Source organism: Streptomyces jumonjinensis (assembly GCF_009600885.1).
GTDB classification, from domain to species: domain Bacteria; phylum Actinomycetota; class Actinomycetes; order Streptomycetales; family Streptomycetaceae; genus Streptomyces; species Streptomyces jumonjinensis.
This window is the reverse complement of sequence record NZ_VCLA01000174.1, coordinates 1-48569: the sequence shown is the minus strand read 5'-3', so window position 1 is coordinate 48569 and position 48569 is coordinate 1. Positions and strand designations below refer to the sequence as shown.

42 protein-coding genes, 1 tRNA gene and 1 pseudogene are annotated in these 48569 nt (G+C 71.7%); 17 read left to right on the top strand and 27 right to left on the bottom strand.

The features are described 5' to 3' along the window. Positions 1–111: 111 nt before the first annotated feature. The 4 genes from FF041_RS26870 to rsmI form a co-directional block, all read right to left on the bottom strand. The gene (locus FF041_RS26870) at positions 112–1671 is read right to left on the bottom strand and encodes a ubiquitin-like domain-containing protein (protein ID WP_407698200.1); all 1560 of its coding nucleotides are present in this window, start codon (positions 1669–1671) and stop codon (positions 112–114) included. Positions 1672–1882: 211 nt separating this feature from the next. Further along, positions 1883–2752, bottom strand: a complete 870-nt coding sequence (locus FF041_RS26865) for a TatD family hydrolase (RefSeq protein ID WP_153525236.1) — start codon at positions 2750–2752, stop codon at positions 1883–1885. 68 nt (positions 2753–2820) lie between these two features. After that, the gene (locus FF041_RS26860) at positions 2821–3264 is read right to left on the bottom strand and encodes a hypothetical protein (protein ID WP_153483067.1); all 444 of its coding nucleotides are present in this window, start codon (positions 3262–3264) and stop codon (positions 2821–2823) included. A 149-nt stretch (positions 3265–3413) separates the two neighbouring features. Beyond that, on the bottom strand, positions 3414–4319 hold the full coding sequence (rsmI, locus tag FF041_RS26855; protein ID WP_323392831.1) for a 16S rRNA (cytidine(1402)-2'-O)-methyltransferase: 906 nt from the start codon (positions 4317–4319) through the stop codon (positions 3414–3416). Positions 4320–4505: 186 nt separating this feature from the next. On the opposite strand from rsmI, the gene FF041_RS26850 reads away from it, so the two are divergent. Beyond that, the gene (locus tag FF041_RS26850; protein WP_323392812.1) at positions 4506–6278 is read left to right on the top strand and encodes a dolichyl-phosphate-mannose--protein mannosyltransferase; all 1773 of its coding nucleotides are present in this window, start codon (positions 4506–4508) and stop codon (positions 6276–6278) included. Positions 6279–6470: 192 nt separating this feature from the next. Here the strand turns inward: FF041_RS26850 and FF041_RS26845 are convergent, their stop codons facing one another. Next, positions 6471–6899, bottom strand: coding sequence for a PPOX class F420-dependent oxidoreductase (locus tag FF041_RS26845; protein ID WP_153525235.1), 429 nt, complete (start codon positions 6897–6899; stop codon positions 6471–6473). A gap of 162 nt (positions 6900–7061) precedes the next feature. Between FF041_RS26845 and FF041_RS26840 the strand changes: the two genes are divergently transcribed. Together FF041_RS26840 and FF041_RS26835 are read left to right on the top strand one after the other, a co-directional pair. Further along, a complete protein-coding gene (locus FF041_RS26840) occupies positions 7062–7553 on the top strand; it encodes a YbaK/EbsC family protein (RefSeq protein WP_153525234.1) in 492 nt (163 codons plus the stop codon). Positions 7554–7755: 202 nt separating this feature from the next. Beyond that, complete coding sequence (locus tag FF041_RS26835) at positions 7756–8907, top strand: serine hydrolase domain-containing protein (protein WP_153525233.1); 1152 nt, start codon at positions 7756–7758, stop codon at positions 8905–8907. A 56-nt stretch (positions 8908–8963) separates the two neighbouring features. Here the strand turns inward: FF041_RS26835 and FF041_RS26830 are convergent, their stop codons facing one another. Then, positions 8964–10094: a methyltransferase domain-containing protein gene (locus FF041_RS26830; protein WP_153525232.1), complete on the bottom strand. Its 1131-nt coding sequence runs from the start codon at positions 10092–10094 to the stop codon at positions 8964–8966. Between the two features lie 526 nt (positions 10095–10620). Here FF041_RS26830 and FF041_RS26825 point away from each other — a divergent pair. Next, a pseudogene (locus tag FF041_RS26825) lies at positions 10621–10821 on the top strand (DUF6879 family protein); the annotation flags it as partial. 24 nt (positions 10822–10845) lie between these two features. Further along, complete coding sequence (locus FF041_RS26820) at positions 10846–11697, top strand: helix-turn-helix domain-containing protein (protein ID WP_153525231.1); 852 nt, start codon at positions 10846–10848, stop codon at positions 11695–11697. 66 nt (positions 11698–11763) lie between these two features. Here the strand turns inward: FF041_RS26820 and FF041_RS26815 are convergent, their stop codons facing one another. The 3 genes from FF041_RS26815 to FF041_RS26805 all read right to left on the bottom strand — a co-directional run bounded on the left by FF041_RS26815 (position 11764) and on the right by FF041_RS26805 (position 14283). Next, positions 11764–11979 carry a DUF397 domain-containing protein gene (locus FF041_RS26815; RefSeq protein ID WP_398762504.1) on the bottom strand — a complete coding sequence of 72 codons (216 nt, stop codon included), beginning with the start codon at positions 11977–11979 and terminating at the stop codon, positions 11764–11766. A 349-nt stretch (positions 11980–12328) separates the two neighbouring features. Beyond that, on the bottom strand, positions 12329–13129 hold the full coding sequence (locus FF041_RS26810) for an SDR family NAD(P)-dependent oxidoreductase (protein ID WP_153525230.1): 801 nt from the start codon (positions 13127–13129) through the stop codon (positions 12329–12331). Continuing rightward, positions 13126–14283 carry a serine hydrolase domain-containing protein gene (locus FF041_RS26805; RefSeq protein WP_323392809.1) on the bottom strand — a complete coding sequence of 386 codons (1158 nt, stop codon included), beginning with the start codon at positions 14281–14283 and terminating at the stop codon, positions 13126–13128. The genes FF041_RS26810 and FF041_RS26805 overlap by 4 nt, the downstream gene beginning before the upstream one ends. A gap of 180 nt (positions 14284–14463) precedes the next feature. On the opposite strand from FF041_RS26805, the gene FF041_RS26800 reads away from it, so the two are divergent. Next, positions 14464–14985: a GNAT family N-acetyltransferase gene (locus tag FF041_RS26800; protein WP_228388645.1), complete on the top strand. Its 522-nt coding sequence runs from the start codon at positions 14464–14466 to the stop codon at positions 14983–14985. Here FF041_RS26800 and FF041_RS26795 read toward each other — a convergent pair. From FF041_RS26795 to FF041_RS26785, 3 genes are read right to left on the bottom strand one after another with little or no spacing between them, the layout of a single operon-like run. Then, positions 14982–15770, bottom strand: coding sequence for an energy-coupling factor ABC transporter ATP-binding protein (locus FF041_RS26795; protein WP_323392808.1), 789 nt, complete (start codon positions 15768–15770; stop codon positions 14982–14984). The genes FF041_RS26800 and FF041_RS26795 overlap by 4 nt on opposite strands. Then, positions 15767–16528, bottom strand: a complete 762-nt coding sequence (cbiQ, locus tag FF041_RS26790; RefSeq protein WP_153525228.1) for a cobalt ECF transporter T component CbiQ — start codon at positions 16526–16528, stop codon at positions 15767–15769. Before cbiQ ends, FF041_RS26795 begins: the two co-directional genes overlap by 4 nt. A 1-nt stretch (position 16529) precedes the next feature. Next, positions 16530–17690: an energy-coupling factor ABC transporter permease gene (locus FF041_RS26785; protein ID WP_153525227.1), complete on the bottom strand. Its 1161-nt coding sequence runs from the start codon at positions 17688–17690 to the stop codon at positions 16530–16532. 252 nt (positions 17691–17942) lie between these two features. On the opposite strand from FF041_RS26785, the gene FF041_RS26780 reads away from it, so the two are divergent. Next, the gene (locus FF041_RS26780) at positions 17943–18290 is read left to right on the top strand and encodes an SsgA family sporulation/cell division regulator (RefSeq protein WP_153482954.1); all 348 of its coding nucleotides are present in this window, start codon (positions 17943–17945) and stop codon (positions 18288–18290) included. A gap of 116 nt (positions 18291–18406) precedes the next feature. Here the strand turns inward: FF041_RS26780 and FF041_RS26775 are convergent, their stop codons facing one another. Both FF041_RS26775 and FF041_RS26770 read right to left on the bottom strand, forming a co-directional pair. Next, positions 18407–20647, bottom strand: a complete 2241-nt coding sequence (locus FF041_RS26775; RefSeq protein ID WP_323392805.1) for an MMPL family transporter — start codon at positions 20645–20647, stop codon at positions 18407–18409. 402 nt (positions 20648–21049) lie between these two features. Continuing rightward, complete coding sequence (locus tag FF041_RS26770) at positions 21050–21622, bottom strand: TetR/AcrR family transcriptional regulator (RefSeq protein WP_153525226.1); 573 nt, start codon at positions 21620–21622, stop codon at positions 21050–21052. Between the two features lie 218 nt (positions 21623–21840). Between FF041_RS26770 and FF041_RS26765 the strand changes: the two genes are divergently transcribed. After that, a complete protein-coding gene (locus FF041_RS26765; RefSeq protein ID WP_323392803.1) occupies positions 21841–25200 on the top strand; it encodes a S41 family peptidase in 3360 nt (1119 codons plus the stop codon). A gap of 458 nt (positions 25201–25658) precedes the next feature. Here the strand turns inward: FF041_RS26765 and FF041_RS26760 are convergent, their stop codons facing one another. From FF041_RS26760 to FF041_RS26750, 3 genes are read right to left on the bottom strand one after another with little or no spacing between them, the layout of a single operon-like run. After that, the gene (locus tag FF041_RS26760; protein ID WP_153525225.1) at positions 25659–26540 is read right to left on the bottom strand and encodes an SDR family oxidoreductase; all 882 of its coding nucleotides are present in this window, start codon (positions 26538–26540) and stop codon (positions 25659–25661) included. Next, a complete protein-coding gene (locus FF041_RS26755) occupies positions 26537–27481 on the bottom strand; it encodes an alpha/beta fold hydrolase (RefSeq protein WP_153525224.1) in 945 nt (314 codons plus the stop codon). The genes FF041_RS26760 and FF041_RS26755 overlap by 4 nt, the downstream gene beginning before the upstream one ends. Next, positions 27478–28998 carry a flavin-containing monooxygenase gene (locus tag FF041_RS26750; RefSeq protein ID WP_153525223.1) on the bottom strand — a complete coding sequence of 507 codons (1521 nt, stop codon included), beginning with the start codon at positions 28996–28998 and terminating at the stop codon, positions 27478–27480. Before FF041_RS26750 ends, FF041_RS26755 begins: the two co-directional genes overlap by 4 nt. Positions 28999–29161: 163 nt before the next feature. Here FF041_RS26750 and FF041_RS26745 point away from each other — a divergent pair, with 163 nt between their 5' ends. Further along, on the top strand, positions 29162–29779 hold the full coding sequence (locus tag FF041_RS26745) for a MerR family transcriptional regulator (protein ID WP_153525256.1): 618 nt from the start codon (positions 29162–29164) through the stop codon (positions 29777–29779). Between the two features lie 66 nt (positions 29780–29845). Here FF041_RS26745 and FF041_RS26740 read toward each other — a convergent pair whose 3' ends face one another. Continuing rightward, positions 29846–30643, bottom strand: coding sequence for an exodeoxyribonuclease III (locus FF041_RS26740; RefSeq protein ID WP_153525222.1), 798 nt, complete (start codon positions 30641–30643; stop codon positions 29846–29848). Positions 30644–30706: 63 nt separating this feature from the next. On the opposite strand from FF041_RS26740, the gene FF041_RS26735 reads away from it, so the two are divergent. Genes FF041_RS26735 through FF041_RS26725 form a run of 3 tightly spaced genes read left to right on the top strand, consistent with a single transcriptional unit; the run spans position 30707 to position 33370 of the window. Continuing rightward, positions 30707–31192, top strand: a complete 486-nt coding sequence (locus FF041_RS26735) for a GNAT family N-acetyltransferase (protein WP_153525221.1) — start codon at positions 30707–30709, stop codon at positions 31190–31192. Between the two features lie 52 nt (positions 31193–31244). Beyond that, on the top strand, positions 31245–31994 hold the full coding sequence (locus tag FF041_RS26730; RefSeq protein ID WP_323392801.1) for a response regulator transcription factor: 750 nt from the start codon (positions 31245–31247) through the stop codon (positions 31992–31994). Beyond that, positions 31991–33370 (top strand): HAMP domain-containing sensor histidine kinase, encoded by a 1380-nt coding sequence (locus FF041_RS26725; RefSeq protein WP_323392799.1) that lies wholly within the window; start codon positions 31991–31993, stop codon positions 33368–33370. Before FF041_RS26730 ends, FF041_RS26725 begins: the two co-directional genes overlap by 4 nt. On the opposite strand, the gene FF041_RS26720 is transcribed toward FF041_RS26725, so the two are convergent. The 8 genes from FF041_RS26720 to galU all read right to left on the bottom strand — a co-directional run bounded on the left by FF041_RS26720 (position 33333) and on the right by galU (position 39693). Then, positions 33333–33860 (bottom strand): SgcJ/EcaC family oxidoreductase, encoded by a 528-nt coding sequence (locus FF041_RS26720; RefSeq protein WP_153525220.1) that lies wholly within the window; start codon positions 33858–33860, stop codon positions 33333–33335. The genes FF041_RS26725 and FF041_RS26720 overlap by 38 nt on opposite strands. 272 nt (positions 33861–34132) lie before the next feature. Beyond that, positions 34133–34206: transfer RNA gene (locus FF041_RS26715), tRNA-Ala, on the bottom strand. Between the two features lie 91 nt (positions 34207–34297). Further along, on the bottom strand, positions 34298–35395 hold the full coding sequence (sepX, locus tag FF041_RS26710) for a divisome protein SepX/GlpR (protein ID WP_434094509.1): 1098 nt from the start codon (positions 35393–35395) through the stop codon (positions 34298–34300). A 139-nt stretch (positions 35396–35534) separates the two neighbouring features. Further along, positions 35535–36182 carry a GNAT family N-acetyltransferase gene (locus tag FF041_RS26705; RefSeq protein WP_323392797.1) on the bottom strand — a complete coding sequence of 216 codons (648 nt, stop codon included), beginning with the start codon at positions 36180–36182 and terminating at the stop codon, positions 35535–35537. Between the two features lie 14 nt (positions 36183–36196). Next, positions 36197–36829 carry a MogA/MoaB family molybdenum cofactor biosynthesis protein gene (locus FF041_RS26700; RefSeq protein ID WP_153525217.1) on the bottom strand — a complete coding sequence of 211 codons (633 nt, stop codon included), beginning with the start codon at positions 36827–36829 and terminating at the stop codon, positions 36197–36199. Then, the gene (gene moaC / locus FF041_RS26695) at positions 36826–37305 is read right to left on the bottom strand and encodes a cyclic pyranopterin monophosphate synthase MoaC (RefSeq protein ID WP_153525216.1); all 480 of its coding nucleotides are present in this window, start codon (positions 37303–37305) and stop codon (positions 36826–36828) included. Before moaC ends, FF041_RS26700 begins: the two co-directional genes overlap by 4 nt. A gap of 83 nt (positions 37306–37388) precedes the next feature. Then, a complete protein-coding gene (locus tag FF041_RS26690) occupies positions 37389–38777 on the bottom strand; it encodes a molybdopterin molybdotransferase MoeA (RefSeq protein ID WP_323392794.1) in 1389 nt (462 codons plus the stop codon). Between the two features lie 4 nt (positions 38778–38781). Beyond that, positions 38782–39693 carry a UTP--glucose-1-phosphate uridylyltransferase GalU gene (gene galU, locus FF041_RS26685; protein ID WP_407698198.1) on the bottom strand — a complete coding sequence of 304 codons (912 nt, stop codon included), beginning with the start codon at positions 39691–39693 and terminating at the stop codon, positions 38782–38784. Between the two features lie 95 nt (positions 39694–39788). Between galU and FF041_RS26680 the strand changes: the two genes are divergently transcribed. After that, positions 39789–40379 (top strand): 5-formyltetrahydrofolate cyclo-ligase, encoded by a 591-nt coding sequence (locus FF041_RS26680; protein ID WP_153525215.1) that lies wholly within the window; start codon positions 39789–39791, stop codon positions 40377–40379. Between the two features lie 189 nt (positions 40380–40568). Here the strand turns inward: FF041_RS26680 and FF041_RS26675 are convergent, their stop codons facing one another. Next, positions 40569–43466 (bottom strand): penicillin acylase family protein, encoded by a 2898-nt coding sequence (locus FF041_RS26675; protein ID WP_153525214.1) that lies wholly within the window; start codon positions 43464–43466, stop codon positions 40569–40571. A 244-nt stretch (positions 43467–43710) separates the two neighbouring features. Between FF041_RS26675 and FF041_RS26670 the strand changes: the two genes are divergently transcribed. From FF041_RS26670 to FF041_RS26655, 4 genes are all read left to right on the top strand, one after another. Beyond that, positions 43711–45195 carry a potassium/proton antiporter gene (locus tag FF041_RS26670; RefSeq protein WP_153525213.1) on the top strand — a complete coding sequence of 495 codons (1485 nt, stop codon included), beginning with the start codon at positions 43711–43713 and terminating at the stop codon, positions 45193–45195. Positions 45196–45589: 394 nt separating this feature from the next. Further along, on the top strand, positions 45590–46876 hold the full coding sequence (locus FF041_RS26665; protein WP_323392792.1) for an MFS transporter: 1287 nt from the start codon (positions 45590–45592) through the stop codon (positions 46874–46876). Between the two features lie 69 nt (positions 46877–46945). Beyond that, the gene (locus FF041_RS26660) at positions 46946–47302 is read left to right on the top strand and encodes an FmdB family zinc ribbon protein (protein ID WP_323392790.1); all 357 of its coding nucleotides are present in this window, start codon (positions 46946–46948) and stop codon (positions 47300–47302) included. Positions 47303–47492: 190 nt separating this feature from the next. Beyond that, complete coding sequence (locus FF041_RS26655) at positions 47493–48332, top strand: S-methyl-5'-thioadenosine phosphorylase (protein WP_153525212.1); 840 nt, start codon at positions 47493–47495, stop codon at positions 48330–48332. Positions 48333–48569: the final 237 nt, after the last annotated feature.

The following is a 48569-nucleotide window of genomic DNA, read 5'->3' as shown; positions in this document are numbered from 1 at the left end:
GCTGGCCCCCGACAAGGGCCCGCGCAGGGCAGGGTGGCCCCCTCCCATCAGACTCAACTGCCCGCCCGCCTGTCCCGGGTGCCGGGCCGTGCGGCCCACTCCCGCCGTCGGTCAGCGGAAGAGTCTGCGGCCGCAGTGCGGCCAAGGGGATGCGCCCCGCTGGATGTACAGCTTCTTCGCACGGTAGGTCTGCTCGGCTGCGGGCGCGTCCTGCGGGCGGCCCCGGCCGCCCAGCGCGCGCCAGGTGACCGTGTCGAACTGGTACAGCCCGCCATAGGTCCCCGAAGGGTCCACCGCCCCCGCGCGTCCGCCGGATTCGCAGCGCGCGAGCGCCCTCCAGTCCAGGCCGTCCGCGCCCACCACCGAGCCGGGCAGCCTGGCGGTGCCCACCAGGACCCGCTGGGCGACCGGCTCCTGGATCACCTCGTCCTCGACCTTCCGGGGGCGCTCGCGGACGCCGTTGACGCTGCGCAACTGGTAAGTGACCCGGCGCACGCCCGGGCGGCCCTGCTGAGCGACGATCTCGGTGCCCGTGAAGAGGGACGGGTCCCCCGTTCTGACCACCTCGTAGGGGATCGGCTCCTCGTGCACCTCCCGGCTTCCGGTGATCCGCAGGACGGTGACGGTCTGCCCGTCGCGGGGGAAGCTGCCGAGCGGTACGGAGGTGGTGTCCTGGCCGCCGAGGGGGATGCCCGCGCGGACGAGGGCCTCGCCGACGGTCGCCGCGTTGGTGCGGACGGTGCGGGTGCGGCCGTCGGCGAGGAAGGTCACGGCGCGTTCGGTGCGTACGTCCAGCGCGAGGCCGTGGCGGGAGATCGCGGAGGAGCGGGAGGCGGAGAGATACGCGCCCTCGGCCCGTACCCCGAGCTGGCGGAGCGCGCCCTCGACGGTGCGGGCGGTGGTCCACACCTGGCGGCGCTGCCCGTCGAGGGTGAGGGAGACGGGGCGGCCGTAGCGGACGACGATCTCGTCCCCGCTGGCGAGTTCCTCGCCGGGCGCGGGGGCCACGATGTCGTGCGCGCCGACGCCCACGCCTTCGTCGGCCAGCAGTTCGCGGACGTCCTCGGCGAAGGTGTGCAGGGTGCGGGGGCGGCCGTCGACGGTGAGGCGGACGGCCTTGTCGCTGGCGACGAAGGCGGAGGTGCCGCCCGCGAGGACCACGACGACCAGGGCCTGCGGCAGGAATCTGCGCAGCCCGGGCCCCGCGTCGGGGCGGAGGCGGTCGACCCCGCGCCGCCGCCGGCGGGCGCTCCCGGCCGGGGCCGGCTCCCCCGCAGGGGCGGCGCTCCGGCGGGCGACGGTGAACCGGCCGCCGTACGCCGCCGGGGGGACTGAGGGGACTGCCCCCGGGGGGGCTGGCAGGACTGAGGGTGCGCCCTGGTGGACGCCCGGGGAGTTGGGGATGTCCGGGAGCGTCGGCGGGTGGGGTGCCGTCCCGTAGGCCGGGGTCGTTTGCACCGCCGCGCCGTAGGCCCCCGGCCCGTACGCCTCCGGTCCGTACGTTCCCGGTCCCGGAGCCGTCGGCCCGTACGGGTCCGCGTACGCCGCCTCGAAGGCGTCCGCCCGGGCCGTCGCGTATCCGGCGTAGGCGAAGGGCTGGGTGAAGGTCTCCGTGGCGGCGGCATGGCCAGGGGCGGTCCAGGCCCGTTCGCCGCTCGGAGCGCCGTCCAAGCCTTCCGCCGGATAGCCGGCGTACCCGGGGGCGGTCCGGGTCCCGTCGTTGCTCAGGCCGCTGAGACGGCTCAGATCGTTCACGACGCTCCGTAGGGTCCGGGCCCGGTCCGACCGATGGCACTGCGGCCGGATGGTATCGGAGCGACGCTCACTGTCCAAAGCCATTCGGTCACGCTGTGTCGCGCCGCTACCCCCGCAGCGCTGTCGCTCAGTAGTCGAACGCCTCGGCCGTGTTCACCGCCACGGCCTCGGCCAGGGTGTCCTCGTCCAGCCCCTTCACCGCCGCCATCGCCCGGAGCGTCACCGGAATGAGGTAGGGCGCATTGGGCCGCCCGCGATAGGGCGCGGGCGTGAGAAAGGGCGCGTCGGTCTCCACCAGGACCAGTTCACGCGGGGCGGCCATGAGCGCATCACGCAGCGGCTGGGCGTTCTTGAAGGTCACATTGCCCGCGAAGGACAGGTAATAGCCCGCCTTGGCGCACACCCGCGCCATTTCCGCGTCTCCGGAATAGCAGTGGAAGATCGTGCGCTCCGGCGCGCCTTCCTCGGCGAGTATGCGCAGTACGTCCGCGTGCGCGTCCCGGTCGTGAATGACCAGCGCTTTTCCGTGCCGTTTCGCGATCTCGATATGGGCGCGGAAAGAGCGTTCCTGGGCGGCGACGCCCTCCGGCCCGGTGCGGAAGTAGTCGAGCCCGGTCTCACCGACCGCGCGGACCTGCGGCAGTGCGGCCAGCTCGTCGATCTCGGCGAGCGCGTCGTCGAGCGCGCCGTCCCCTCCGGCCTCCCGCGCGTCCTGCCGGGACCAGCCGTCGGGATCGCCGAAGACGATCCGGGGGGCCTCATTGGGGTGCAGCGCCACCGCCGCGTGCACGCTGTCGTGGTCGGCGGCGGTCTGGGCCGCCCAGCGGGAGCCCTTGACGTCGCACCCCACCTGGACGACTGAGACCACCCCCACGGCCGCCGCCCGTGCGAGCGCCTCCTCGACGGTGCCCTCCTGCATGTCCAGGTGGGTGTGGGAGTCGGCGACCGGGATCCTGAGCGGTTCGGGCAGCGGCGGCGGGGTGGACTTCGAGGTCATGGCCGCGATCCTACGAGGCGGGCCGCCGTTCCCTCAGCCAGGGCGATGCCCGCCTCGGACGGACCGGGCTACCTCCGGTGGAAGGGGTGCAGCAGATCGGAGAGATGCCAGTGGTGGTGGGCCTTGGCCGGCACCGGCTGTGCGGGCTGTTCCCGGGGGACCTCCACGAGATCGTCCCCCACCCCGACCGGTCCCGCGATCGGCGCGGGCCTGGTCTCGCGCACGGGGCGGGCGATCCGCTCCGGGTCCGCGGAACGCGCCATCAGATCCAGCACCGACGAGACCTGCCCGGCCCGCATGATCCGTACGACATGCCCCCCGCAGTTCGTGCAGTCGGGGCTCGACAGCGGCGACGGCACCCGGGCGCCGTTCGCCTTGTAGACGACGTATTCATGGCCGGCCGTGTCGATATGGTGCTCGATTTCGTACGCTTGCTCCCAGCCGTGCCCGCAGCGCATACAAGCGAAGGCGTACGCCTCGTGGACCCTGGCGGCGCCCGTGATCTCACTCATGCCTGCTCCTCTCCACTGACCCAGTGGACGCCCATTCCGGCGGGAGCGCATCATCGCCTGTCGAATATTGGAGCGGTCTTGGGCCTTCCCATGCCCATATGGCTCCGGACCCGGTCTGCGCTTTGCCTTCTACCGTAATCCTTTACGTGTCAGGGGGCCGGTGGAGCGGAATTCTTTGCCGCCACGACGGCGTCGAACACCTCGCGCTTGGGCAGTCCTGCCTCGGCGGCGACCGCCGCGATGGCCTCCTTGCGCCGCTCCCCCGCCTCCTCGCGCGCCCGTACCCTGCGCACCAGCTCGGCGGGGTCGAGATCGCCGGGCCCCGGGGCGGGCGCGCCCTCGACCACCACGGTGATCTCGCCGCGTACGCCGTCCGCCGCCCAGGCGGCCAGCTCGGCCAGCGGGCCGCGCTTGACCTCCTCGTAGGTCTTGGTCAGCTCCCGGCAGACGGCGGCCCGGCGGTCCGCGCCGAAGACCTCGGCCATCGCGGCGAGCGCGGCGTCGAGCCGGTGCGGGGCCTCGAAGTAGACGAGGGTGCGGCGCTCGTTCTCGTTCTCGCGCAGCCTGGCGAGGCGCTCGCCGGACTTGCGGGGCAGAAAGCCCTCGAAGCAGAAGCGGTCCACCGGGAGCCCGGAGAGGGCGAGCGCGGTGAGCACGGCGGAGGGGCCGGGGACGGCGGTGACCCGGATGTCCTTCTCGACGGCGGCGGCGACCAGCCGGTAGCCGGGGTCGGAGACGGAGGGCATCCCCGCGTCGGTGACCAGGAGCACCCGCGCGCCGCCGGCGAGGGCGTCGACGAGCTCCGGTGTACGGGCGGACTCATTGCCCTCGAAGTAGGAGACCACCCGACCGGAGGTCTGGACGCCGAGCGCCTGGGTGAGCCGCCGCAGCCTGCGGGTGTCCTCGGCGGCGATGACGTCGGCGCCCGCCAGCTCGGCGGCGAGGCGGGGCGGGGCGTCGGCGACGTCGCCGATCGGGGTTCCGGCCAGGACCAGCACTCCCGCCCGGTCGGAGGCGGGGGCCGGGGGGGCTGCGGGCGTATCGGAAGGCGGCACAGTGGTCACGTACGCCATTCTCCCAGGGCGGCGGGGAAGCTCTCCCGGGGGCGGGGTGCCAGGGCTTTCCCAAGGGGCCCTCCGGGGGCGGCGGCGGGGTTTCCCCGGGGGCACGGAGGGCTCTCTTCCGGGGCGGCGGCGGGCGGGAGGCACGCCGCTCACACGGACGTTCCCTACGATGGCGCGGTGACCAGTACCGCGCCACAGACCCTCCAGGGCAAGGACGCCGACGAGCAGCCCCCCGGCTGGCAGCATCGGCTGCGCAGATTCGGCTATGCGCCCCCTTCCGTGATCGGGCTGCGCGAACGCCTGGTCCCCCCCTACACCCGCCCCTCCGAACGGCTGTGGCCGGTCTTCGGCATCGCGCCGGCGGCGGTGAATCCGCTGCTGCGGGCCTCCGCCTGGCTGGGGCCGCTGCTGGTGGCGCTGGTCGCGGGCGTGCTGCGCTTCTGGAACCTCGGCAAGCCGCACGCGGTGATATTCGACGAGACGTACTACGCCAAAGACGCCTGGTCGCTGATCAACAAGGGGTACGAGGGCCACTGGCCCAAGGACATCGACAAGTCGATCCTCAAGGACCCCTCGGTCGTCGCGCTCCCGACCGACCCCGGATATGTGGTGCATCCGCCGGTCGGGAAATGGATCATCGGCATCGGCGAGAAGCTCTTCGACTTCACGCCCTTCGGCTGGCGCTTCATGGTCGCGGTGCTCGGCACGCTCTCGGTGCTGATGCTCTGCCGGATCGGCCGCAGGCTGTTCCGCTCGACCTTCCTGGGCTGTCTGGCGGGCGCGCTGCTCGCGGTGGACGGGCTGCACTTCGTGATGAGCCGGACGGCGCTGCTCGACCTGGTGCTGATGTTCTTCGTGCTCGCCGCCTTCGGCGCTCTGGTCGCCGACCGGGACTGGGCGCGGCGGAAGCTGGCGGCTGCGCTGCCGGAGGACGAGGACGGGGTGCTGCGGCCGGACGCCGGGATCGCCGAGTCGCTGCGGCTGGGGTGGCGGCCCTGGCGGCTGACGGCCGGGGTGATGCTGGGACTGGCCGCGGGCACCAAGTGGAACGGCCTGTATGTGATGGCCGCGTTCTGCGTCATGGCGGTGCTGTGGGATGTGGGCGCGCGGCGCACGGCGGGCGCGATGCGGCCGTACCGGGCGGTGCTGCGGAAGGACCTCGTACCGGCGTTCGTCTCGACGGTGCCGGTGGCGCTGGCGACCTACATGGTGTCGTGGTCGGGCTGGTTCGCCACGAAGGGCGGCCACTACCGGGACTGGGCGGACCACCGGGCCGGGCTCTCCCCCGACAGCGTCACCCTTCCGCTGCTGGGCGAGATCGATCTGCCGCAGTTCGGCATGAGCTGGGTTCCGGCCGCGCTGCGGAGCTTCTGGCACTACGAGACCGAGGTCTACAGCTTCCATGTGAACCTGAAGTCCGGTCACGCCTACGAGTCGAACCCGTGGAGCTGGATCGTCCTGGGCCGTCCGGTCTCGTACTACTACGAGGATCGGGCGGCGGGGCAGGGCGGCTGTCCGGCGGACACGGCGGACAAGTGCGCCAGCGAGGTGCTGGCGCTGGGCACTCCGCTGCTGTGGTGGGCGGCGTGCTTCGCGATCCTGTACGTGCTGTGGCGCTGGTTCTTCCGCCGGGACTGGCGGGCGGGCGCGATCGCGTGCGGGATCGCGGCCGGGTGGCTGCCCTGGTTCCTCTACCAGGAGCGGACGATCTTCCTGTTCTACGCGGTGGTGTTCGTGCCGTTCCTCTGTCTGGCGGTGGCCATGATGATCGGGGCGATGCTGGGGCCGCCGGGGTCGGACGAGCGGCGGCGGGCGATCGGCGCGATCGGCGCGGGGGTGCTGGTGCTGCTGATCGTCTGGAACTTCATCTACTTCTACCCGCTGTACACGGGGACGCCGATTCCGGTGGAGGACTGGCGGGACCGGATGTGGCTGGACACCTGGGTCTGATCCCCGCTCTCTGATCCGGGTCTGGCCCCCGCTCCGATCTGATGTCTGATCCGGGTCCGATCCGGGTCCGATCCGGGTCCGGCCCGGGTCTGACTCAGCTGTCGGCCGGTCCGGGCCGCTCCGGGTGCGGCCCGGGCCCGGCGGGCGCCCGCTCGCCCGACCGCGGCCCGGACCGGCCCCGACCCGCGCCGGTCAGTCGGCCACCGCGGCGATCGCGACGGCCTTGCCGACCCTGACCCGGACCGTCAGCTCACCGGGGCCGCTGTTGCGTTCGCCGAACTGCTCGGCCACGTCCTCGCCCATGTATCGGGCCGCGATCCGCGTCGCCCAGTGCCGCGCCTGCTCCTGGTCCTCGCTCACCTCCGCCTCCCCCTGGAGCACCACGAAGCCGAAGGGCGGCTCGTCGTCGTCCACGCAGATCGCGACCCTGCCGTCCCTGATCAGATTGCGGCCCTTCACCGTCCCCTTGCCGGTGTTGAAGACCAGTTCGTCCCCGTCGAGGAGGAACCACACCGGAGCGATATGCGGGCTGCCGTCAGCGCGCACGGTCGAGAGTTTCGCGGTGCGGGTGCCCTCGGAGACAAATCTGTGCCACTCGCCCTTCGTCATCATTTTCGCCATTTGGCCATATTCGGGCAGTCCCGGGCTGACGGGTGATCAGGCACGCCGAGGGCGTGGCTCCTGTCGCCGCCGTCGCCGCCCCGCCGGGTGGCGGGCACGCCCCATGGCGGGGGGCGAATTCCCTTCGCCCGGCCCGTACGGCTACCGCTAGCGTGACGGCGCATGAGCACTCACCCCGCCGCCGAAGCCCATCCCCGATTCGCCGAAGCCCTGCGCGGGCTGGACCTCGATGTACCGGTCCGCCGTTTCCCGGACGCGGTCCGCACCGCGGCGGACGCCGCTGCCGCGATCGGCTGCGATGTCAGCGAGATCGTCAAGTCACTGATCTTCGAGGCGGACTCGAAGCCGGTGCTGGTGCTGATGGACGGCTCGTCCCGGGTGGATGTGGAGCGGGTACGGGAGGAACTGGGCGCGGCGTCCGTCAAGCGCGCGAACGCCGATCTCGTCCGGCGGACGACGGGGTACGCGATCGGCGGCGTACCCCCCTTCGGGCATGTCACCAGGACCCGGGTGCTGGCCGACCGCGCGCTGCTGGATCACCCGGTGGTGTGGGCGGCGGCCGGGACCCCGCACACGGTGTTCCCCCTCGACCCGAAGACGCTGATCGAGCACGCGGGCGGCGAACTGGTGGACGTACGGGAACGCGCGGAGTGATCGCGCAGGGGAGAGATCCGGCACGCCGGGGGTCGCGGCGGCAGGATGGAGGGCGGTGGGCAGTGGGCATCGGGGTGACGCTGAGCGCGAGCTGAGCCGGCAGCGCGTCTCCGGTGGCTCCGGGACTCATGAGTCCGGGCCGATGAGTCCCGGCCGTCCCAGGAGTCCCCACTCTTCGAACGTACGAGCGGAAGGTGGAGCGATGACCAGCCTGCACGAGGTGCTGAAAGCCCATGTCGACGACGGGTCGATGCCGGGGGCGGTCGGTCTGGTGGCACACGGCGACCGGGTCGAGGCGGCGGTCGTGGGCTCCGTCGACACCGAGGGGACCGCGCCCATGGCCCGGGACACGATCTTCCGGCTCGCCTCGGTGACCAAGCCGATCACCACCGCCGCCGCGATGACGCTGATCGACGACGGCACGATCGCGCTGGAGGATCTGGTGGCCCCCTGGCTGCCGGAGCTGGCCGACCCCACGGTGGTACGGATCCCGGAGGCCGCGGTGGACGACGCGGTCCCGGCGGACCGGGGCATCACCGTGGAGGACCTGCTCAGCTTCCGCGCCGGATACGGCTTCCCGTCCGACTTCTCGCTCCCGGCGGTGCAGCCGCTGTTCAGCGAGTTGAAGGGGCCGCTGATGCCGCAGGCCGTGCCCGCGCCGGACGAGTGGATGGCACGGCTGGCGGGCATCCCGATGCTGCGCCAGCCCGGCGAGGCATGGCTGTACAACACCTGCTCCGACATCCTGGGCGTGCTGATCGCCAGGGCCTCGGGGCAGCCGCTCCCCGAGTTTCTGGCCGAGCGGTTGTTCGAGCCGCTGGGCATGACCGACACGGCGTTCTCGGTGCCGGCGCGGAAGCTCGGCCGCTTCACCAGCTCCTACCGCGCCGGCGCGGACGGCGCTCTCGCCGTGGTCGACGCCCCGGACGGGGAGTGGAGCAGCCCTCCCGCCTTCCCCTCCGCGGCAGGCGGGCTGGTCTCCACCGCCGACGATCTGCTCGCCTTCGGCCGGATGCTGCTCGCCGGGGGGACGGTGGACGGGCGCGAGACGCTGTCGGCGGACTCGGTGCGCCGGATGACCACGGACCACCTGACCCGCGCCCAGCGCGAGGCGAGCGGGCTGTTTCTGGAGGGGCAGGGGTGGGGGTACGGCGGCGCGGTCGACGTCGCGGCGGTGGAGCCCTGGAACGAGCCGGGGCGGTACGGCTGGGTCGGCGGCACCGGCACGTCCTGGCACATCACCCCGTCCACCGGGACGGTGGCGGTACTGCTGACCCAGCGGGAGATGCCCGGACCGAGCGGCCCGGACTCGATGCGCGCCTTCTGGCGGTACGCGGCGGGGCCGGGTTCCTGATGGGGCCGGGGCAGGAAGCCGGGGCGGCCCCGGCCCGGCCGGTACGGCTGGACGGTCTACGCGACCCGGTTGCCGGGGTCGTCCAGCCAGACCGTCTGGGTGCCGTCCGGTGTGACCGTGAGGCCGAACCGGGTCACGACGGGCCTGCCCGCCTCCAGCCACCACAGCCGGGCCGCCGTGATCTCATCCCACAGCCGGCGCTCACCCGCCTGGCGCACGGCGTCCTCGGCGTCCCATCCGCCGTACCGCACAGACGCCCAGGACCCCGCCCCGTCCGACAGCCGCATACGGTAGGTGCCGTAAGGGTCCGCCCCGTCCCATACATGCTCATATCGCACGCCGGGGACGCGTACACCGATGGCGAAGGCGGCATGGACGTCCTCCAGTGCCAGTTCGGGGTCCAGGTCGGACGAGCCCCGGTGTTCCGGGACGCCCTCCGGGCGGGTCACAGCGTGGGGCCGCTGGCCTCGCATCCACAGGAAGCTGACATCACCCACGAACCGGCCGTGTGACTCCCGGCCGGACCGGCCGACCACCAGTCGCAGCAGCCCGGCATTCGCGTACGGCGTGCCCCAGGCGCTCACCACGACCCCGCCGGGCCGGGTCTGCTCCACCCATGTCAGAGGTACGCGCCGGACGGCCGCCGTCGAATGGACGGCGTCGTACGGCACGCCGGGCGGCCATCCGGCGAGACCGTCCCCGACCACGCGCGTCGGGCTGAATCCGGCGGCCTTCAGCCGCCTGGCCGCCCCGGCCGCCACCACGGGGTCGACTTCCACCGTGGTGACGCGGTGGTCGCCGAGCCGAGCGCACAGCAGCGCGCTGGTCCAGCCGGTGCCGGTGCCGATGTCCAGCACCGCGTGCCCGTCGGCCACGTCCAGGTGCCGGAGCATGGACGCGACCAGCCGGGGCTTGGACGCGGAGGACGTCACGACGCCGGGGCCGTTCTCCCCCCCGTCGTCCACCTGGGTCACGACGACGTCGTCGGCGTTGACCAGCGACCACCAGTCGCCCGGGTTCTCCGTCCGGGTGATCCGGCGGTAGCCGGACGGGCTGTCGTCGTCGGGGATCCACACGAAACCGGGGACGAAGGCAGAGCGCGGGGCCCGCTCGAACGCGCCCCGCCACTCCTCGCCCAGGGCACCGGACCCGGTCAGTCCGGCGAGCAACTGCGCGTACTGATCCATGGGCTGAGGCTCACTTCTTCGGGGGTGTGACGGGCTTGGTCCACTGACCGTCCGATTCCTTGGGCGACTGCCTCTTGTCGCCGTCCGAACCGCCCTTGTCGTCTCCGTGCTTTCCCATGACGGAACTCCTTCGAATGGGGATGCGAATTCGAATACCGCGATCAGCGGGTGCGCCGCTGAGACCGCAATCGGTTCCGTGCGCGCCCGGTCTTGGGCGGAGTCGGGCCCGGGGGCCGGTTGATGGGCGTGGACATGACTATGCCCCCCTCACGCCGAGGAATGACGGGCACCGAGCGGTGCCCTGGGCTATTCGGCAGCCGTTCTCCGACGGTAGCGAGGCGGCACGACCGCTCTCCAGTGATGTGCAGATATGTGCGGAAGAAAAATTCCTCCACGACATGGCTGGACGACACTCTTGCTGCGATGAACTGGATGAGCAAAGCTGCCGCACACAACCGCACAAGCCAGAAGGGACGTTGACATGGCTTTAGCGTTCACCGGGATCGACCCCAAGACCGGTGAATTCCAGAGCCCCACGATCGCCCTGCCGGGGAACGACTTCTGGCTCTTCGACGAGCAGTTGGTGCGCTGGAACCACTTCACGGGTGAGGGCGGTTCGATGGGCAAGGAGGACACTGACGACCCGGCCGCAGCGAAACTGTGTTCGGAGGCGTTCGAAGCAGTGTGGGCGCGCGCCACTCCGCACGACCAGTACGAGATCCGCTGATCGAAGGGGCCGACAGGTCAGTTCATGCCCATATCACCGTCGTCATCCGCCCAGGCCGCCCGTGAGCTTGTCGCGAAGAGGCTGCGCGACCTGCGCAAGGCAGCCGGACTGACGGTCACCGAACTTGCCGGGCAATGTGGTTGGCACCATGCGAAGACCTCCCGCATCGAGAACGCACGCACCGCGCCCTCCGCCAAGGACATACGGCTGTGGTGCGGTGCGTGCGGTGCACTGGACCAGGCCGAGGGCCTCATCGTCCAGTCCCTCAACGCGGAGTCGCTCTACAGCGAGTGGCGGCATCAGATACGCGATGGCCTGAAACAACTACAGGGCAGAAGCGCACAGCTCTACCGTGAGACCCGGTTGTTCCGCGTCTACTCCTCGACGCTTGTTCCGGGGCTGCTCCAGACCGAGGGCTACGCGGCGGCGCTGCTCAGCACCATCGCCGACTTCCGTGAGATCCCGAACGACGCGCCGGAAGCGGCAGCCGCCCGCGTCCGGCGCTCCAGCGTCCTCCACGAACCGGGCCATCGGTTCGTTCTCCTGATCGAGGAGGCCGTGCTGTACCACCAGGCCGGTGAGACTGACGCGATGGCGGCCCAGCTCGGCTATCTCCTGACGGCCGGAGCGTTGCCGTCGGTGTCCCTGGGAGTGATCCCCATGTCCACCCCAGGACCACGGCACTGGCCGCACGAAACGTTTCACATCTTCGACGACAGCCTCGCGTTGGTGGAACTGATCTCCGCGATGGTCCGCATCACCCAGCCGAGCGAGGTGGCCCTCTACCTCAAGACGTTCGACGCGCTGCGCGCCCTGGCCGTATACGGAGCGGAGGCACGCGCGTTGATCGTGAAGGCGATCGAGGCGCTGGACTGACGGACGTACCGCCGTCCCGTCACGCCCCGGCTCCTCGGGAGGCAGGGCGCTGACGGGATGCGAGGATCAGCCGGCGGGCCGGAAGGTCCCCGTCTTGAGCGCTCCGACGAACGACATCCACGAGGGCTCCGCGAACGCGAGGCAGGGCCCCGTCGGCACCTTGCTGTCGCGTACGGGCATCACGCCCGGGAAGTCATCCCTGACCTCGACGCACTGGCCGTTCGCGCTGCTGTAACTGCTCTTGCGCCAGACCGGCGCGGCGTGGTGCTGCACTTCCAACACTCCCTCTCCGTCACTCACTCGCGGCTGCAAACTCAATCAGAAGATCGGCCGTGACATTCGGACATCAGCTTGTAACGCCTTATCTCCGCCTCGGACTCAAGGAACAGGTCAATCGAGGTGCACGACACGGCGGACGGGTGTCCGAGGCTCACCGTGCCCGAGGCTGAGGCTCCCGGGGGGGGCGCGGGCTGCCCCTGGTGGAGGCGCTGGCGGACCGGTGGGGGGTGGCCGGGCGGCAGGGGCCGGGGAAGGCGGTGTGGGCCGAGTTGTCGGTGGAGGGCGGTGGGCACAGGCCGTGAGCCCCGGCCGCCGGGCCTCCCGCGTACGGGAGGCCCCAGGCCCGGCCCCGTTACCCCTCCTGGCCGGCCTTGGCCTCCGCCAGCACCAGGCCGAACGCGTTGTTCACCGCCAGTAGGCCGCCGTCCACCCGCAGGGTCGTCCCGGTGATCCAGGACGCGTCCCGCGAAGCCAGGAACGCGACCGCCGCCGCGACGTCCTCGGGCTCGCCGACGCGGCCCAGCGGATAGAGCTTCCGCCCCAGGTCCGCGAGGCCCCGGTCCTGCCCCTCCCAGCCCCGGGTGCGGATGGTGCCGGGGTTGATCTGGTTGACGCGTACGCCGCGCGGGCCCGCGTCGCCCGCCAGGGTGCGGGTGAACGACGCGAGGCCCGCCTTCGCCGCGCTGTAGGAGTGGCCGTCCAGGCCCACCTCGGCGTTGACCGAGCCGATGTTGACGATCGCGCCCCGGCCCGAGCTCTCCAGATACGGCATCGCGGCACGGGCGCAGCGGAACGCGCCGGTGAGGCAGATGTCCAGATCCCGCTGCCAGGTGCCGTCCGGCTCGTCCTCGATGCGCGGTGCGTCCTTGGCGCAGGAGAAGGCGTTGTTGACCAGGACGTCCAGGGTTCCGAAGCGTTCGGCGGCGTAGGCCGCCGCCGCTTCGACCTGGGCGCGGTCGGAGACGTCGCAGCCGGTGAAGTCCGCGCCGGGGACGTCCTCGGCGGTCTTCTCGGCGGCTTCCACGTCGATATCGGTGATCAGGACCCGGGCCCCTTCGGCCGCCAGCCGCCGTGCGGTGGCCGCGCCGATGCCCCGGGCCGCGCCGGTGATCAGTACTCCATACCCCTCGAAACGTTTCAGCGCATAGGTCATAGGGCCGAACGTACCGCGCGGATCAAGGCCTGACCACGGGGATCCGCGGTAACTCCCTTACGCAGCCCATTGGTCACATACCCGAGCGCCACCCCGGACTCCGGGTCGGCGAGGCCGAGCGAGCCGCCCCGGCCCGGGTGGCCGAAGGAGCCGGGGCCCAGCAGCGGGGCGGCCGGGCCGTGCAGCATGAAGCCGAGGCTGAGGCGGGTGGGCACCACCAGGATGCGGTCGGGGCCCGCCGACTCCTCGGTACGGGCCAGGGCGAGCGTCGCGGGCGCGAACAGCCGGGGGCCGCCGTCGACTTCGCCGAGGGTGGAGGCGTAGAAACGGGCGAGTGCGCGGGCGGTGGAGACGCCGCCGGAGGCGGGGAGCTCGGCGGCCCGGTAGCGGGGGTCGTTCTCGTCGGGCAGCGGGTCGATCGCCCCGAAGGCCCGGCGGGTGAGCGACGCCGGGTCGCGGTAGGCGTCGGAGACGGCCCTCTTGGGGCGCAGGGTGAGCCCCGGGGCGGACGGGGGTTCGTCGACCGGTCCGATACGGCCCGCCCGGTGGGCCTCGTCGGGCGGCAGCCCGATCCAGAAGTCCAGGCCGAGGGGGCGGGCGATCTCCTCGGCGACCCAGCGGCCGATGGTGCGGCCGGTGACCCGGCGGACCAGTTCGGCGATCAGCCAGCTGTAGGTCTGCGCGTGGTAGCCGTGATCCGTGCCGGGCTGCCACTCGGGGCGCTGGGCGGCGAGCGCGGCGGGGCCGCTCACGCCGTCGATCGCCTCGGCGGGGGTGAGCGGACGGTCGAGCACGGGGAGACCCGCGCGGTGCGAGAGCAGCTGGCGCACCAGTACCCGCTCCTTGCCGTTCGCCTTGAACTCCGGCCAGTACGTGGCCACCGGGGCGTCCAGGTCGATCTGGCCGCGCTGGTGCAGCAGCAGGACGACGGCCGCCGCGACGCCCTTGGTGACCGAGCGGACGACCTGCGCGGTGTCCACCGCCCAGGGGGCCGTGCCGTCCACATCCCGGGCGCCGGCCCAGAGATCGACCACCTTGCGGCCGTGCCGGTAGACGGCGACGGCCGCTCCGCGCTCGCCGCGCTGCTCGAAGTTCCGTACGAAAGCGTCCCGTACCGCCTCGTACCCCTCCGCCACCGTGCCCTGGACGTCCACTGTCAGTACTCTCCGCTCCGGTCGACCTCCCCCATGGTGCAACGACGGCGGACGCGCCCGGCTTCCGGGGCCGTCCGAACGACCGGCTTCAACCTCTTGAGCTGGGAATTCGGCCCGTGCTATCACTTCCCGGGGCCCACTTGGGCCGCTGTGGAGCCAGTCGGGGAACAGGGGGAGAGCATGCGCGGAGAACTGGTGCGGCTGAGGGCCATGGAACCGTCCGAGGCGGACGCGCTCTGGCGCTGGAATCACGACCCCGAGGTCATACGCTGGATGAGCGACGGCTATCCGCAGTCCCTGGCGCAGGTCCGCACCTGGATGGAGGAGCGGCAGCGCAGCACCTACGGGGACGCCCTCTTCGGGATCGAGGCGACGGACGACGCCCGCCTCATCGGGCTGGTCCGGCTGCGCGGCGCCGAGCCGGAGACGGGCTGCGCCGAGCTGGACGTCTATCTCGGCGAGAAGGAGTACTGGGGGCGCGGTTTCGCCACCGACGCGATGCGGACGGCCTGCCGCTACGGCTTCGAGGACATGCGGCTGCACAAGATCACGCTGACGGTCGTCACCGAGAACCACGCCGCCCGCCGGGTCTACGAGAAGGTGGGCTTTGTGACGGAGGGCCGGCTGCGCCAGGTCTTCCGGCGGGACGGTCAGTGGTACGACATGTTCACCATGGGGTTGTTGGAGGGCGAGCTGCGCTAGGTCGTGTCCGGACGATCCAGCAGCCCCGGAGGCGTCGCTCGTGGGGCGAAGCCGAAGGGCAGCTCCAGCCGGTGTCGGCGCAGCAGCTCCTCGTCCGCGAGCAGGTCCCCGGTCGCGCCGTCCGCCACGATCACTCCTTCGCTGAGGATCACCGAGCGCGGGCACAGCTCCAGGGCGTACGGCAGGTCGTGCGTCACCATCAGCACGGTGATGTCCAGCGACCGCAGGATCTGGGCGAGTTCGCGCCGAGCCGCCGGGTCGAGGTTGGACGAGGGCTCGTCCAGTACGAGGATCTCCGGCCGCATCGCCAGGACCGTGGCGACCGCGACCCGGCGGCGCTGCCCGAAGGAGAGATGGTGCGGGGGCCGGTCGGCGTACTCCGCCATGCCGACCTGTCGCAGCGCCGCCGCGACCCGTGCGGAGAGCTCGTCGCCGCGCAGCCCCATGGCGGCGGGGCCGAAGGCCACGTCCTCCTGGACGGTGGGCATGAACAACTGGTCGTCGGGGTCCTGGAAGACGATGCCGACCAACCGTCTGATCTCCGGCAGATGCTCCCTGACCACCGGGCGGCCCGCGACCGAGACGGCGCCTGCTCCCCCGGCGAGTATGCCGTTGAGATGGAGTACGAGCGTGGTCTTGCCCGCGCCGTTGGGGCCGAGCAGGGCCACCCGTTCGCCGCGCGCCACGGTCAGATCGACGCCGAAGAGGGCCTGGTGGCCGTCCGGGTAGGCGTAGGCGAGCCCTCTGACGTCCAGTGAGGGGGCGGGGCCGCCGGGGGCGTTCACAGGAGCCGGCCGAGCAGACAGACGGGGAGCGCGGCGGCGGGCAGGGCCGCCGCCCGGGCCCACTGGGCGCGGGTCGCCCTCAGCTCGCGGATCACCGGCAGCTCCCCCGTATAGCCTCTGCTCACCATCGCGAGATGCACCCGTTCGCCGCGTTCGTAGGAGCGGATGAAGACCGCGCCCGCGGTCTTGGCGAGGACGCCCCACTGCCGTGGGCCGCGGGCCGCGAACCCCCGTGATCTGCGGGCGATCGACATCCGGCGCAGCTCGTCCGCGACCACATCGCCGTAGCGGACCATGAAGGACGCGATCTGCGTCAGCGGCTGCGGCAGCCCGAGGCGCTGGAGGCCGAGCAGCAGATCGCGGGGTTCGGTCGTGGCGGCGAGGAGCACGGACGCGGCGGTGCCGAGGGTCGCCTTGGCGAGGATGTTCCATGCGCCCCAGAGCCCGGGGACGCTGAGCCCGGCCCCGAGCACGGTGATCCGCTCGCCGGGGACGACGAACGGCATCAGCAGGGCGAAGGCGACGAAGGGCGCCTCGATCAGCAGCCGCCGGAGCAGCGGAACGGCGGGGAGCCGGGCGACGGCCGTGACGGCGGCGAGCAGCAGCGCGTACGCCCCGAAGGCCCAGACGGCCTCGCGCGGGGTGGAGACCACGACGAGTACGAAGCAGAGGACGGCGGCGAGTTTGCAGTGCGGGGGCAGGGCGTGGGCGGGTGAGGAGCGGTGGGTGTAGAGCCGGTGGGCATGGCCGGCGCCCATGTCAGGAGCGTTCCGCCGGGCCGCCGGCCGGGGAGTCCCCTGAGCCGCCAGAGACTTCTCCAGCTGGGTGGGCCTTCCCGGTCCCGGGGTCTCCGGTCCGTCCGATACGCCCGGTTGCAGGGGTGCCCGTGCGGCGGCGGACGGCCGCGTAGAAGAGTCCGCTGCCCACGGCGGCGGTCGCCCCGACGCCGATGACACCGGCGAGGCCGCCGGAGATCCAGGTGGCGGAGACGCCCTCGACGCCGTAGTCGGCGAGCGGGGAGTCCGCGGCGGCGTGCTCCCCCGCCTTCTCGTCCATGCCGTGGTCGGCGGCGACCTTCTCCAGGCCGTCGGGGCTGGCGGAGGCGTAGAAGGAGACGGCGCCCGCGAGGACCAGCGCGGTGGCCAGCCCGGCCAGCCAGACGCGGTGCGGGGAGCGGGCCGGGGCGCGGGGCACCGGTTCCGCGTCGATCAGCCGTCCGCCGACGCGCAGCTTGAGGGGGCGGGCGAGGCTCCGGGCCCCATGGACGAGATCCGGCCGTACGGCGAGGACCGCGCCCACGGTGAGCATGGTGATCACGGCCTCGCCGACGCCGATGAGGACATGGACGCCGACCATCGCGGTCAGCACCGTCCCGATGGGTACGTCGGTCGTCCCGCCGATGGCGTAGAGGAGGGTGAAGGCGGCGGCGGACGCCGGTACGGAGACCAGCGCGGCGGCGAAGGCGGCGGCGCCGACCGAGCGTCTGCCGCGCGGCAGCACGGCGACCAGGGCGGCGAAGAGCGCGTAGGCGACGGCGACGGTGACCACGCCCATGATCAGGATGTTGACGCCGAGCGCGGTCAGCCCGCCGTCCGCGAAGAGGACGCCCTGGGTCAGCAGGACGACGGTGACGCAGAGCACCCCGGTGGCGGGGCCGACGAGGATCGCGGCGAGAGCGCCGCCGAGCAGATGGCCGCTGGTGCCCGCGGCGACGGGGAAGTTCAGCATCTGCGCGGCGAAGACGAAGGCGGCGACCAGCCCGGCGAGCGGCGCGGTGCGCTCGGCGCCGGTCAGCGTCGTGCCGGGGGCTCCGGCCAGCTCGCGGCGGGCCCCCCGGAGGCAGAGGGCGACGGCTCCGGCGGCCACCGCTCCCGCCGCCGCCGATACCGGAGCGTCGATGAATCCGTCGGGGACATGCATGGCGGGCTCCGCATCGGACAGACGGGCACGGTCGGGCAGACGGCCGTCGCGGCTCGCACTGTTCGCGCGGCGAACGGTCGCCCGACGATGGTGGGCCTGTTGCACATGGCTTGCAAGAGCGGGCCCATCACAAAAAGGTCCGGATGCGGCATGGGCGCGACGGAGATACGACGGAGCTACGACGGGGAATCGAACCTTTGACCAAAATATGGGACATTAGATGACAAATAAGACGAATGTGAGGAGCGAGCGATGTCCGCCGCCGTCGTCGAAGATCATGCATGGGGCCGGATCGTCACCGACGCTCCCCAGTACCGGCCCGTCCGGGTCGCGCTCCGCTACGAACCCGCCGAGGACCCCTGGGCGGTCCACTTCTCCTTCCCCGGCGGAACCGACTGGATCTTTCCGCGCACCGTGCTGGAGACCGGGCTGAGCGCACCCGCCCGCAGCGGGAATGTGGAGGTCTGGCCGTGCGGCCGGGTCCAGGCGGTGGTGGAGTACCACAGCACGGACGGCGTGGCGGTGGTGCAGTTCGACACCAGCGCGCTCAACCGCTTTCTGCGGCATACCTACGCGGCGGCGCCGACGCCCGCCGAATGAGCCCGCACCTCCCGGACAGGCCCGAACAGGCCGGTGGCCGCACCCGCCGCCCGAAGGCGGTGGAGTACGGCCACCGGCAGAGCATCCGATCCCCGGGCTCCAGGCCCGGAGCCCGGTCAGACGCGAGCCAGCTCGCGGTCCCCGTCCGGGTCCTCGGGGGCGTGCGCCAGCTGCTTCTGGAGCTTCTCGCCCTCGACGTCCACGTTCGGCAGGATCCGGTCCAGCCAGCGCGGCAGCCACCATGCCCTGTGACCGAGCAGCGCCAGCACCGCGGGCACGATCGTCATCCGGACCACGAAGGCATCGAAGATCACCGCTATCGCGAGACCGAAGCCGATCATCGTGACCATCTGCTCGCCGGAGCCGATGAAGCCCGAGAAGACGCCGACCATGATGGCCGCGGCGGCCGTGACCACACGGGCGCCGTGCTTGAAGCCGGTGACGACCGCCTCGCCCGGCCGCTCGCCGTGGACATACGCCTCGCGCATCCGGGTGACCAGGAAGACCTCGTAGTCCATGGCGAGACCGAAGACGACGCCCACCATGAAGATCGGCATCATCGACATGATCGGGCCGGGCTGCTCCACATTGAAGAGCGAGCCGAGCCAGCCCCACTGGAAGACCGCGACCACTGCGCCCAGCGCCGCGAGGACGGAGAGCAGGAAGCCGAGGGCCGCCTTCAGCGGCACCAGGATCGAGCGGAAGACCAGCACCAGCAGCAGGAAGGCGAGTCCGACGACGAGCGCCAGATACGGCACCAGCGCGTCGTTCATCTTCTGCGAGAAGTCGATGTTCAGCGCCGTGGTGCCGGTGACCAGGGCCTTGGCACCGTTGTCGGACTCGATCGCGCCGGCCTCGTCCCGGATGTCATGGACCAGGTCCTCGGTCTCCGTCGACGACGGACGGTCCTTGGGGATGACCGTGACCATGCCGGTGTCGCCCGCCTCGTTCAGCGGGCCGGGCAGGGAGGCGGCGACGCCCTTCATCTTGCCGATGCGCTCGGCGACCTCTTCGACCGCGCCCTTGGCGTCCTCGCTCTTCTTGACGTCCACGACCACCGTCAGAGGGCCGTTGAAGCCGGGGCCGAAGCCGTCGGAGAGCAGGTCGTACGCCTTGCGCGAGCTGGACGCGGGCGCGTTCGAGCCCTCGTCGGGCAGACCCAGCTGAAGCGAGGCGACCGGTACGGCGGCGACCCCGAGGCCCACGACGCCCGCGAGCAGCACGGCGACCGGACGGCGCAGCACGAAGCGGGCCCAGCGGGTGCCCATGTTGGGCTTGGCCGGGTCCTGGACGACGGCGGTCGACCGGCCCTCGGCCACGGCGGCGCGGTGGGCCTTACGGGCCTTGCGGCCGAGCACCTTGTCGCCCGCGAAGCCGAGCAGCGCCGGAATGAGGGTGAGCGCGATGATCACCGCGATGACGACCGTGCCGGCCGCGGCGAAGCCCATCTTGGTGAGGATCGGGATGTTGACGACCGCGAGGCCGACCAGGGCGATGACCACGGTCAGACCGGCGAAGACCACCGCGGAGCCCGCGGTGCCCGCGGCCCGGCCCGCCGCTTCCTCCTTGCTGTGCCCCTCGGCCAGCTCGGAGCGGAAGCGGGAGACGATGAAGAGGGCGTAGTCGATGCCGACCGCGAGGCCGATCATCGTCGCCAGGGTGCCGGTGGTGGTGCCGAGGTCGAGCACGTTCGCGAGCGCGGTGATCGAGGAGATGCCGATGCCGACGCCGATGATCGCGGTGAGCAGCGGCAGTCCGGAGGCGACCAGCGAGCCGAAGGTGATGGCCAGCACGACGGCGGCGATGGCGATGCCGACCATCTCGGCGGACGACGGGTCCACCTCGGCCATGGCGGCGTCGCCGCCGATCTCCACCGTCAGCCCGCTCTCGCGAGCGGTCTCGCCGGTCTTGGTGAGCGCCTCACGGGTGTCGTCGGTCAACTCCATCGCGTTGACCTTGTAGGAGACCGAGATGTAGGCGGTGGTGCCGTCCTTGGAGACCGCGCCGGAGGTGAAGGGGTCGGCGACGGTCGCGACCTGCTTGGACCCGGACTTCAGATCGGCGATGGTGTCGCCGACCTCCGCCTTGTTCTTCGCGGTGGTCATCTTCTGGCCGTCGGGAGCCTTGAAGACGATGCGCGCGGTGGCGCCGTCGGCGTTGCCGCCGGGGAAGCGCTCTTCCAGAAGGTCGAACGCCTGCTGGGACTCGGTGCCCGGCAGGGCGAATCCCGGGTCCTTGGCTTTGGCGGCGGACGACGCGCCGACGCCCGCGAGCACCAGCAGCGCCACCCATACCAGGGTGACGAGCCAGCGCCGTCTGTAGGAGGTACGGCCGAGTTTGTAGAGGAACGTGGCCACGAGGGCTTACTCCCTGGATAAGACGAACAGGACATGGGGAGTCGGCCCGACGTACGGAGCGGCGCGCGTCAGGTAAAGCAGGTGAAGGCAGTGCGTGAGCGGAGTTTCCACGGGGAGGGAAAGCTCGTCGGAAGCCCGTTGGGGGGCGGGCTTCGCCAGGGGAGTCAGTACGCGGGATGCCGTGGTGGGGTCGTCGGGCATCCGCTGCCGGCGGTCACGGGACTTCCAGGGAGCGCGAGGGCTCCAGGGAGACGGAGCCGCCGGGACTTCGGGCTCCGCCGGTTCCGATGCTGCCGGTGCTGCCGGTGCTGCGACAGAGGGGACACCCTCCGGCGCCCCGGCGGCCACGGCCTCCGGTTCTGCGGCCCGGCCTGAGCGAGAACGTACGGAGCGCGGCGCGCATCAGGCCTCCAGCGCCGGAAGGACGACGGAGTCGATGTACCGGCTGAGGAACGACCGGTCCAGCACCTTGTCCTCGATGATCTCCCGGGTGAAGAACGCGCCGAGCATCATGTGCGCGGCGAAGTCCACCGCGGTGTTGCCCGCGCGGATCTCACCCCGCTCACGCGCCCGGCGCAGCACCGTCCGGAGCTTCTTCAGCTCGGGCTCGATCAGCTGGTCCCGGAGCGCCTGATGAAGATCGGGGTTGCTGTGGATCGCCTGGAACAGCCCGCGCATCAGCGCGGAGTCCTGCTCCATCCGGCAGTCGTCGGTATGCAGCAGCATCTCGCGGAAGTCACCGCGCAGGCTGCCGGTGTCGACTTCCGCGTCGCCGTGTCCCGCGGTCTGCTGAATCGCCTTGGCCACCAGCTCGGGCTTACCGCGCCACTGGCGGTAGAGGGTGGCCTTGCTCGATCGGGTCCGGGCGGCGACGGCGTCCATCGTCAGGGCGTCGTAGCCCACTTCGCGCAGCAGATCGAGCACGGCTTCGAACAGTTCGTTCTCGCGCTCGGGGGTCAGCCGGCTGCGTGTCATGACGGACCTCCCCCCACCATCCGAACGAAACGGTTTCGTACACCTCAACGATACCCAGGTGTTCGAGCGAAACGAAATCGTTTCGCTTGTGTCCTCGGTCACGCCGCCGGGCACGGCTCCCCGGGCCGGTGCGTCCGGAGTTGCCGGGCCCCTCCCGAGGCCGGCTGACCCCTGCGTCCTGAGTTGCCGGGCCCCGGGAGCGCGGAAAGCATGGAGGGGTGAGCGACGACGTGGCGTACCTCCGCTTTCCGCATCTGCACGAGGACTCGCTGTGCTTCGCCGCCGAGGACGATCTCTGGTTGGCTCCGCTGGTCCCGGCGGGCCATCGGCCGGGCCGGGCCTGGCGGGTCACCGTCGACCGGACCCGGATCGGCCACCCCCGCTTCTCCCCGGACGGCCGCCTCATCGCGTACACGAACTGGCGCAGCCTCGACCCGGAGGTCCATCTCGTCCCGGTGGCGGGCGGCCCCGCCCGCAGGCTCAGCTACTGGGGCTCCTCCGACACCCGGGTCTGCGGCTGGACCCCGGACGGCCATGTCCTGGCCGTGTCCTCGCACAGCCAGCCCTTCCCGTACTTCTCCTGGGCCTATACGGTCCCGACCGACGGGGCCCCCGGGGCCAGACTGCCCTGGGGGCCGGTGTCGGACATCGCCGTCGCCGAGGAGGACGGGGAGCGGCGCACCCTGCTGCTCACCGGGAAGCCGCCGCATGAGCCGGCCGCGTGGAAGCGGTACCGGGGCGGGGCGACGGGCCGGCTCTGGCTGCACGGCAGACGGCTGCTGGCCGGGGTGGACGGCCATCTGGACTGCCCGATGTTCGTCTCGGGGCGGATCGCGTTCCTCTCCGACCACGAGGGCGTCGGCAATCTCTACTCCTGTCTCCCGGACGGCGCGGATCTGAGGCGTCATACCGACCATGACGCTTTCTACGCCCGGCATGCCTCCACCGACGGGCGCCGGGTCGTGTACCAGTGCGCGGGAGAGCTGTGGATCGCGGAGGATCTGACGGCGCCGGACGCGGCGCCGCGCCGGCTGGAGGTACGGCTCGGCTCGGCGCGCGCGGGACGCCGGGTCCACCAGGTCCCCGCGTCGAGCCATGTGGACGCGGTCTCGGTGGACACGACGGGCCGGGCCAGCGCCGTATCGGTACGGGGCAGTCTGTACTGGCTCACCCACCGCGACGGCCCGGCGCGCACGATCGCGGACACCCCGGGCGTACGGGTGCGGCTGCCGGTGATGCTCGGTACGGGCGGCCAGGTGGCGTATGTGACGGACGCGGCGGGCGAGGACGCGGTGGAGATCGCGTATCTGCCCCGGGCGAGCGGGGACCGGGAGCCGCGCGTACTGGCGGCGGGGCTGCTGGGCCGGGTGCACGAGCTGGTCTCGGACCCGGAGGGCGAGCGGCTGGCCGTCGCCGCGCACGACGGCAGACTGCTGCTGCTGGACGCGACGGAGCCGGAGCCGGAAGCGGAAGCGGGGCCGGAAGCGGAAGCGGAAGCGGGGCCGGAAGCGGAAGCGGAAGCGGGACCAGGACCGGCAGCGGGGCCGGAGAGTTCTGGGGACGGGAACGGGGTCGTCGAGCTGATCCGCTCCGTCAACGGCCCGGTGCGCGATCTGGCCTTCTCCCCGGACGGCTCCTGGCTGGCCTGGTCGCACCCCGGGGTGGGCCGCTCCCTGCGCCAGATCAAACTGGCCAGGATCAAGGACCGTACGATCGTCGACGTCACCAACGGCCGCTTCGAGGACGAGAACCCGGTCTTCACCGGCGACGGCCGCTATCTCGCCTTTCTCTCCTGGCGCGGCTTCGACCCGGTGTACGACGTGCACACCGGCGATCTCTCCTTCCCGCTCGGCTGCCGCCCCTATCTCGTACCGCTGTCGTCCGCGACCCCGTCCCCCTTCGCGCTGTCGCCGGACGGACGGCCCGCGGCGGGCGGACTCGATCCGCTGGAGGAGCCGGGCGGGCCGCCGGAGGAGGGCGCCGTCCCGGTGACGGTGGAGATCGAGGGTCTGGAGAGCCGGGTGACGCCGTTCCCGGTCGCCGCGTCCAAGTACTCGTCGATGCATCCCGTCAGCGGCGGCGGACTGGTCTGGCTGCGCTGGCCGATCTCCGGCGCGCTCGGCGAGACCTTCGCCAATCCGGCGGACACCTCGGGCCGCCCGACGCTGGAGCACTTCGACATCTCCAAGGCGCGCAGAACCGAGCTCATGGCGCATCTGGACTGGTTCGCGGTGAGCGGCGACGGCACCCGGCTGGTGGTCGTGGACGAGGACGAGCTGAGCGCCGTCCCCGCGACCGAGGCGGGCGACGGCGACTCGACGGTCCGGCTGGATCTGCGCCGCATTCTGCACGAGGTGGATCCGGCCTCCGAGTGGCGGCAGGCGTACGCCGAGGCGGGCAGGGTGATCCGGGCCTACTTCTGGGACCCCGGGATGAGCGGCGTCGACTGGGACGCGGTGCTCGACCAGTACCGCCCGCTGGTGGAGCGGGTCGCCGCGCCGGACGAGTTCGCGGATCTGCTCCGCGAGGTGCTGGGCGAGCTGGGCACCTCGCACGCCTATGTCGTACCGGCCCGCCGGAACGAGGGTCCGCCGCACTATCAGCGGCCGATGGGGCTGCTGGGCGCGAATCTGGTCTGCCGGGACGGGGCCTGGCTGGTGAAGCGGATCCTGCCGGGCGACTCCTCCGACTCCAAGGCCCGTTCGCCGCTGGCGGGCACCGGCATCAGGGAGGGCGCGGCCCTCACCCATGTGGACGGCCGCCCGGTGGATCCGGTGGCGGGCCCGTACCCCATGCTGTCGGCGGCGGGCGGCACCACGGTGGAGCTGACCTTCCGCACCACGGAGGGCGCCTCCCGGCGGGTGGCGGTGGTCCCGCTGGTGGACGAGCGCCCGCTGCGCTATCAGGACTGGGTGGCCAAACGGCGCGCGGTGGTGCGGGAGCTGAGCGGCGGGCGGTGCGGCTATCTCCACATCCCGGACATGGGGGGCTCGGGCTGGGCGCAGTTCAACCGCGATCTGCGGCTTGAGGTCTCCCGCCCGGCGCTGATCGTGGACGTCCGGGGGAACGCGGGCGGCCATATCAGCGAGCTGGTGGTGGAGAAGCTGACCCGGAGGATCCTGGGCTGGGATCTGACCCGGGACGCCCAGCCGGTGTCGTACGCGTCGAACGCGCCGCGCGGCCCGGTGGTCGCGCTCGCGGACGAGGCGACCTCATCGGACGGCGACATGATCACGGCCGCGTTCCGGCTGCTGGGCCTCGGACCCGTGGTGGGCAGCAGGACCTGGGGCGGGGTGGTGGGGATGACGGGCCGCCACCGGCTGGGCGACGGGACGGTGATCACGGTGCCGATGAACGCGGCCTGGTTCGAGAGCTACGGCTGGTCGGTCGAGAACCATGGCGTGGACCCCGATGTCGAGGCCCTGCGGACGCCGCTGGACTGGGCGGAGGGCCGGCACGCGGGGCTGGACGACGCGGTGCGGATCGCGCTGAAGATGCTCGCCGAACAGCCGGCGGCCGAGCCGCCGGGGTACGAGGGGGTACCCGACCGGCGGCGGCCGAGGCTTCCGCCGCGGTGAGCCGCCGGGCGGCGTGGCCCGGGCGATCGGGGCCGTGCCCAGGGGGCGGGGTCGTGCCCAGGAGGGCTGGGTCGTGCCCAGGGCCAGGGCCGTGCCCGCGCACACCGGCCGCCGCGCCGGAGGCTGTGCGGCCCGGCGGTGGGACGCACAGCTTTCCGGCGTCCCGGGGACGGGAGCCCTATGGGACCGCCGGAGGGCGGTCCGGTGTCCCGGGCGCGGTCCTGACTCCTGACTCCGGAGGACGGTCCCGAGCCCGAGGTGCCGGTGCGGCCCGCCGGAGGCCGGTCCCGTGTCCCAGGCGCGGTCCCGAGCCCGGGACGCGGTCCCGAGCCCCAGGCGCGGTCCCGAGCCCGAGGTGCCGTTCGGCCCCCGGACCACCGGACAACCTCCCGCTGAACACGGCCGGCCGACCGGCCGCGCCCCAGGGTCCGCATCCGTACGCCCCCGGGGCGTGCCGGTCAGCCGGGCGGTGTGCGGGCCGCCTCGTCCGCCGCGCCGCCCGCGCCCACGAGCCCCGTCTCCACGCTCCCCAGCCTCGGTTCGAAGCGCCGCATCTCCCGCTGCCCCGCCAGCCCGATCAGCGGCGGCAGATACCCCCGTACCGGCTGTGTCCCGCGCAGCCACCACTGTCCGTACACCCGCGCCGAGCGCCGTTCGATCCCGGCCGCCAGCCGGTCGACCGCCGGGCCCAGCGGATAGGTGCGGTTGGCGGGCCACGGCAGCCGCCGCCGCAGTTCGCGCATCACCTCGCTGCGGTCGGCGCCGCGCACCATGTCCGTGTCCGTCCAGGACAGATACGCCACCCCCACCCGTACGCCCCGGTGGGCGACCTCCGCGCGCAGACTGTGCGCGAACGCCTCGACGCCCGATTTGGAGGCGCAGTACGCGGTCATCATCGGCGCGGGGGCGATCGCCGCCAGCGAGGCGATCTGGAGGAAGTAGCCCCGGCTCGCCAGCAGCACCGGCAGAAAGGCCCGGCCGGTGATCGCGCTGCCGATGAGATTGACCTCGATCACCCGCCGCCACGCGGCCATGTCGGCGTCGGCGAAGGGCCCGCCCGCCGCCACCCCCGCGTTGGCCACCACGATGTCGACCTTGCCGAAACGCTCCTTGACCTCGTCCGCGACCCGGGCCATGGCCCGGTGGTCGGTGACGTCGGCGTGCCACCAGTCGCTGTCGGTGTGGAGCCGGTCCGAGACCTGCTTCAGCTCATCGGGCTCCAGGCCCACCAGGGCCACCCGCGCGCCGCGCGCGGAGAGTTTGCGGGCGAGGAGCTCGCCCACGCCCCGGGCCGCTCCGGTGACCACCGCGACCTGTCCGTCCAGGCTCCGCCCGCTCATGCCGCGCGCTCCCGTTCCCAGGGGACCGGGCCCCCGCTCAGATGGGTCCGGGCCAGCTCACGGATTCCGGCGGTGACGGCCAGCGGCGTCTCCACGGGCGTCATATGGCCCGCGCCGGCCAGCTCGACCAGTTCGACGCAGTCGGGCAGCGTGGCGGCGAGCCGCCGGGCGTGCACGATCGGGGTCAGCCGGTCCTCGGTGCCCGCCATCACCACGGCGGGGGCCCTCAGCTCCCGTACCCGGGCGTCGAGATCGAGCCCGGCGAGCACGGCGGCCCAGGCGACCCGGGCGGAGCGGGGGCAGGAGTGGACGATCCTGGCGCACTCCGCGATCTGCGCCGGGGTGGCGTGGGAGCCCATGGTGGCGTACCGGAGGAGCCGCCGGGACAGCGGCGTCACCGGCCCGAGGGGGGCCCGGGAGGCGAGCAGGGCCCCGGTGAGCCTGGTGCGCAGGGGGCCGCGCCGCAGCGGCAGCACCCGGGCCTCCTCCACCAGCCGTGAGCCGCCCGTGCTGCACAGCAGCACGGCGGCCGTGTGCTCGGCGAAGACGGCCCGCCCGGAGGCGGCGATCAGCGCCATCGCGCCCATGGAGTGCCCGGCGAGGACGGCCTTCTCGCCCGGTGCGAGCACGGCGGTCAGCACCGCTTCGAGATCGTCGGCGAGCCGTTCGGCGCCGACGGGGGCGGCGGGGGTGCGGCCGTGGCCGCGCTGGTCGTAGACGACGACCCGGAAGTCCCGCGCCAGCTCCCGTATCTGCGCGGCCCAGAACCGGGTGGAACAGGTCCAGCCGTGGGCGAGGACGACGGCGGGCGCGGCGCGGTCCCCGTACACCTCGGCATGTATCCGGGTGCCGTCCGCGGAGAGGGCGGCAGTCGCGGGGAAGGCACCGTCCGCGGAGAAGGCGGCGGCCGTACGGCGGTGGGCGGGCGCGCGGCGGATCATCCGGCCACCTCCTCGCGTACCGGGGCGCGGACGATGTCGTACTCGGAGAGGTTCACTTCGCGGGTCAGCCGCCGGAACTCCCCGGTGGTCCCGGGCCAGACGGTGGTGTTGCGGCCCGCGGCGTCCAGATACCAGCTGGAGCAGCCGGTGTTCCACACGGTCCGCGTCATCCGCGCCTGCACCCGGCGGTTCCAGGCGGCGACGGCGGCCGGGCGGGCGGCGAGGGCGGTGCGTCCGCCGAGGATATGGAGCTGGCGCAGATAGTCGGCCAGATAGTTCAGCTGCGACTCGATCATCAGGATCATGGAGGAGTTCCCGAGACCGGTGTTGGGGCCGATGATCGACAGCCAGTTGGGGAACCCTGCGGCGGCGGCGCCGCGCAGCGACTGCATGCCGTCCTTCCACGCCTCGGCGAGGGTGATGCCGTCCGCGCCGGTTACCCGGTCCGCGATCGGCATGTCCGTGACATGGAAGCCGGTGCCGAAGACGATGACGTCGGCCTCGCTCTCGCTGCCGTCCGCCGCGACGAGGGTCGAGCCGCGGACCTCGGCGAGCGCGGAGGTCACCACATCGACATTGGGCCGGGTGATGGCCGGGTAGTACTCGCTGGAGAGCAGGATGCGTTTGCAGCCGATGCGGTAGTCCGGGGTGAGCCGGGCCCGCAGCCCGGGGTCCTTGACGTGCTTGGCGAGGTTGGCCTTGGCCAGCGCCTCGATGGGCCCGAGCTCTCCGGGGCGCTTGGTGAAGGCGGAGACCTGGAGCTCACGGATGCCCCAGAGCGCTCCGCGCCGTACCGACTGGGTGAAGGGCAGCTGCCGGTGCAGCCAGCGTTCGGCATCGGTGATCCGCCGGTCCATCCGGGGCATCACCCAGGGCGGGGTCCGCTGGAAGAGGGTCAGCCTGCCGACCCGGGGCTGGATGGCGGGGACGATCTGGATCGCGGAGGCTCCGGTTCCGACCATGGCGACGCGCTGACCGCTCAGTTCATGGCCGTGGTCCCAGCGGGCGGAGTGGAAGACCTTGCCGGGGAAGCCGTCGAGCCCGGGGATGTCGGGGATCTTCGGGTCGGAGAGCGGGCCGGTCGCGGAGACGACCACATCCGCGGTGTAGGTCTCCTGGCTGGTCTCGATCGTCCAGTGGAGCTCGTCGTTGTCCCAGGTCATCATCCGCACCTCACGGCCGAAGCGGATGTGCGGGCGGAGCCGGAAGACGTCGGTGACATGTTCCAGATAGGCGCGGATGTGCTCCTGGCCGGAGAAGGTGCGGGGCCAGTCGGGGTTGGGGGCGAAGGAGAAGGAGTAGAGGTGCGAGGGCACATCACAGGTGCACCCCGGATAGCTGTTGTCGCGCCAGGTGCCGCCGACCGAGTCGGCGCGCTCCAGGACGACGAAGTCGGTTATTCCCTCGCGGCGGAGCCGTACAGCGGCTCCGAGGCCGCCGAATCCCGATCCGATGACCGCCACCCGTACATGCCGCTGTCGGTGCTCCTGCTCCTGCTCCTGCTTCCGCCCGCTCATGCCGCCTCCCACGGAACGCCACAACCACGCCAGCAATCACTGGCGCAGTTGGGAGGGTAGAGCAGCGCACAGAGCGAGCGGTAGGGGTAGGACCCGCCAAGTTACTGGCGGTACAACATAGGCTGCTGTCGTGGCAGAAGGACGTGAGCACCGCGAGTACCGCATGGAGGAACTGGCCCGGAAGGCCGGAATCACGGTGCGCACCCTGCGCTTCTATCGCGAGCGGGGACTGATTCCGCCGCCCCGCCGCCAGGGCCGTATCGCCTGGTACGACGACCACCATCTGGCCCGGCTGCGGACGATCGCGGCGCTGCTGGAGCGGGGGCACACCCTGAACGGCATCGCGGATCTGGCGACGGCGTTCGAGAGCGGCCGGGACGTGGGCGAGGTGCTGGGCCTGGGCGAGCCGACCGAGGAGACCCCGGTCCGGCTCACCCCGGAGGAGCTGGCGGACTACTTCGCGGGCGAGGCCACCCCGGAGAATCTGGCGACCGCGCTGGAGCTCGGCTATGTCGCGACGGACGGCGACGCGATCGTGCACATCAGCCGCAGACTGCTGGATGTGTCGGCGGCGCTGGTACGGGAGGGGGTGCCGCTCTCGGTGGTGCTGGAGACGGGCCGCCGGGTGCGGACGCACGCGGACGCGCTCGCCGATCTCTTCGTGGAGTCGGTGCGGAAGCACACCCCGGAGGGGGATCTCGACCGGCTGCGCCCGCTGGCCAAGAGCGTGGTGGAGGCGGAGCTGTCGATGGCGCTGGACCGGCGGCTGCGCCGGGAGTGAGTCCGGGGGCTCTGGGGCTCTGGGGCTCTGGGGCTCTGGGGCTCCCGAGCCCACTAGCTCCCGGGCCTACGCCTCGTAGACGACCGTCACCGGCGCATGGTCGCTCCAGCGCTCCTCATGGGTCGCGGCACGCTCCACGAAGCCCTTCGCCGCGCGAGCGGCCAGCCCCGGCGAGGCCATCTGGTAGTCAATTCTCCAGCCGGCGTCATTGTCGAAGGCACGCCCCCGGTAGGACCACCAGGAGTACGGCCCCTCCTGGTCCGGGTGGAGGGCGCGCACCACATCGGTGTACTCCGCCTCGTCGAGGACCCGGGAGAGCCACTCCCGCTCCTCGGGCAGGAACCCGGCGTTCTTCTTGTTCCCCCGCCAGTTCTTGAGGTCCGCCTCGCGGTGGGCGATGTTCCAGTCGCCGCAGACGACGACCTCGCGGCCGTCCGCCGCCGCTCGCGTCCGCAGCTCCCGCAGATAGGGCAGGAACTCGTCCATGAAGCGGTACTTCTCGTCCTGGCGCTCGGTGCCCACCTCGCCGGACGGCAGATACAGGCTCGCGACGGTGACGCCCGGCAGATCCGCCTCGATGTACCGCCCGCTGCCGTCGAACTCGGCCGACCCGAATCCGACGCGCACCGCGTCGGGCTCCCGCCGGGTGTAGAGGGAGACCCCCGCGCGGCCCTTCGCCCCGGCGGGGGCGTGCGCCGTGAACCACCCGGCGGGCTCCCGCACCGCGTCCGGAAGCTGCTCCGGCTCGGCCCGCACCTCCTGGAGGCAGACCACATCGGCGGCGGTCCCGGCCAGCCACTCCACGAAGCCCTTCTTGGCGGCGGCGCGGAGACCATTCACATTCACTGAGGTCACGGTGAGCATCCCGGCACGATACCGAGAACCGGCCCGAACATTCACATTTCGCATGCCCGTACGATCATCCGTATGGATGTACGCCCCACTCCGTTCGACCATCCGGACGCCGTCAAGCTCAACGACGAGGTACAGCTCGAATACGCCGAGCGGTACGGAGACGTCACCGGCGACGAGACCCCGCTCGACCCGGCGATGTTCGCACCGCCGCGCGGGCTGTATCTCATCGCGTACGACGACGGGGGCCGTCCGACGGCGACCGGCGGCTGGCGTGCCCAGGAGGAGAACGCCGAGGGCTATGAGAACGGCGACGCCGAGCTCAAGCGGATGTACGTCATCCCGGAGGCCCGCGGCCTCGGCCTCGCCCGCCGTCTCCTCACCGCCCTGGAGTCCGACGCCCGCGCGGCGGGCCGCACCCGGATGGTGCTGGAGACCGGCGACCAGCAGCCGGAGGCCATCGCGCTCTACACCTCCACCGGCTATCTCCCCGCCCAGCGGAAATTCGGCCATTACCGCGAGTACGACAGCAGCCGCTGCTTCATCAAACCGCTGAACTGACGGGCCGCGCACGGGCATCCGCGAAGATCCGTTCGCGCCCTACTCTTGGCCCGTGCGCGTACTGCTCGTAGAAGACGATGAATCCGTCGCCGAATCGCTCCGCCGCGGGCTGACCCGCTACGGATACGAAGTGGACTGGGTCAGCACCGGCCGGGCCGCGCTCGCCGCCGGGCCCGCCGGTCTGGTGCTGCTGGATCTGGGGCTGCCGGACACCGACGGGCTGGACGTCTGCCGCGAGCTGAGAGCCCGCGGCGATGTGCCGATCATCGTCATCAGCGCCCGCAGCGACGAGACCGACCGGGTGGTGGGACTGGAGATCGGCGCGGACGACTATGTCTCCAAACCGTTCGGGGTGCGCGAGGTGGTCGCCCGGATCAGGGCGGTGATGCGGCGTGTACGGCCGCCGGAGACCGGCCGGCGGATCCTCGGGCCCACGGAGTCCTACGGGAGGATCACCGTCGACCGGAAGGCCTGCCGGGTGCACCTGGACGGGGCGGAGGTCGTGCTCACGCCGAAGGAGTACGACCTGCTCGCCTTCCTCACCGAGGCCCCGGGCGCGCTGATATCCCGGGAACAGATCATGGAAGCGGTCTGGGACGCCAACTGGTTCGGCCCGACCAAGACCCTGGACGTGCATGTCGGCGCGCTGCGCCGGAAGCTCGCGGGAGCGATCACCATCGAGACGGTCCGGGGCGTCGGCTTCCGTCTGATGATCGACCCGCCGCCCGCGCCGACGCCGCCGCCCGCTCCCCCGCCGCCGGGGGCGGCCCCGGCCGACGGCCCCCCGGGAGGCCGTGGGTGATCCGGCAGCTGATCGTCAGCTATGTGCTGCTGGTCGCGGTAGCGCTCGCCGCCTTCACCATCCCCGTCGCCTTCACCCTCACCGCCCAGCTCCGCGGCGACACCGAGGACTCCGTGCGCCGCGAGGCGAAGACCATGGCGCTGCTCCTCGCCGCCGACGACCGGCCCTCCCATGAGGCGCTGGCCGCTCTCGCCCGCGCCTACCGCGACCAGACGCACGGAGTGGCCGACGTCATCTCCGCCGACCGCGCCGCGGTCGCTCCCCTGCCCCTGCCCGCCGGACCCGGCGACCCCTCCTTCGAGCAGGCCCTCAAGGGCCGGGCCAGCACCCGCTGGGGTCCGGCGACGGCTCTGGAGAAGGCGGAGGGCCTGGTGGTGACGGTCCCGGCGAAGGCCGGCGACGGACGGATCACCGGGGCGGTGCGGATCAGCTATCCGGCCGCCGACCTCAATGGCCGACTCTGGCGGATCTGGGGCTTCCGGGCCTTTCTCGCCCTGGGCGTCCTGGCCATAGCCGCCGCCATCGGCGCGATCTTCGCCCGCCGGCTGACCCGGCCGCTGCGCCAGCTCAACGACATGGCGAGCCAGTTCGGCGACGGCGATCTGACCGCCCGCAGCCCGGTCACCGGGCCGCCCGAGACCCGGACCCTCGCCCGGACCCTGAACACCGGGGCCGAGCGCCTCGGCGCGGTCCTCGGCGTTCAGCGCATCTTCGTCGCCGACGCCTCCCATCAGCTCCGTACCCCGCTCACCGCGCTGCGGCTCTCCCTGGACAACATCGCGGACGGCATCGACGACGACGCCGTACGGGAGGACGTCGACCAGGCCACGGCGGAGGTGGTGCGGATGAGCCGGCTGGTCAACGGGCTGCTGGTGCTGGCCCGCGCCGAGGCCGAGACCTCGGCGGCCGAGCCGGTGCTGGTGGGCGAGCTGGTCGCGGAGCGGCTCGATGTCTGGCGGAGCGCGGGCCATGAGCGGAACGTACGGTTCACGGCCCGCCCGTTCGATGAGCGGCTCAAGGTGATGGTCAGTCCGGGCCATCTGGAACAGGTCCTGGACAATGTGCTGTCCAACGCCCTGGAGGTGTCGCCGGACAGCAGCACCATCACCGTCCACATCCGCCAGGACGGCGAGGCGATCGTGCTGGAGGTCCTCGACCAGGGCCCCGGAATGTCCGGCGCCGAACAGGCCCGCGCCTTCGACCGCTTCTGGCGCGGCCAGGGCCTGACCGGCCGGGGCGGCAGCGGTCTGGGGCTCGCCATCGTCAAGCAGCGGGTGACGGACGACGGCGGGAGCGTCGCTCTCGCGGACGCTCCCGGCGGCGGACTGTGCGTACGGATCAGCCTGCGGCAGGCAGCACCGAGGAGTGGTGGTTGACGATCAGCCACCTGCCGCGGATCTTCTCGTACGCATAGGTGTAACGGGCGTCGACCGTGGTCTTCGTGCCGTCCTTCTCGGTGAGGGTGAAGCGGTAGAGACCGGCGTCGATGGCGCTGTTCTCGTCGAGAACGGTGATGACCGAGCGGACCTTCTCGCCGACGGGCTTCTTCTCCAGGAAGTGGTCGAAGTAGTCCGCTATCTCCGCGTGGTTGGTGCGTATCTGCGGCGATACGGTCGGCAGCAGCACGGCGTCGTGCGCGTAGAGAGCCGTGACCCTCGCCGAATCCCGGGTCAGCAGGGCCGCGTTCCAGCGGTCGAAGAGCGCGGCGATCCGGGCCTCGCTGGGCTGCCTGTCCGGCCGGGCCTGCGCGGCGGCGGAGCTCTCCTGGTGCGCGGAGGCGCTGCCGGCGGCGGATGTGACGCCCATGGTCGCGAGCAGGGCCGCACTGGTCGCCAGTGTCGCGCGGACAGGGAACGCGTGCTTCATGGAGAGACTCCCCCGTGTTCGATGCTCCTGGTGGACCTCTCCACCATCGCCAACCACGGGTAGCGCCAGGACAGCGCAGCTCCAACAGAGCGGAAGGGCAGGGGAAGGGTTGTTCCCAGGACTCACCTGACGCCTCATGTCACCCAGCCGTCCCACCGGCGCACGCGGGTCCGGGGGTACTGGGGGCGGGCGCTCAGGCCGGGATCGTGGACCGGACGCCAGAAAGACGAGATCCCGCCCGATCTTCACGATCGGACGGGATCTCGCTGTTGTGGACCTGTGGGGATTTGAACCCCAGACCCCCTCGATGCGAACGAGGTGCGCTACCAGACTGCGCCACAGGCCCCTGCAACGAGTGAAACTCTAGCATCCCGATCGGGGTGCTTGGAAATCCGTTCCTTCCCTGGTCACGGGGGGCGGTCCGGAGATCCGGGTGATCATTCGTTGGCGGCGCGGGGGCGGTCGTCGTCGGCGTACTGGTCGAAGAGAGGGGTACGACCGCGGTCGCGCGCCGTGCGGCGCGGGGGCGGGGTGCGGCGGCCCGGGGCGTGGTCCGCGGGCGGGGTGCGGTCGGCCGTCGAGGAACGGGCCGAGCTCCAGGTCTCCGGGTCGCTCATATCGACCCCGCCGCTCGCGCGCGGCGCGACCGGCGCGGTGACATAGGTCGGCAGCGGCACCGGGACCGGCTCCCAGCTGTCGCCCGAGGCCGGGCCCCGGTCGCGCTGCTGGTCCACCCACTCCGCGTGATCCGTCTGCTCGACCAGCGCCCGGCGGTCGGCCGCCTGCGGGGAGAGCTTCGGCGGCTCCGGCTCCGGGTGGGCCTCGGGCTCCTCGTCAGCCGCCGGAGGGGCGGCGAGGGCCGTCTGGTGGCGGCGGGGGCGGTTCTCGCGCAGCCGCTGGGCGGCGGCCTCGGCGCGGCGGCGGTCCATCACCACGATGAAGCGTCTGCGCTCCTGGCCCCGCAGATGGACGATGTACGCGCTGAGCAGCACGGCGGGGACCGCCGGGGCCCACAGGAAGCCGAGCCCGCCCACCGCCGCCACGATCGAGCCGAGCGTGAAGGCCACGAAGAGCATGGTGGTCGTCCGTCTGCGGCGGGCCAGGACCTTGCCCCGCCGGGCGCGTTCACCGGCCGCGCGGCCCGGGCGCGGACGCGGGCGGCGTGCCCCGGGGGGTGACGCCGCCGGCTGCGCCGGTGCGGGAGCCTGCGCCGGTGACCGTGCCGGGACCGGGGCCGGGGCGTCCAGCCGGACATCGGTTCTGGGCGCGGCGAAGGCCCGGACGTCCACGGTACTCAGGCGGTCCGTGACGGCGTCCGGGTCCACGTCGGATTCGGGCTCCGCGGTGCGTTCCCGCAGCTCCTTGGCGTACCGGCGCTCCATCGCCCCGCGTCCGGACAGCAGCCGGATGGCGGTGGAGAAGCGTTCCGTCGGACGAGCCTCGTTCAACTCGTCCTGCCTGCGGAGCCACATCGGCACCAGGTAGGCGGCCCAGGCCCCGACGATGACTGCGTAAATGAGGCCGCTGCTGCTCACGCTCACACCGTAGAGGGATTCTCGGGGGAGCATCCGCCAATTGGCCCGGTGTGTCGCGTGATCCCGCTGATATCACAGACTTTTTTTGCGATTGTTCGGCCACCGAACGGTCTACATCGATCACACTCGAACATTTATCTTATTTTCCGTTCCCCGTACCGGTTCCGGAGCCGGTCTCCGTCCCGGGGCGCGGGGCTCCCGGCCGGGCCCGGCGCCAGCGCTGGAGCAGCCCATCGGGCACCTCCTCCACCGTGAGCGCGAAGACCAGATGGTCCCGCCACGCGCCGTCGATATGGAGATAACGGGGGCGCATGCCCTCCGCACGGAATCCGAGCTTCTCCACCACCCGGCGGCTCGGACCGTTCTCCGGCCGGATGCAGACCTCGATCCGGTGGAGTCCGACCGTCTGGAAGCAGTGGTCCACGGCGAGCGCCACGGCGGTCGGCATCACCCCGCGTCCGGCGACCTCCCGGTCCACCCAGTAGCCGACATGACCCGAGCACATCGAGCCCCAGGTGATCCCCGCCACGGTCAACTGGCCCGCCAGGACGCCCTGGTACTCGATGATGAAGGGCAGCATCCGGCCCGCGTTCGCCTCCGAGCGCAGATGGCGGACCATCTGACGGTAGGTGGGCCGCTGCGCGGCGGGCGCGCCGGGGGTCGGCGGCGGGATGGTGGCCTCCCAGGGGCGCAGCCAGTCGCGGTTGCGCCGGTTGACCTCGCGCCAGGCGCGCTGGTCGCGCATTCTTATCGGGCGGAGGACGACGTCGCCGTCCGTCAGCATCACCGGCCAGGGCGCGTTCAGCTGAAGCTCCCGGAGGGGCGGGGGCCGTGATCGCCCCCGGAGGCGCCGGATACGTGGCCGCCCGCGGAGGCGCCGGGTCCGTGATCGCCCGCGGAAGCGCCGGGGCCGTGGTCGCCCGCGGAAGCGCCGGTTCCGTGATCGCCGCCCCGGATCTGGTCCACCGCGTGGGCCAGCAGCGATTCCAGTACGGCGAGACCGTCCCGTACGCCACCGGTGGAGCCGGGCAGATTGACGATCAGGGTGCGGTCCGCCACCCCGGCCAGGCCCCGGGAGAGCGCGGCCGTGGGCACCTTGGAGCGGCCATGGGCGCGGATCGCCTCGGGGATGCCGGGGATCTCCCGGTCGAGCACGGCCCGGGTGGCCTCGGGGGTGCGGTCGGTGGGCGAGAGCCCGGTGCCGCCGGTGGTGAGGATGACGTCGTAGGCCGCCGCCACCCCGGAGCGCAGCTCCTGTTCGACCGGGTCGCCGTCGGGGACGACCCTCGGCCCGTCGACCAGGAACCCGAGGCCGGTCAGCTTCCGCGCGATGATCGGGCCGCCCCGGTCCTCGTACACGCCCGCCGAGGCCCGGTTGGAGGCGGTGATCACAAGGGCCCGGAGGGGGGACACGGGGAGCGCCGCGCCGGTCATGAGCGGGTCCAGTCCCCGGACTTGCCGCCCGTCTTCAGCTCGACCCGCACATCGGTGATCACCGCGGCCTTGTCGACCGCCTTCACCATGTCCACGACCGTGAGCGCCGCCACCGAGACGGCCGTCAGCGCCTCCATCTCGACGCCGGTGCGGTCGGTGGTCTTCACCGTCGCGGCGATCTCCACGGCGTCGTCGGCGACTGTGAGATCGACGGTGACCCCGGAGACCGCGAGCGGATGGCAGAGCGGGATCAGCTCGGGGGTCCGTTTCGCGCCCATGATCCCGGCGATCCGGGCCGTCGCGAGGGCGTCTCCCTTGGGGATCGCCCCGTCCCTCAGCAGCGCCACCACCTGAGGCGAGATCAGGACCCGCCCGGTGGCGCGGGCCGTGCGCGCGGTGACGTCCTTCGCGGAGACGTCGACCATACGGGCCGCCCCCGCATCGTCGATATGCGTCAGCCTGCCGTCGGTGCTCATGTCGTTGTCCGCCGCTTCCGGTCCGGGCCTTCGGGGCCGTCAGGGCCCGTTTGCGCTGACACCGTACCGTCCCCGCGCCGCGGTCACCCGAGGAGGACCACTTCCACCTCCGCTCCCGGCTCGGCCGAGGTCTGCGCCTCGGGCACCACGATCAGGCAGTCGGCATGGGCGAGGGCGGCGATCAGATGGGATCCGGAGCCGCCCACGGGTGTGACGGTGCCCGCCGCGGGGTCGTAGGCGCCGCGCAGGAACTGCCGCCGCCCGGGGGGCGAGGCGAGCGGCTCATCGGCCTTCAGCACGGCCCGCACGACCGGGCGGTGGACATCCGTCAGGCCCATCAGGGTGCGGATCGCGGGGCGTACGAACAGCTCGAAGGAGACATACGACGAGACCGGGTTGCCCGGCAGGGCGAGCAGGGGGGTGTGGTCGGGGCCGACGGCGCCGAAGCCCTGGGGCTTGCCCGGCTGCATGGCCAGCGTACGGAAGTCGATGCCGCCGCCGATGCCGGGGATCTCCCCGCCGTCGGAGACCTCGCCGCCCGTCCCGCCGTCCGTCCCGCCGCCCGTCCCGTCGTCCTGGGCGGCGCCGCCGGCGGGCGGGCCGGGGGCGGAGAGCGCTTCCTTCACCACGTCGTACGCGCCGACGCTGACGCCGCCCGTGGTGACCAGCAGATCGGCGCGGATCAGCTGGTCCTCGATGGTGGAGCGCAGGGTGTCGGCGTCGTCGGTGACCGCGCCGACCCGGTAGGCGAGGGCTCCCGCGTCCCGCGCGGCGGCGGCCAGCGCGAAGCTGTTGGAATCGTAGATCCGGCCCTCGCCCAGGCTCTCCCCGGGCTGGACCAGCTCACTGCCGGTGGAGAGCACGACCACGCGCGGCCGGGGCCGGACCCGCACGGTGCCCCGGCCGATGGCGGCGAGCAGCCCGAGCTGCGGCGGGCCCAGCACCGTCCCCCGGGCGAGCGCGAGATCGCCCGCCTTCACATCGCTGCCCCGCGGCCGGATGTGCGCGCCCTCGGCGGCGGGCCGGTGGATCCGCACCTCGCCGCTCGCGTCCTCGGGCGACCGGCCCGCCGGACGCATCGCGGCGGCCGGGCCGGAGCCGGAGCCGCCGTCCGTCCACTCGACGGGGACGACGGCTTCCGCGCCGGGCGGCAGCGGGGCCCCGGTCATGATCCGCGCGGCCTGGCCGGGGCCGACCAGGGGCAGCGGGTCGCCCCCCGCGGCCACATCGCCGATCACCGTGAGCACGGCGGGGAACTCCTCGGTCGCCCCCTGGACGTCGGCGACCCGCACCGCGTACCCGTCCATGGAGCTGTTGTCGAAGGGCGGCAGCGCGACGGGGACGGTGACGTCCTCGACCAGGACGCAGCCCTGCGCGTCCAGCAGTTGGAGCTCGATCGGGTCGAGGGGGCGGATCGACGCGAGGATGTCCGCCAGATGGTCGTCCACCGACCAGATCGCGCTGCTGCTCACCGTGTTACATCTCCTCGGTCACATAACTGCGGAGCCAGCTCCGGAACTCGGGGCCCAAGTCCTCACGTTCGCATGCGAGTCTGACAATGGCCCGCAGATAGTCTCCCCGGTCGCCGGTGTCGTAACGGCGCCCCTTGAAGACGACGCCGTGCACCGGTCCGCCGATGGTCTCGTCCTCCACCAGCATTTCCAGGGCGTCGGTGAGCTGAATCTCGTTGCCCCGGCCCGGCTTGGTCTGGCGCAGTATCGAGAAGACGGCGGGATCGAGGACATAGCGGCCGATGATGGCGAGATTGCTCGGGGCGTCGGCGACGTCCGGCTTCTCGACCAGCTCGGTGACCCGCACCACGTCGGACTCGCCGGTGGCCCGGACGGCGGCGCAGCCGTACAGATGGATCTGCGCGGGGTCGACCTCCATGAGGGCGATCACACTGCCGCCCTCCCGCTCCTGGATCTCGACCATCCGCGCCAGCAGCGGATCGCGCGGGTCGATCAGATCGTCGCCGAGGAGGACCGCGAAGGGCTGGTCGCCGACGTGCGGGGCGGCGCAGAGCACGGCGTGGCCGAGGCCGCGCGGGTCGCCCTGGCGCACATAGTGCATGGTGGCGAGGTCGCTGGACTCCTGGACCTTCTTCAGCCGGTCCTCGTCGCCCTTGCGGGTCAGCGCCTCTTCCAGCTCGTAGTTGCGGTCGAAGTGGTCTTCGAGGGGGCGCTTGTTACGGCCGGTGATCATGAGTACGTCGGAGAGGCCCGCCGCGGCGGCCTCTTCCACGACGTACTGGATCGCGGGTTTGTCGACGACAGGCAGCATCTCTTTGGGAGTGGCCTTGGTGGCGGGGAGGAATCGTGTGCCGAGGCCGGCGGCGGGGATGACCGCCTTGCTGATCCTGGGGTTCGACCGAGTCCTGTTCCGCACGATATCCGGTAGGGGAGGAAAGAGAATAGGCAGAAGATGATCGTTCGGTAACTTCCTTCTGATAAAAGCGCATACGACAGGTTTGTGAACCATCGATGAGTGACGATGTGTCCGATAAGCAGGCGATTCGTGCCCAACTCCTCGAAGCACGGCGGCGGCTGCCCCCCGAGGAGGTCCGCCGAGCCGCCGGCGCTCTCGCCCGGCGGGCCCTGGACCTCCCGGAGCTCTCCGATGCCGGGACCGTGGCCGCGTATGTCTCCGTCGGGCGTGAACCGGGCACCCGCGCGCTGCTCGACGCGCTGCGCGCCCGGGGCGTACGTGTACTGCTTCCCGTACTGATGGCCGACAACGACCTGGACTGGGGAGAATACCGGGGCGCCGAGGGGCTGCTGCCCGCCGGGCGCGGGCTGCTGGAGCCGGACGGGCCACGGCTGGGTCCCGGCGGGGTGCTGACGGCGGACGCCGTGCTCGTTCCCGGGCTCGCCGTGGACGGCCGCGGCATGCGGCTGGGCCGCGGCGGCGGATCGTACGACCGGGTGCTCGCCCGGCTCGACCGCGCCGGCGTCCGCCCGCCGCTGGTGGTGCTGCTCTACGCGCACGAGGTGATCGCCCGGGTCCCGGAGGAGCCGCACGACCGCCCCGTACACGCCGTCGTCACCCCGGAGGGCGTACGGCGCTTCGGCTGAGGGCTCTCCCGGGCGGGCCTGCGAGGCTCCGGGGCGGGCGTACCGCGCTTCGACGGAGAACCCCCGCCCGACCGGCGTACGGCACTCGGCTGAGGATTCCGCGCAGTCTGCATACGGCGCTCGGCCGACACTTCCGCGCGACCGGCGGGGGCGCTTCGGCGAAGGCCGCCCGCCGGTCCCGGGCGGAGGTCAGTCGCCGGCCGGCGAGAGGGTCAGGGTGTCGACCGTGTTCGTCTCCACCGCGTCCTCACTGAAAGACCAGTCGAGCAGCTCGCCGTTGGCCCACTTGTCCGTCTGATCGGTGTAGTGCGCGCTGTAGGCGTGCCCCGAGGCGCCGGACAGATTGATCCAGTCGGATTTATCCCAGTCGCCCACATTGACCACCATCCGCATCGACGGCACCCAGACGACCTCGTAGCCGGCCGCGGCGTTCCAGCCGGTGGCGTTCACCGTCGCCTCGCCGCCGCCCAGATTCCACGGACCCCGGTTGAGCAGGTGCTGGAGGAGGCCGGGACCCTCGGTGCCGAGCGTCTGGTTCTTCAGCGTCAGCTGGTGCAGCCGTCCCCAGCTCCAGCGGTCGACGTCCTTGCCCAGCTCCGCCGTCAGCTCCCAGCGAGCGTCCTCCATGGCCCGTGCGACCAGCTCGTCACGGGTGTCGGTCGCCTTGTCGTTACGGCTCTCGGGCGAGCGCCACCAGGGGCTGTCCTCGTCCTTGAGGATGCCGCGCACCACCTCGAACCAGCGGTCGCCGCCGTCCGGCTGCGCCGAGTCCGCGTCGCGCTGGCCGCACTCGATGACCCGCTCGCTCAGCTCGTCGTCGGGGGCGGTGCTGTCGGCCGGGCGGACGCTCAGGCACTCGCCCTCGACCCGCAGCTCCTTGGGCAGCTTGTTGCCGAAGGACAGCTTGAGGATGTTGCGCCAGACCGCGTTGAAGTACGCGGCGGCGGCGGAGTCGGGCTCCTGGGTGTAGTCCCAGGTCTCCAGCAGCTTCTGCGCCTCGCGGACATTCGGGTCGGAGACATCGATCTTCAGCAGATACGGCGTCAGGAGCTTGGCGATCTCGCTCGCGTTGTCCATCTGCATGGTGCGCATGTCCTCGGTGGAGATCTTCCCTCCACCCTTGATCTTCGACTCGATGAGGTTGTTGATCCGCTGGCTGCGCGCGCCGTAGCCGTAGTCCGCAGTGATCAGGTACGGGTACTTCTCGGCGTCGACGACGGCCTGGTTGGCGGTGACGATATAGCCGCGCTCGGGGTTCTCCTCGTACGGCATCTGATCGAAGTCGACATATCCCTCCCACCGGTACTTCGGGTCCCAGCCGGGTGCCGGCAGCGAGCCGTCGCCCTCGGCACGCCGGGGGATCCTGCCGGGGGCCTGGTAGCCGATGTTTCCCTTGTCGTCGGCGTAGATGAGGTTCTGCGAGGGGACCTCGAAGTCCTTGGCCGCCTGGCGGAAGGACGCGAAGTCGGTGGCGCGGTTCAGCTTGAAGACCGCGTCCATCGACTTGCCGGGGTCCAGCGCGGTCCACCTCAGGGCGACGGCGTAGCCGGTGGCGCGGTCGGGGGCGGCGTTGGAGACGGGGGCCTTCTGGCCGACCTTGTTCAGCTCGGTGCTGCGGTCGGAGACCAGCGGGCCGTGCTCGGTGGAGCGGACCGTGATCTTCTTGCTGTCGCCGCCCGCGACCTTGATGACCTCCTTGCGGGTGGTCAGCTTCTTCTGCTCGCCGCCCACCTGGTAGGTGTCGCCGGTCAGCTTCTCCAGATAGAGGTCGCTCACATCGGCGCCGAGGTTGGTGAAGCCCCAGGCGATGTCCTGGTTGTGGCCGATGACCACGCCCGGCATTCCGGAGAAGGTGAAGCCCGCGGTCTGGTACTGGCAGGACTTCGACACCTTCCGGCAGTGCAGGCCCATCTGGTACCAGAGCGAGGGCAGCTGGGGCGCGAGGTGCGGGTCGTTGGCCAGCAGGGGCTTACCGGTGGTCGTGTACTTACCGGAGACGACCCAGGAGTTGGAGCCGATGCCGTTGCCGTTCGGGCCGAGAAGGGCCGGAATGGTGTCGAGGGTCTCGGAGAGCGAGGCGAGCTGGGTGTTCAGGCCCTCGGCGGCGTCGGCGAGCCCGGCGGCGTCGGTGGAGCCCGTGGAGCCCGTGGAGTCGGTGGGGGTGCCTCCGAGGGTGCCCGTGCCGGGGTCGGTGCCCGTCCCGGTGCCTGTGCCCGTTCCCGTCCCGGTGCCTGTGCCTGTGCCCGTCCCGGTCCCTGTGCCTGTCCCGGTCCCCGTCCCGGTGTCCGGCGCTCCCGCATTCCCGGTCGGCTCGGCCTTGGGGTCGAACATCCCGGTGACCGGGTCGATCCCGCCCTTGTCCATGACCGGCTTGTTCCGGTCGTACGGATACGCCGGATACAGCTCCTTGATCTGCTTCGGGCTCATCCGGCTGGTCAGCAGCGAGCGGTCGATCTCCTCCTGCATATTGCCGCGCAGGTCCCACGCCATCGCCTTGAGCCAGGCCACCGAGTCGACCGGCGTCCACGGCTCGGGCTTGTAGTCGTTGGTGAAGGAGAGAGCCGCGTACTCGACGGAGATCTCCTCGGCGCCCTTGCCTTCGAGATAGGCGTTGACCCCCTCGGCGTACGCCTGGAGATGCTTCTTGGTCCCCGCCGACAGTTTGTCGTCGTATTCCTTCTGCGCGACCCCGTGCCAGTCGAGCGTCCGCAGAAACGTGTCCGTCTCCACCTGACTCTCGCCGAACATCTCGGAGAGCCGGCCCGAGGTCATATGACGGCGTACGTCCATCTCCCAGAAGCGGTCCTGGGCGTGTACGAAGCCCTGGGCGCGGAAGAGGTCGGCGTCGGTGTCCGCATAGATCTGCGGAATACCGTAATCATCGCGTTTCACCTCGACATCGCCGCTCAGGCCCGCGATCTCTATGGTGCCGGTGGTCTGCGGGAACGACGCGCGTACGGTGCTCACGCCCCAGTACCCGCCGTATCCGATGCCGCCGAGCAGCGCCAGGACCAGCAAGATCACGAGCAGACGGGCGCGTCGCCCCTTCTTCTTCTTGGGGGAAGAGGCGGAATTGTTGGAGGGCATCGCTGTCCTTCGAGGCGCAGGCTGGTCCAGGAGTGCTGGGAGCAACCATAGGCGCAGCGCCCCGCCTCCCCTGACGCGGTATCCGGATGCGGCCCGTCCGACCGGCGGGGCCCGACCGCCGGTCAGTGAGGAATCCGGGTCCGATCCAGCGTCAAGAAAACGTTAAAGATTAGGTAAGGTAACGAAGTGTCGCCGCCCGGATCAGCGATCCGGCACGTAGAGGCGCGAGGGGAAGGATCGGCCACTGACTGTCCACCAGCTCAATGAACTCCTGCTCATCTGCTCGCTCGTGCTGCTCATCGCCGTCGCGGCGGTCCGCATCTCCTCGCGCAGCGGACTCCCCAGCCTGCTGCTGTATCTCGGGATCGGCGTGGCAATAGGGCAGGACGGCATCTTCGACGTCAAGTTCGACAACGCCGAACTGACGCAGGTGATCGGCTATGCCGCGCTCGTCGTGATCCTCGCCGAGGGCGGACTGGGCACCAAGTGGCAGGAGGTCAGACCGGCGCTGCCCGCGGCCGTCGCGCTCTCGACGGCGGGCGTCGCGGTGAGCGTGGGCGTCACCGCCGCCGCGGCGCACTATCTCGTCGGCCTGGAGTGGCGGCAGGCGCTCATCATCGGCGCGGTCGTCTCGTCGACGGACGCCGCCGCGGTCTTCTCCGTACTGCGCAAGGTGCCGCTGCCGTCCCGGGTGACCGGCGTACTGGAGGCCGAGTCCGGCTTCAACGACGCCCCGGTGCTGATCCTGGTGGTGGCCTTCTCGACCGCCGGACCGGTGGACGAGTGGTATCTGCTGGTCGGCAAGATCGCGCTGGAGCTGGCGATCGGTGCGAGCATCGGACTGGCGGCGGGCTTCCTGGGCGCGTTCGGGCTGCGGCATGTGGCACTGCCCGCGTCGGGGCTGTACCCGATCGCCGTGATGGCGATCGCGGTGGTGGCGTACGCGGCCGGGGCCATGGCCCACGGCAGCGGCTTCCTCGCCGTCTATCTCGCCTCGATGGTCCTCGGGAACTCCAAGCTGCCGCACGCCCCCGCCAACCGGGGCTTCGCGGAGGGGCTGGGCTGGATCGCCCAGATCGGGATGTTCGTCCTGCTCGGGCTGCTGGTGACCCCGCATGAGCTGGTGGACGACTTCTGGCCCGCGGTTGCCGTGGGCCTGGTGCTGACGATGGTCGCGCGCCCGCTGTCGGTGTTCCTGAGCCTGCTGCCGTTCCGCATCCCCCCGCGGGAGCAGGTCCTGCTGTCCTGGGCGGGGCTGCGCGGGGCCGTGCCCATCATTCTGGCCACCATCCCGATGGTGGCCGGGGTCGAGGGCAGTGGGCGGATCTTCAATATCGTCTTTGTGCTGGTGGTCGTCTACACGCTGGTGCAGGGGCCGACGCTGCCCTGGCTGGCGCGGGCGCTGAAGCTCGGGCCGGGCGCTCCGTCCGATCTGGGCGTGGAGTCGGCGCCGCTGGAGCGGCTGCGCGGGCATCTGCTCTCGGTGTCGATCCCGGAGGAGTCCCGGATGCATGGCGTGGAGGTCGCGGAACTGCGGCTTCCGGCCGGGGCGGCGGTGACGCTGGTCGTACGGGACGAGAAGAGCTTCGTGCCCACGCCGTCGACCGTGCTGCGGCGCGGGGACGAGCTGCTGGTGGTGGCGACGGACCCGGTCCGCGACGCGGCGGAGAGACGGCTGCGGGCGGTGGGGCAGGGCGGCAAGCTGGCGGGGTGGCTGGGGACGGGGTGAGCGTCCGGGGCGCTTGCCTGGTCCGGCTGCTCCACTGTGCGCGGGGGCTGGTGGCGCTCCTCAGGTGGGCGTCGGTGCACTTCAGTCGGTGCACTTCATACGTGCTCTCCATACGTGCTCTCCATGCGCGCTCTCCATGCGCGCTCTCCATGCGCGCTCTCCATACGTGCCCTCCTCCATGAGCGGAGACCGTGTGTCCGAGGCTCCCTGTAGCATCAGGAACACACTTGATCGAACCACCTCTGCCTGACGCAGAGCTGGCGCGACCGTATGGCGGCCGAGGTGTCCTCACAGCAGGGCTCGGTATCTACCGCAGTCCCGCGCGCAAAGAGGACAGCTCTCGGCGCTCCCATACACCTCGGGGACGCCACCAGGCAGCAGAAAGGCACGGGCCGTGGCATCCACGGTCACCGGAGGCCCCCGCCCCGGATACGGACAGCTGCTGCGCACCCCCGGCGCCTGGACCTTCCTGCTCCCGGGCTTCGCCGCCCGGCAGCCCTTCGCGATGCTGACCATAGGCATCGTGCTGCTGGTCCAGCACACCACCGGCTCGTACGGCAGCGCCGGAATGGTCGCCGCCGTCACCGGCGTCTCGATGGCGCTCTGCGCGCCCCAGAGCGGCAAGCTCGCCGACCGCTTCGGCCAGCGCGCCGTACTGCTCCCCGGCGTCGTCCTGCACACCGTGTCCGTATCCGTCCTCACCGCGCTGGCGCTGGCGGACGCGCCCCTGTGGGCGCTGTTCGCCGCCGCGGTGCCGACCGGTGCGTCCGTACCGCAGATCGGCCCCATGGTGCGCGCCCGCTGGGCGGCGAAACTGGACGGCTCACCGCTGATGCAGACGGCGGCGGCCTTCGAATCGGTGACCGACGAGTTCACCTTCGTCGTCGGTCCGGTGCTCGCGACCGCGCTGAGCACGGGCGTGCACCCGGCGGGCGGGCTGATCGCCGAGGCCGCGCTGACCCTGGTCGGCGGTCTGCTCTTCGCCGCCCAGAAGGGCACCCAGCCGGCGGTACGACGCGTCTCGTCGGCCGACGCGGCCCCGCGCGCCTCGGCGCTCTCCATACCGGGCGTACGGGTGCTGGTGGTGGCCTTCCTCGGCATCGGCTCGGTCTTCGGCGGAATGCAGGTCTCGCTGACCGCCTTCAGCGAGGAGATCGGCGACCCGAGCGTCAACGGAGTGCTGTACGGAGTCTTCGCGGCGGGCAACATGCTGGCGGGCATCGCCTGCGGCGCCATCGCCTGGAAGAGCGGCCCCCGGCAGCGCGTGGTGATCGGCTATGTGGGGCTGACCCTGGCGGCCTCCGGGCTGTGGGCGGTGCAGTCGGTCGTGCTGCTCGGCGCGCTGGGGCTGCTGGTCGGGCTCTGCATCGCGCCCGCCCTGATAGGCGGCTACACCCTGGTGGAGTCGCTGGTTCCGGCGTCCGCGCGCACCGAGGCGTTCACCTGGCTGACGGGTGCGGTGGCTCTGGGGCAGGCGGCGGCGGTCACGACCGCCGGGCGGCTGGCGGACGCGCACGGCGCGAGCGCCGGGTTCGTGGTTCCGCTGGTCGGGACCGTACTCGCCCTGGTCACCCTGCTGGCGCTGCGGTCGCGGCTCACGCCGGAGGAGAGCCCGGCGGGCCCGGCGACGGACCGTGAAGCGAGTGGCGTGGGTCACCGCACGCGGGTGACGGTGGACTGAGGAGACGGAATACGTCACTATGGACCGTCGTTAGCACTCATTGAGTGAGAGTGCCAGGAGGAAGACACAGTGCCGACCTACCAGTACCAGTGCACCGAATGCGGCGAGGGCCTTGAGGCGGTGCAGAAGTTCACCGATGACGCTCTGACCGTGTGCCCGAATTGCGAGGGACGCCTCAAGAAGGTGTTCTCGGCGGTTGGCATCGTCTTCAAGGGCTCCGGCTTCTACCGCAATGACAGCCGGGGATCGTCGTCGAGCAGCACGCCCCCGGCGTCCGGCTCGAAGTCGTCCGAGTCGAAGACTTCGTCTTCTCCGTCTTCTTCGTCCTCGTCCTCTTCGTCTGCCGCTTCGTCGTCGTCTTCGTCCTCGTCGTCTTCGACGTCGGGGTCGTCGTCCGCGAGTTCCAGCGGCAGCTCGGCGGCCTGAGCCGCCCTTACGCGTTCCTGAGGACCCCGCCCTTGTGAAGGGCGGGGTCCTCGGCGTATCCGGTCGCGTACGTCGCGTAACCGGTCGTGTATCTCGGCGTATCCGGTCGTGCACCTCGGCGTATCCGGCCTCGTCACTCGGTGCATCCGGCCGTATCCAGCGCTTCCCGGGCGTCGATAGTGTGCTCGGCATGGCGAACGTGAACGCAGAAATCGGTGTGATCGGCGGCTCGGGCTTCTACTCCTTTCTGGAGGATGTGACCGAGATCCAGGTGGAGACCCCGTACGGCGCCCCCAGCGACTCCCTTTTCCTCGGCGAGGCAGCCGGCCGGAAGGTCGCCTTCCTCCCCCGGCACGGCCGTGGCCACGATCTCCCGCCGCACCGGATCAATTACCGCGCCAATCTGTGGGCCCTGCGCTCCGTGGGCGTACGGCAGGTACTGGGGCCGTGCGCGGTGGGCGGGCTCCGGCCGGAGTACGGGCCGGGGACGCTGCTGGTGCCGGATCAGCTGGTGGACCGTACGAAGAGCAGGGCGCAGACGTACTTCGACGGGGAGCCCCGGGCGGACGGGGTGGTTCCGAAGGTGGTGCACACCACCTTCGCCGACCCCTACTGCCCTGCCGGGCGGTCCGCGGCGCTGAAGGCGGCGCAGGGGCGGGCCTGGGAAGCGGTGGACGGCGGAACGATGGTCGTCATAGAGGGGCCGAGGTTCTCCACCCGGGCGGAGTCGCGCTGGCATGCCTCGGCGGGCTGGTCGGTGGTGGGGATGACCGGGCACCCGGAGGCGGTGCTCGCCCGTGAACTGGCGCTCTGCTACACCTCGCTGGCGCTGGTGACGGATCTGGACGCGGGCACCGAGACCGGCGACGGGGTGTCGCATACGGAGGTGATGCGGGTCTTCGGCGAGAAGGTCGGGCAGCTGAGGGAGGTCCTCTTCGACGTGGTCGGCGCGCTGCCGTCGAACGGGGAGCGGGACTGTCTGTGCACTCAGGCTCATGACGGGTGGGATCTGGGGTTCGAGCTTCCCTGAGGGGGCGGGGGCTCGGGGCTCACCGTTCCGGGCTGGGGCTCGGGGTTCCGGGCTCGGGGCTCGGGGCTCGGGCTCGGGTTCCGGCTTCCGGCTTCCGGCGGGTGGTCCGGGCTCCCCGGAGGGTGAGGGAGTTCTCCACAACCGGCGGACTGTCCACAGGCGTCGGCGGGATCGGCGGGAAAGGCGGATCGTGAGGGGTGAGCGGCCGGTGACGGCCGGGACGACTCCTCGACGATG

Coding starts and splice junctions, on each gene's coding strand:
- FF041_RS26865 (WP_153525236.1), bottom strand. CDS start 2,752: ATGACCTCGAAGTCCACCCCGCCGCCGCTGCCCGAACCGCTCAGGATC.
- FF041_RS26860 (WP_153483067.1), bottom strand. CDS start 3,264: ATGAGTGAGATCACGGGCGCCGCCAGGGTCCACGAGGCGTACGCCTTC.
- FF041_RS26845 (WP_153525235.1), bottom strand. CDS start 6,899: ATGGCGAAAATGATGACGAAGGGCGAGTGGCACAGATTTGTCTCCGAG.
- FF041_RS26840 (WP_153525234.1), top strand. CDS start 7,062: ATGAGCACTCACCCCGCCGCCGAAGCCCATCCCCGATTCGCCGAAGCC.
- FF041_RS26835 (WP_153525233.1), top strand. CDS start 7,756: ATGACCAGCCTGCACGAGGTGCTGAAAGCCCATGTCGACGACGGGTCG.
- FF041_RS26830 (WP_153525232.1), bottom strand. CDS start 10,094: ATGGATCAGTACGCGCAGTTGCTCGCCGGACTGACCGGGTCCGGTGCC.
- FF041_RS26820 (WP_153525231.1), top strand. CDS start 10,846: ATGCCCATATCACCGTCGTCATCCGCCCAGGCCGCCCGTGAGCTTGTC.
- FF041_RS26810 (WP_153525230.1), bottom strand. CDS start 13,129: ATGACCTATGCGCTGAAACGTTTCGAGGGGTATGGAGTACTGATCACC.
- FF041_RS26800 (WP_228388645.1), top strand. CDS start 14,464: ATGCGCGGAGAACTGGTGCGGCTGAGGGCCATGGAACCGTCCGAGGCG.
- cbiQ (WP_153525228.1), bottom strand. CDS start 16,528: ATGGGCGCCGGCCATGCCCACCGGCTCTACACCCACCGCTCCTCACCC.
- FF041_RS26785 (WP_153525227.1), bottom strand. CDS start 17,690: ATGCATGTCCCCGACGGATTCATCGACGCTCCGGTATCGGCGGCGGCG.
- FF041_RS26780 (WP_153482954.1), top strand. CDS start 17,943: ATGTCCGCCGCCGTCGTCGAAGATCATGCATGGGGCCGGATCGTCACC.
- FF041_RS26770 (WP_153525226.1), bottom strand. CDS start 21,622: ATGACACGCAGCCGGCTGACCCCCGAGCGCGAGAACGAACTGTTCGAA.
- FF041_RS26760 (WP_153525225.1), bottom strand. CDS start 26,540: ATGAGCGGGCGGAGCCTGGACGGACAGGTCGCGGTGGTCACCGGAGCG.
- FF041_RS26755 (WP_153525224.1), bottom strand. CDS start 27,481: ATGATCCGCCGCGCGCCCGCCCACCGCCGTACGGCCGCCGCCTTCTCC.
- FF041_RS26750 (WP_153525223.1), bottom strand. CDS start 28,998: ATGAGCGGGCGGAAGCAGGAGCAGGAGCAGGAGCACCGACAGCGGCAT.
- FF041_RS26745 (WP_153525256.1), top strand. CDS start 29,162: ATGGAGGAACTGGCCCGGAAGGCCGGAATCACGGTGCGCACCCTGCGC.
- FF041_RS26740 (WP_153525222.1), bottom strand. CDS start 30,643: ATGCTCACCGTGACCTCAGTGAATGTGAATGGTCTCCGCGCCGCCGCC.
- FF041_RS26735 (WP_153525221.1), top strand. CDS start 30,707: ATGGATGTACGCCCCACTCCGTTCGACCATCCGGACGCCGTCAAGCTC.
- FF041_RS26720 (WP_153525220.1), bottom strand. CDS start 33,860: ATGAAGCACGCGTTCCCTGTCCGCGCGACACTGGCGACCAGTGCGGCC.
- FF041_RS26700 (WP_153525217.1), bottom strand. CDS start 36,829: ATGACCGGCGCGGCGCTCCCCGTGTCCCCCCTCCGGGCCCTTGTGATC.
- moaC (WP_153525216.1), bottom strand. CDS start 37,305: ATGAGCACCGACGGCAGGCTGACGCATATCGACGATGCGGGGGCGGCC.
- FF041_RS26680 (WP_153525215.1), top strand. CDS start 39,789: ATGAGTGACGATGTGTCCGATAAGCAGGCGATTCGTGCCCAACTCCTC.
- FF041_RS26675 (WP_153525214.1), bottom strand. CDS start 43,466: ATGCCCTCCAACAATTCCGCCTCTTCCCCCAAGAAGAAGAAGGGGCGA.
- FF041_RS26655 (WP_153525212.1), top strand. CDS start 47,493: ATGGCGAACGTGAACGCAGAAATCGGTGTGATCGGCGGCTCGGGCTTC.